This window comes from Aquimarina celericrescens, from assembly GCF_042682765.1.
Lineage (GTDB): Bacteria > Bacteroidota > Bacteroidia > Flavobacteriales > Flavobacteriaceae > Aquimarina > Aquimarina celericrescens.
The window spans coordinates 115344-173014 of the sequence record NZ_JBHUHY010000002.1 but is presented as its reverse complement, the minus strand read 5'-3'; the positions used below and the strand labels follow the sequence as shown (position 1 = coordinate 173014).

Below are 57671 nucleotides of genomic sequence, written 5' to 3'. Positions count from 1 at the left end.
AGTGCTATTTATCTTAGGATATACTTCTTTTACAGTATTTAAAAATTTCTCAAAGAATAACTCATTGTATACATTTTTGAGCGGTTCTGCCATCGTTGTTTTTCTATTGATTTGATAATTCAAAAGTAACCATCTTGTATGACAACCCTATGTCAGTAGCTCTTTAGATATTTGTTAAAATAGAAGATTTATGGATAAATTGGTTTCCCGGGATGTAAGTAAATAATATTTGCTAAAAAAAGGAGCGGTTAATCTATAATTGATTCAATTTTTGTTGAAGAAACCCTTGTTTTTCTATCATATTACTACTAGGTTTTTGAAGATTAACAATTACATTTGTGCTAAAATTTGCATTCATGGCAGGAAACACTTTCGGAAATTTATTTAAACTTACTACATTCGGCGAATCTCACGGACTCGCAATTGGAGGAGTCATTGATGGTTGTCCGGCTGGGGTAAAGTTAGATTTAGATGCTATTCAACAAGAATTGGATCGGCGTAAACCTGGTCAATCAGCAATTGTAACCCAAAGAAAAGAACCAGATACTGTTGAGTTTTACTCTGGTATTTTTGAAGGAGTTACAACCGGGACTCCTATAGGTTTTGTGATAAAAAATGCCAATCAAAAATCAAAAGACTATTCCCATATTAAAGATTCTTATAGACCTTCTCATGCAGACTACACCTATGATCAAAAATATGGTGTACGTGATTATCGTGGGGGTGGTCGTTCTTCGGCCAGAGAAACAGCTAGTAGGGTGGTTGCGGGTGCTATTGCAAAACAAGTCTTGTCTGATATAAAAATTAATGCTTATGTGAGTGGCGTAGGAACTCTTAAGTTACAAAAAGCTCATACAGAACTCGACTTTTCTTTGACAGAAACTAACGTTGTACGTTGTCCTGATCCTGAAATCGCAAACAAAATGGAGCAATATATTAAGCAAATCAGAAAAGAAGGTGATACGGTTGGTGGAATAGTGAGCTGTGTTATTTCTGGTGTGCCAGTAGGTTTGGGCGAGCCTGTGTTTGACAAATTGCATGCAGAACTTGGAAAAGCGATGTTATCTATAAATGCGGTAAAGGGTTTCGAATACGGAAGTGGTTTTGAAGGAGCGACGCTGAGAGGCAGCCAACACAATGATTTATTTAATACCGACGGTACTACCAAAACAAACCTTTCAGGAGGAATACAAGGAGGGATATCCAACGGAATGGACATCTATTTTAATGTAGCATTTAAACCTGTGGCTACTATAATGCAGGATCAAGAAACGATAGATAAAGACGGAAATTTGGTTACTATGCAAGGTAAAGGAAGACATGACCCTTGTGTGGTTCCCAGAGCGGTGCCTATAGTAGAGGCAATGGCAGCATTGGTTCTTGTTGATTATTGGTTAATGAACAGGACAATTAAGAAGTAGAGTGAGTTTTTTAGTTGGTGAGTTTTGTGGTGTTACGATATTTACATTACAAAAAATATAATTTTTTTTTGGATTTGAAAATACTTAGTTGGTATTGATTCGAAGATTATATTTTTCTAAGTTTTACCTCAAAAATATAATCAAAGATATTTTCTAATACTTTTACTCACCAACTCACCAACTCACCAACTCACCAACTCACCAACTCACCAACTCACCAACTCACCAACTCACCAACTCACCAACTCAAAGACTATAAAACGATCAATAATTACCGTTATCATAATGTAGTTACGGTTTTTTTGTTTTTAATTTATATCTTCGGAGCCTTTAGGCTTAAAAATTAAAAAATTCACATGAAGAAAATTGCACTGCACTGGAAGATCATGATAGGAATGCTATTGGGGATAGTATTCGGATTCTCAATGACAACCATTTCCTGGGGAAAAGGATTTACAGGAGACTGGATTGCTCCGTTTGGTACCATCTTCGTTAATCTTTTAAAACTTATTGCAGTACCTCTTATATTGGCGTCCTTGATCAAAGGGATTTCAGATCTCAAGGATATTTCAAAATTTAAAACGATAGGTGGTCGCACTATTGTTATCTATATTATTACGACAGTAATTGCTATAACTATAGGTTTATTAATTGTAAATGTTACGAAGCCAGGAGAAGGGATAACTTCTGAAACTATTGATAAACTAACTTCAGAATATGCAGGTAGTGCAAAAATATCAGAACGTATCGCTGAAGCTGGTAAACAAAAAGAAAGTGGCCCATTACAATTTGTGATCGATATGGTTCCTCAAAACGCAGTAGCTGCGATGAGTGATAATAAGCTGATGCTTCAGGTTATTTTCTTTGCTATATTTTTAGGTATTAGTATGCTCTTGATCAATCCAAAGCACGCCGAACCTTTAAAAAACTTTTTTGATAGCCTTAATGAAGTAGTTTTAAAAATGGTAGATCTTATTATGCTAACGGCTCCTTATGCTGTTTTTGCATTATTAGCCAATGTGGTAGTAACTTCTGATGATCCAGATATACTATTGGCATTATTAAAATATGTTGCTGTAGTATTCTCAGGATTACTATTGATGATTGTTTTTTATTGTTTCCTGGTTTCAGTAATCACGAAAAAATCTCCATTCTGGTTCCTCAAAGAAATAAGTCCTGCTCAATTATTGGCATTCTCTACTAGTTCTAGTGCAGCGACACTGCCAGTTACTATGGAAAGAGTAGAAGAGCATATCGGAGTAGATAAAGAAGTTTCAAGTTTTGTACTACCCGTTGGCGCAACAATTAATATGGATGGAACTAGTCTATATCAAGCGGTTGCTTCAGTATTTATTATGCAAGTTCTTTGGCCAGAGGGGTTGACATTCAGTAATCAAATCACCATAGTACTTACCGCTTTATTAGCTTCAATAGGTTCTGCTGCCGTACCCGGGGCAGGAATGGTAATGCTCGTTATTGTTCTAGAAGCAATAGGTTTTCCATCGGATAAATTACCGATAGGTTTGGCATTAATTTTTGCAGTAGATCGACCGTTAGATATGATGCGCACTGTGATTAATGTAACCGGAGATGCTACAGTTTCTATGATAGTGGCAAAATCTGTAGGAAAACTAGGAGACCCTCATGTAAAAGAATGGGATGATCATTATGAGGAGGTAAAATAGTTATTCAACCTTCCAGTTTTTTAATAGTTGGAATAATTCCGGAAATTCTGATTCTCTTTCTGGATTCCACATCATAGTGAGTTTAGCTTTTTGTTTGATGTCTTTAAGTTCGATACTCTTGATCGGATATTCGTGTCCATGCAAAGAAGATATAGGCTCTAAAGAAATTCCTAACCCGGCTTCAACAAGTCTAAAACTGGTACTGGCAGAATCGGTCTCGTGTACTATTTTAGGGGTAAAACCTACATCTATGCATATCGATTCAAGAATATGTACATAGTTAGGACCGTCGGAAACAGTAGGGAAGATAAATTCTTCTTTAGCAAAAACAGAGAAATCTTTATAGTTCTTTTCATCTACAGGATGATTTTCTGGTAATAGAATCACAAAATTGTCAATATGCAATACTTTACTTTTTAAGTTGATAGGTACCATAGGATTGGTAGCAAAACCGATATCCAACTCATTTTGTTGTAAAGCCAAATATTGATCACGATTATTCATTTCTTTTAATATAGCTTTGATCCCGGGGGTACGTTGATTGATAGTTTTTAAAATGTCTGGCAAAATAGTTTGCATTATAGAATGTGTAAAAGCAATATGAATTTCGCCTACCTTTCCGTTCTGTATATTTTCAGCTTGTTTTGCCATTCTTTCTGATTGCCGTACTAATTTTTTTGCTTCCCGAATAAAATAGGTCCCTGCAGCAGTAATTCTTACATTACGTTTATCTCTTTTGAATAGAACGGCTCCAATTTCTTCTTCCAATTGTTTGATCTGTCTGCTTAACGCGGGTTGCACAATATGTAATTCTTCTGCTGCCCGGGTAAAGTTTAATTTTTCAGAAAGTATGATGACATTTTTAAGTTGCTGAATAGTCATTAATACGTTTTTGTTATTAATTAATCAAAAATAAGTATTTTTTATTATAAGTAGGGATGATTAATTTTGATAGGTTTACTTGTTTATTTGATCCATTGCGCATTATGGATGATTCTTGATCAAAATTAGACAGCCTACTATAGCAGAAGATTATTATTGTAACATATTTTGTTACAATGTAGGCCGCATTTTTTAATTTTTTTTTAATTAATAGTGTATTAAATATGAAGAACATGGTAAGTAAAAGAAACCTTTTGGAAGAGGCATACAACCCTTCTGATTTTAGACAATTGGGGCATCAGGTAATCGATATGCTTGCGGATCATATGGAAAAAGTTCAAACAAATCTAGATCATCCAGTTCTTCCATATAAGGAACCAGAAGACGAGTTAGATTTTTGGAAACATGATTTTACTTCAGATTCAGAAATAGTAGAGGTATTCAAGAATATTCTTGAACATTCGATTAGTGTACATCATCCAAGGTATATTGGGCATCAGGTATCTGTTCCGGCATTAGTGTCTGGGCTGGCAGGGCTTATGTCTGATTTACTTAGTAACGGTACCGGGGTCTATGAAATGGGAATGGCGTCTAATGCGATAGAAAAAATTGTTACTGATTTGGTGGCGAGAAAGATTGGATATGACTCAAATTCTTCGGGTTTTCTTACCTCTGGTGGTACTTTGGCTAATCTCACTGCATTACTTTCGGCTCGTAAGGCTAAGGCCCCTTCTGCAGTTTGGGAAGAGGGCCATCAAGAGAAATTAGCGATTCTGGTATCTGAAGAAGCCCATTACTGTATAGATAGAGCAGCAAGGATTCTTGGAATGGGTAGTGAAGGAATTATAAAAGTGCCGGTAGACGATCATTTTAGAATAGATACCAATTTACTTCATAGTTATTACAGTTCGGCAACGTCCAGGGGATTATCAGTAATTGCAGTTATAGGATGCTCCTGTACAACGTCAACAGGATCTTATGATAATTTGGATATACTTGCCGATTTTGCAGAACAACACAACCTTTGGTTTCATGTAGATGGTGCTCATGGCGGAGCAGTAGTTTTTTCTGACCAATATAAGCATTTGGTGAGTGGGATTTCACGTGCAGACTCTGTTATCATTGATTTTCATAAAATGTTAATGACACCATCTTTAAATACTGCGCTTATTTTTAAGAAGTCTGAAGATGCTTATAGAACGTTTGAACAACAAGCGCAATATTTATGGGATTCCCAACACACAAAAGAATGGTATAACTCTGGAAAACGAACATTCGAATGTACCAAATCTATGATGGCCATCAAAACGTATGCTATTGTAAAGACCCATGGGGAAGCAGTATTTGAACAAAATGTCGAGAGGCTTTACGACATGGCATTAGTCTTTGCCAAAATGATCCAGGAGAGATCAAATTTTGAGCTTGCGTTAGTTCCAGAAGCAAATATTATCAATTTCAGATATACGAATTCTAAACAAAAAGATATTAATTCTTTAAATGCCGAAATTCGGGATTCTTTAATTAAATCTGGTAAGTTTTATATTGTTCAGACTCGAATAGGCAGAGATTTGTATTTAAGAACAACAATGATGAATCCAATGACAAAAGAAAATGATTTAATAATGCTTTTGGATGAAATAGAAAAAATCGCTTCGCAATGATTACTAAAGTTTTTTATGCAACGTATACCAAAATGCGTCATTTATAGTTATACTATTAATAACCAGTTTTTTATCACATGAATCGTTTTTTTGTTCTTGTGTTCGTTTTTCTTTTTACTACGCTAAGCTGCAGTAATGATGATGACACTTCATCTGATCCAGATGTAAACATTCCTGATTTGAGCGGTAGCTGGAATATGGTAAATGTGACCGGGGGATTTGTCGGGATAAATCATGATTTTAGTAATGGTATAATTATTTGGAATTTTAATGAAACCAACAAGACTATTACGATTACGAATAATAATACCGATGATTCTGTTGAAGATCTATTACCCACAGGAACGTATGACTATTCGTTAGTATCTATACAAGGTAATCAAGAATTAATCCTGGATGGCGTAAATCGTGGTAATTTTGAGGTTACTGCAAGTGAGCTTATTATCGAACAACAAATTAGAGATGGCTTTCGTTATACCTTCAGACGCTAATATTTGATCATTTTTTATTATCTTTTTTATACTTACCATTCTTAATCTTGTCAAAAAGGGGTATTTTCCCCGGTATAAATTCAGTTATACTCCCCTTACATCTCATTATACTTATATATACTTTTGGTGTATCACTTTTATCACACTAATAAACACCAATGAATATGAAAAGGCTTTTACTACCCATGGCACTTATTGCATTTGCGATTATATGTCTAAGTATAGTGCATATAGATAACGTCAACAAGTTAGACGCTCAGTCAAAAGAACTAAGAAAGAAGCATCAAACCAATACAGGTGCTGAAATGCAGATGAATAATTCGTCTGTGGATGTGTCAAAAATCAAATGAAGAGCACAAAATGACACTATCACTATTGATCAATAAAAAGAGCTTTAAGTTCTGGGGTCGGAATCATACAACTTTCTTTTTTGCCAAACCATTTATATCGATTTTTGGCAATAATATCGTAGACCCAATCTCTTAAAGATTGAGGTACAACAAGAAAAACTGAAAGTAGAGGGTAAATACCAGACAGCTGTTTTGAAATTTGCAAAGCAGCTGTTGATTTATGATAATAGGCTATTTTTGGATCTATTAGTAGTATAGAATCAATTTTAGAAATATCTATATTTCTTTCTGCAATCAATTTTTTTCCTATTTCACTTTGTAAAGAAGCATAACGAAACACATCATTTTTATCGCGTTTGATCACAAAATTAATGGCATTATTGCACAGATTGCATACGCCATCAAATAGAATAATTTTTTTTCCTGCTTCGATCATATTACAAAGATAGTGCGAATTACAATTTTTGAATTAGTATTTATGAGTTTGTTAAGAATCACTTTACTATGACCGACTCAATAACTTCTTGTGTTGTAATCTGTAAATTCTTTGGAAGCTTATTATCCTTAGGTAAAACGGCAAGATATCTATCATTGTTAGAATCAAAAACTTGTTTAAAAATAGGATCATCTAATTGAAGTGTATCACAAATCTCCCGAATCAGATCAAAATGATAGATAAGATCGGTACTACCTAAATGAAATATTCCTTTTTTATTACGATTTATGATGTAATGTATCTGTTGTGTAAGTTTAAAGATAGAGGTCGTATTGATGATCACGTTAGGAAACACCTCTATAGGGGCTTGAAGATCGTAAAGTGTTTTTATTTCTTGTACCCTGGGAGTTGTAGCCCCAAAAATCATAGGCACGCGTGCAATTACATATTTGTGTACAGGAAGCCGCATTAGTGCATTTTCTACTTTAATTTTGAATCTTCCATAAACACTATCACTTAGGGTCTTATCAAATTCATATGAAGGATAATTGCTAAAAGAATCGAACACATTAGCACTAGAGATAAATATAAGCTTACATCTATGTTTTTGTATCCAAGTAATGATTCTTTGGTGGGCATCTAATTGAGAATTAAGATTTCCGCGAAGGGCAGAAATGATAATTGTAGGTTTAAGATTGTCTAATAAGATGGATATATCTTCTAGCTCCATATCGTATTGAAAGAATTTCTGATTCTTCTCGAAAAAAGTATTATCAGTTTTATAGGTACCGTAAGTGTCAAAATAGGAATTGAGCTCTCTATAAAGAGCATTTCCTATAAAACCACTGGCTCCTATGATTAAAATTCTTTTCAAAAATATCTTATAAAAAAATTAAGTTTCAAAGCAATATTATTATACCCTTGAAACTTAACAACACTAATTATTATTGTAAAACCTATCCTTTATAAAAAGGTAATTTTACTACTGTAGCAGGGATTGTTTTTTTACGAACCTGAATGTAAATTTTACTTCCGGGTGTTGCAAAAATAGTAGGCACATATCCTAGTCCAATGCCTTTTCCTAAGGAAGGGGACATGGTTCCCGAAGTTACGATTCCAATTGTTTTTCCATTTCCGTCTACGATATCATAGTCATGGCGTGGGATTCCTCGTTCGTCAAGTTCAAAACCTATCAATTTTCGCTCTGGTCCATGTTCTTTTTCCTTTGCTAATGCCTCAGCATTAATAAAATCTTTAGAGAATTTTGTGATCCAGCCTAAACCAGCTTCTATAGGAGAAGTGGTATCATTTATATCATTTCCATAAAGGCAATACCCCATTTCTAATCGTAACGTATCTCTTGCAGCCAATCCAATAGGTTTAATCCCATAGTCAGCTCCTGCTTCCATAACTTTATCCCAAACCTGTTTTACTTCAGAATTCTTACAATAGATTTCAAAACCACCACTACCAGTATATCCGGTTGCAGAAATGATGACGTGTTCGATCCCTGCAAAATCTGCAACTTCAAAAGTGTAAAATTTCATTGCTTCAAGATCAACAGAAGTTAAGGAATGCATGGCTTCAGCTGCTTTTGGTCCTTGGATAGCAAGCAAAGAATAATCATCAGATAAATCCCGCATATCAGCATTCATAGTATTCTGACTACTAATCCAATCCCAATCTTTTTTAATGTTTGATGCATTAACCACCAAAAGATATTTTTCATCTTCGATTTTGTAAACGATTAAGTCGTCAACAATTCCACCTTTATCATTTGGCAAACAACTATACTGTGCTTTTCCATCCAGCAGTTTTGAAGCATCGTTAGAAGTCACTTTTTGAATTAAATCTAATGCATTTGGACCAGTAATTAAAAATTCACCCATATGCGAAACATCAAAAACACCAACACCTTTACGAACTGTTTCGTGTTCTATAGTAACACCTTCATAAGAAACAGGCATATTAAACCCTGCAAAAGGTACCATTCTTGCACCTAGGTCAATGTGTGTTTGTGTTAAAGCCGTATTTTGCATAATTAGATGATTTATTGTGTTAACAAATTGATGCCGAAAGTAAAAAACTTTGGGTAGCTTTACAATGGTTTTTTGTTATAATCTTGATAAATTATGGGTTAGAGTACCGTGGGAAATTATATGTGATTTTATTTTTTTATCTTAATTGATAGGGAAATCTTTTTTGAAAGTTTAGATTTTTGAATTAAGTAATTGATTATGTGTATTTTGAAAAAAAATGAATTTAAGTTAATTTTTACTAAAAAAAGAAACAGAAATTAAAGATTGATAGCTTTTCTTCATAAATTTAATAATTGAAGAATATACCAATAGTATTCTTTTTAACTTTTAAAACCTTATAATATGAAAAAGCTAATTTCAAACATTTCTGGTGTACAAAAATTATCAAAAGAAAATCAGAAAAACATTAATGGTGGAGTATCAAATTTGTCATCTTGTCCAAGTGGTTGCTTTGATTTATTTTTACAAGATGTTTTGGGAAGATTTTGTGCAGTTCCTGGCGGTTCTGGTAATGTATGTTTTGGACAAATAGTAAATGACAAATGTTGTTTGTAAACCTGAGAATGAAATAATACAATTTAAGCTACGGACTGTGAAAGCAGTCCGTAGTTTTATAATAATAATCTTCAACATGTAACCTTTAACTTATGTCCTCCTCAGGATATTTTGGCAGATCATTGGCTAAAAAAATCTGGTATTAAAAAAATACTTTCTATATTATTATATAACCACCCTGATCACTATTTTGATCTTTTTTCTGATTTACTATATGGTTAAAAGATCCTAAGTGAGAAGATCATAAATATTCTCTCTTAAATATTACGTTTATTTAATAATCAAGTATTTATTATTAATTAATTGTTGTAAAAACGTTAAAGAAATAAAAAAAATTTTACCTTTATGATGAATAATTTCATCTGTGGAAAGGGAATTACAAATAGCAAATAGCTTTTTTATCAAGAATATTAATGAAGGCAATAAAGAAGCCTTCAGGATTCTCTTTGAGCTTTATTATATGAAGCTGTTATATGTGGCGCAAAGTTATATTTCAAGTAAAGAGGATGCTGAAGAAATTGTACAAGATGTATTTGTAAAAGTATGGAAGAAAAGAAAGAACATCAACTCAAATATTAATGGATATTTGTTTAAGATTACGAAGAATTCTTGTCTCGATTATCTTAGATCTAAAAAATACAAGCTTAGTAAAGTTACAAATACTACTCAATTAGAAGCGTTCATAAATCATTCGGCACTTGCTGACAAGGATACAATCTCAATAGTAGAAAAAGAATTAGAAGAAAAAATACAATTGGGAATAGAACTACTTCCAGAAAAATGCAAAAAAGTATTCATCAAAAGCCGAATCGAGGGATTAAAAAACAAAGAAATATCTGATGAGCTCAATATTTCGATCAAAACCGTAGAGAATCATATGTCGAAGGCACTCAGGCATATGCGACTTCATTTAAGAGAATTTTTATCTTTTTTTTAAAAAATCTTTTTTTTGTTTAGGGGTAAACTCAATTTTATTCGTCTTATACTATATAAGATAGGAATAAATGCAAGAAAAAGATTTAATAAGATATATCAAGGGAGAAGCCAATCCTAATGAAAAACAATCTATTATAGAATGGATTAAAAAAGATGCTAAACATCAAAAACAGTATAATATTCTTAAGGCTCAATATGTTGCTTCTAACTTAGATTTGTTGGATGATACAGAGACTAATACTGCGTACCAGCATTTTTCTTCCAAAAGAGCTGCAAATAAAAAGAAATATTATTATCCTGTGGCCGCTATAGCTATTTTATTGCCTCTATTTACATGGTATGTAATCACTTTCTCTGAAAACAATTCATTGGTTACCAATACTGATTTTTTAAAGTTAGATACGCAAAGTATAGTTACCCAATATGGTGACCATAAAACTATTGTTTTACCTGATGGCTCTACGGTGATCTTGAACTCAAATAGTAGCCTGACTTACGCTAAGAATTTTTCTGATACTTTACGAACAGTAACTCTCACGGGCGAAGCATTTTTTGACATTAAAAGAGATACCACTAAACCTTTTATTGTTCATACTGATCAATTAAAAATTAGGGTTTTGGGAACTTCTTTTAATGTGAAGTCCTATCCTGTTGATGAAAATATTGAAACCACATTGGTTACAGGAAAAGTTGAAGTTCTTCAGAAAAGTAATGAAGCTCCTATCGTGTTAGCACCATCACAAAAGGCAATTTTTGATAAAGAGAAAAAGGATATTAGAATTAATGAAGTGGATTCAGAAAACGTAGTTGCCTGGAAGCAAGGAAAATTAGTGTTCGATAAAACACCATTAAAACAAGTAGTCCTGGATCTTAAAAGGAAATATAGTGTTGAGTTTATAATCGAATCAGATTCATTATTAGATTATAAGTACACAGGAGAGTTCGATAATCTAGGTTTAGAAGAAGTATTGAATCTTCTAAAACTTTCGTCATCAATACAGTATACATTCAAAAACAATAAAATTATGTTAAGCTCAGAATAAGAAAAAGAAAAAGAGGATGCTGCAACATCCTCTTTAAAGGTCATCTAATTAAACTCAGAATGGAATAATTAAAATCAAGCAAAATTATGAAAAAAAAACATTCAAGTGTTTTCTTATCCAGAAAACATTTAATAAGAATTATGAAAATCTATTCGTTACTTATCTGCATTACGATATCGAAGTTATTTTCATTTGACACGTACTCTCAGAATATTTCGATTTCAGTAGATGGAGTAACCCTACATGAAGCGATAAAAGAAATAGAGGAAAATAGCTCTTATCACTTCTTTTATAATAACAATCTAATTGATGTTTCAAAAAAAGTATCTCTAAAAGCTAACGATGAAAAGCTAAATAAAGTATTACTTAACCTCTTTAAAGAAACAAGTATTGGTTTCAAAGTTTACAAAAATCAAATTGTTTTATTTCCTAGAAACCGGAGGACATCTGAAAGAGAAATAAAAAAAATATTGGAATACATCGAAAAAGAAAGGGATAAAGAAATTGAGGAAAATAAAGAAAATTTTAAAAATGATCCTATACAAAACCTTATAAAGGGAGTAGTTCTTGCTCAAGACGGCTTGCCGCTACCTGGGGTAAATGTCCTTGTAAAAGGAACTAGTAAAGGGACCCAAACAGATTTCGATGGAAATTACAGTATTCAGGCAAATAATGGGGAGACTTTGGTTTATTCTTATGTGGGGTATCTTTCTCAGGAGCGTGTAGTAGGTAATGATAACGAGATTAATGTAACGTTACAAGAAGATATAAGCTCATTAGACGAGGTTGTAGTAACGGGATATGCAGTCCAACGTAAATCCAGACTTACCAGTTCTGCTGTAAATGTAAAGCTTGAGGCGATTAATGCTACACCAAGAGCAGCCATACAAGAGAGTATTCAAGGTAATGTGCCTGGAGTATTGGTAACTGCAGATAGTGGTCAGCCAGGAGCTACACCAAATGTAAGGATAAGAGGTGTTGGATCTTTTACAGCTTCATTTCCATTGTATGTCATTGATGGTATACAAACTAGAGATGCTTCAATAATAACTTCTCTTAATCCGGGAGATATAAAAACACTTACCGTGCTTAAAGATGCTGCGGCTACTTCGATTTATGGTACTAGAGGTGCTAACGGAGTTATCGTAATACAGACTAAGTCAGGAGAACAGGGAAAACCTATAATTGCATATAGTACACAAGCAGGTTTATCCACTCCTACTGTTGCAGATCGCTTTAAACCTCTAAATACCTCAGAACTACAAGAATTATTGGTGGAAGGAGTACAAAATGCTGGTATTAGAGATAATGATGCTGATGCTTTAACGTATTTAACGGATAGGGGTTTTGATCCGGATACCAATACAAATTGGCTTGATTTATTGACTCAGGATGGCTTCTATCAACAACATGACTTATCTATTAGGGGAGGATCCGAAAATACAAAATATTATATCTCCGGAGGATATTTTAATCAAGAGGGAGTTATCGTAGGATCTCAATTTGAAAGAATGAATTCGAGAATTAAATTGGATCAAAGAATAAATGATAAGATTGATATAAGTGTCAACTTATCATATAATAAGAATATTTCTGATTTTAGACCTGATGGAGGTGCCTTTGCTAATCCGGTAAGATCCATCTATCGAATACGACCTGATATATCTCCTTTTAATGATGACGGGACATTTAATTTTGGTTTTAATAGTACTCATAATCCTGTAGCACAAGCAGAAGCCGAAACTAGACGAAATATTACTCATCGTATTTTGGCAAGTACCGATTTATCCTACCAAATACTTAAAGGTCTTTCCTTTGAATCTTCTATAAATATGAATCAGGGATTTAGAGACGATTATATAAGAGAACCGTCTGGTTTTGGAGGAGGAAGACCCACGGGAAGAGGATTTCAGGATTCTGACTTTTTATTCACTTGGTTGTTTAGAAATTTGCTTAGATATGATATCTCGTGGGCTGATCATAGCTTAACTGCTTTTGGTGGTTATGAACTGCAAAAAACGAGAAACAAGTTTAGTGATATTCAGGTTGAAAATATACCCGATGGTTTCGTTGATCTTAATGCAGGTAGTTTACCGGTAGTAGCATCTACCAATAGAAGACAAAGTGGGTTAAATTCAGCGTTCTTTAACACCGAATATTCTTATGCAGATCGATATTTGATTAGTGGATCTTTACGACGAGATGGGAGTTCTACATTTAAAGATGATAATCAGTACGGTGTATTTTGGTCAGTAGGTCTTGGTTGGAATTTAGCCAAAGAAAAATTCATGGAAGATGCTGATTTTGTAAATGATTTTAAAATTAGAGGGAGTTATGGAGAGAATGGAAATGATCCTATCGCAGGAAACGAAAATTCTAATAGTGTAAACGATAATCCTTATGCTGTTTTTGATCTCTTTTCTATTAATGATTATGATGGAAGTCCTGGATTATTCTTCTCAGACTTAGGAAACCCTAATTTGAAATGGGAAGTTAATAAACCCTTAAACATTGGTTTAGATTATTCTTTATTTGATAATCGCTTACAAGGAAGTTTTGATTGGTACCAAAGAGAAACAACTGACCTTATTAGAGCCAGACCTATATCTTTTTCGAACGGAGACTTGGATATAGTTCAAAACATTGGTGCTATGGAAAATAAAGGTATAGAATTACAAATTACTACACGCAATATTGTAAGTAACACGAATGGCTTTACCTGGACTACTAGTTTTAATTATACTGCTAATGAAAATAAGGTGACAAGACTTGCCGGAAATGGAGAACCAATTATCGGAACTACAAGTATTATTGCTATAGGTGAAGATTTTGAAACATTTTATTTGCCTAGATATGCAGGCGCAGACCCTGATAATGGTAACGCTTTATGGTTTATTAATGATGAATCTGATGCAACTACTAATAATTATGGAGACGCAGAGCAAGTTATTATTGGTAATGCGACTCCTGATTTTTATGCAGGCTTTAGAAATACTTTTACATATAAAGGAATTTCATTAGATTTTCAGTTATATAGCGCATGGGGCGGATTAGTTTATGACACCTGGAATAGATTTACCAATAGTGATGGATCACGAAGGCTTGCAACTACAGGTAATGTGAGTAGAGGTACTTATGAAAGAAGATGGCAACAACCTGGTGATATTACCGATGTACCTGCTTTCGTATATGGTAATAGACAAACGGGTCAATCATCAAAACCGTCCAGTCGATTTGTTTATGATGGATCTTACATTCGATTACGGGATGTAACCTTGGCTTATCAATTACCAGCTCAAAGTATAAGAAATATTGGACTTTCTTCTGCACGGGTTTATATTAAAGGAAATAATTTATATACCTACATAAAAGATGATCGCTTAGAAAGAGATCCTGAAGCAGGGTCTGATGGTAGATTAAATCAAGAGATTCCAATTTCGAGAGCATTATTCTTAGGTGTAGATTTAACTTTTTAATTAGAATATCATGAAAAATAAAATAATATATATTCTCTTAGCAGCGGCTTTTATAATAAGCTCATGTGATGATACTTTGGAACAACAATTTTCAGACAATTTAGAAGTATCTGATGCCATCGTAGATCTTAACTCTTTAAACTTAGCGGCTAATGGTACTTATAGTTTGTTTTTGGATGAAGATGACGATAGAGATGGAGACGTTTATAGCCGTACATTACTTTTATTACCAGAGATTTTATCCGATAATGCTTTTATAGATGCGTTTGATAATACTGGAAGATATCTGGATTTTGATTTATATACAGTTAATGCCAATAATGGTAATGTTGGTCGTACATGGGAAGATATTACTCGTATTATTGCAACTACTTCCATAATTATCAGAGAAGCAGAATTGCTAATGTTTCCAGAATCAGAACAGGAGGATGCAGAACAATACATAGGAGAAATGTATGCACTTAGAGCATTAGCATTTCACAATTTACAGTTATTATTTGCGCAACCGTACAATTTTACAGCAGATGCTTCTCATTTGGGAGTGCCCATTCCAGACTTTGAAACTTTAGGAAACGGTAGTACGATTCAAGAACCGGGTCGAAGTACGACAGCTCAGGTATATGAACAAATTGAAAGTGATTTGCTCAAAGCAATTGATTTAATGAGAGCAGAATCGTCACCTGCTAGAATGGATGTACATGCGGCTAGGGCATTATTAGCCAGAGTGTATTTGCATATGGAGAATTGGACGGGTGCACGGGACATCGCAACCCAAGTCATTAATAATAGTGGAAATTCACTGTTAGAGAATCAGGAGTACATTGCAAGTTGGGGATTAGATGATAATAGTGAAACATTATTCACTTTAGTAAGTAATGAAACTGATAATTCAGGAACAAACTCAATAGGTTATTTCTATCTTACTTATGAAGATGCTTTTGCCACAGACGATTTTGTAAACACACTAAGTGATACAGATGTGAGAAAAGAATTATATCCTGCTAAAGGGGATGTGAATTTGGTTCAAAAATTCCCCAAAGTTCAATTTCAGGATGATAATATCCAGGTATTAAGACTTTCTGAATTGTATCTAATAAAAGCTGAAGCTCATGCACAATTAAATGAAGATCTACTTGCGCAGCAAGCTCTGGATCTCATTATACAAAGAGCTGATCCCAGTGCAATTACTTCGACTGAAACAGGGCAGGCATTAATTGATAAGATTATTTTAGAAAGACGTAAAGAGTTAGCCTATGAGGGATTTAGGCTATATGATCTTACGCGTTATGGTCGAACATTTAATAAATTTCTACAGGATGGAGACCCTATTCCTATTTCAGCTCCAGAAAATAGAACAATAATGCCCATACCGATTGATGAGATTAATGTGAATCCTAATATTGCGAATCAACAAAATCCAGGATATTAGAATAAATTTTGAGTCAGCCTGAAGTAATGAGTCCAATTGGTTTTAATAAGATTAACTGGACTCATTCAAACATTGTCTTTGTAAACTTAGATTGGTTAAAAAAAGTCTAAAGTGTTATCAAAAAACAAGCGATATTATTTTTTTAAGATTTGGGTGTTTATTTTAGTCCCAATAGAAAATTTACTTAAGGTTTAGAATACGGATACGGTAATATTCATTAATTTGAAAAACTAAGCACTATTATAATTTTATGAACATGGTTTATAAGAAAATCACACTACTGTTACTTTTAACTTGCGTATTTACGATTGCCCAAAAGAGGGTGATCACACACGATGACTATGACTTATGGAAGAAGATTAGTAATGTAAAGATATCTGATCAGGGGACATTGGTAGTTACAACGATAGAAACAGCCACAGGGAGGGGAAATGGTTACATCGAGATTTACAATACTAAAATTGATCAAAAATCTACTTTCTTTAATGGATATGATCCAGCGATTTCGTTTGACGAAAACTATGTTGTTTTTAAAATGAAACCACCATATGAAAATATAAGAAAGGAAAAGAAAAAGAAGAAAAAAGTCAAAAAAGAAGATTTGCCAAAAGATGCACTGTTTATTTACGATGTAAAAAGCAATAAAATTTATGATTCCATTCCAAGAATAGCGAAGTACACATTACCAAAAAAATCATCGGGCTGGATGGTTCTTGAAAAATTTAAAAATAAAAAGAAAAAGGATTCTTCAAAAAACAACAAAATAAAAGATACTACAGACAAAAATCTTCCTGTAACTTTTAAGCAGAAATATGGTTTGGTGTATAACTTTGAAAACAAAAAAAGAGATACTATTCTTCAAATCAAAGATTTTGTAGTTCCCGAAAAAGGAAATATATTCTATTATTCTCGTACCAGTAAAGAACAAAATAAATCAAAAGACGAGAAAGAAAGAGATCTTGGTATTTATAAATATAACATCGAAAAAGGTATTGAAGAGGTGATTGATACGGTCAATTACATATATGATAAACTATCCATAAGTAAAACAGGAAACCATTTTACATTTATCTCGGTAAAAGATTCGACGGCAACAGACTCTCTAAATCACGAACTCTATTACTATACAAATAATACACTTAACAAGCTCGTAGATGATATTTCAGGAAAAAATCTTAAAAGAGATTGGGAGTTAAGTGGTGATCAAACTCCTTTTTTCTCTGAAAACGAAAAGAGGCTTTATTTTTATTCAAAACCAAAAACCGAATTTAAAAAAGACACAACACTATTGGATGAAGAAATCCCACAAGTTGATGTCTGGCATTGGCAGGACAAGATGATCCAACCAGAACAAAAATCGAAGTTTAAAGAGCTAAATAAAAAGGCCTACATATCATACTATAATATTGACAAGAAAGATGTTATTCATCTGCAAGACGAGCAGATGGATGATCTTATTTTCGATAAAAACAAAGAGCAGAAATTTGTTTTAGGTGCTACAGGAGGTCCATATGATATAAAACGTTCCTGGAACAGTCCATGGACTCGCGATTTTTATGTGATCAATACCACTACCGGACAAAAACGTATTGCATTGAAGAATACTGCCTTAGAACCCGTTTTGTCTTCAGATGGGAGGTATGCCTTATATTTTGATATATACAAACAACATTGGTTTTCACTTAACTTAGAGACTTTGCAAACCTTAAATCTTACCAAAGATATTGAAGTTCCATTGTATGATGAAGATGATGATCATCCAATGTTACCATATCCGCATGGCTTTGGGGGTTTTGATGAAAATGGTAAGGCATTGGTTTATGATAAGTTTGATGTTTGGAGAGTTTCCCTTAATGGAAAGGAAAAGCCCCAGAATATTACAAAAAACGGAAGAAAAAATAATATAGAATATAGAACAGAGAATCTGGATCCTGAAAATAAGAATAAAGCTTCTTATGCAAACCAAGAATTACTAATTACAAGTTTTGATAAAACTTCAAAAGCATCCGGACTTTATGTCTTAAAGAAAAACAAATTAGTAGAAAAAATAGTTCCTGGGGACTTCTTAATTCGCAGATATAAAAAGGCTCAAGATGCCGAAGTATTTTCATATACAAAAGAAAACTTCAATACCTATCCAGACCTTTACATTTCAAGAAATGGTTTAAATAATGCCAAAGCGATCACTAATGTTAATCCCCAACAAAAAGATTTTAAATGGGGGAGTGCAGAGCTTTTTTCTTGGAAGGCCTATGACGGTAAAGTACTCGAAGGTATTATCTATAAACCAGAGAATTTTGATCCAGCAAAGAAGTATCCTATGATCACTTATTTCTATGAAAAACGTTCGGATAGGTATCACCAATATTATTCACCGCAACCAAGTGCATCAACCGTTAACCCAACATATTTGGTAAGTAATGATTACGTGATGTTTGTTCCCGATATTGTTTATGAAGAAGGAAAACCAGGGCCAAGCGCATACAATTGCATAGTTTCTGGTGTAGAAGCAGTAGAAAAACTGGGATACATTGATTCTGATAATATTGCTATACAAGGACAGAGTTGGGGCGGTTACCAAGTGGCGTATCTGATAACGGTTACTAATAAGTTTAAAGCAGCGATGGCAGGTGCTCCTGTAAGCAATATGATTTCTGCGTACGGTGGGATTCGATGGCAATCGGGATTGAGTAGAGCCTTTCAATATGAAAGAACTCAAAGTCGTATTGGTAAAAACATATGGGAAGGATTTGATCTTTATGTAGAGAACTCTCCTTTGTTTGGAATTCCTAAAATTGAAACTCCCTTATTAATGATGCATAACGACAAAGATGGTGCTGTGCCATATTATCAGGGTATTGAAATGTTTATGGGTATGAGAAGGTTACAAAAACCTGCGTGGTTATTGGTTTATAACGATGAGGCTCATAATCTCAGGAAGGTGAAAAATAAACAAGATCTTTCAATTAGGATGATGCAATTTTTTGATCATTACCTAAAGGGTCAACCGGCACCAGACTGGATGGTTAAAGGTGTTTCCAGAGTTCAAAAAGGCAAAGACTTTGGATATGCTACTGATAAATAATAAGACTTCATATTTTAAAGAAATAATGAATAAAAAACTCATTAGAATCACTGTATTAATCTTTGTTTTTTGTGGTTTTACTGCAAAAGCACAACATACAGCAAAAGCGAAAAAACCTTTTACTAAGGACATAGCTAGAATAATAAAAAAGAAAAGCGTTCAGTTCGCCATGCATACTATTGATTCATTAGATGAAGAGACCATCAGGAATATGATAGTGCTTAATGAAATTTCTGCTCCGCCATTTAAAGAACATAAAAGAGCAAAAAAGTTTGCAGAAATGTTTTCCAAAACGGGAATCGATAGTGTTTGGATTGATACTGAAGGTAACGTATTAGCATTGCGTAAAGGTAAAAAAAGGGACAAAACAGTAGTATTAGATGCTCATATGGATACTGTTTTTCCTGAAGAAACAGACGTTAAGGTAAAAAAAGAAGGTAAAACGTATGCCGCCCCGGGTATTGGAGACAATACAAGAGGAATGGCTATGCTTCTTGCTGTTTTAAATGGTATGGATATGGCGTCCATAGAAACTGATGCTGATGTAGTTTTTGTTGGGACCGTAGGAGAAGAAGGTCTAGGTGACTTGCGAGGTGTTAAACATTTGTTTAGTGAAACATCAGATATAAAAATTGACTCATGGATATCAATTGATGGTGGGGGAAACGGACGTATTATAAATGGTGGACTTGGATCGAAAAGATACAAGGTAATTTTCAAAGGACCAGGAGGGCATTCTTGGGGAGCTTTTGGATTAGCAAACCCACATCATGCTTTGGGAAAAGCGATTTCTATTTTTGTAGAAGAAGCATCAAAATATACTGATATAGAAGGACCAAAAACTTCTTTCAATATTGGTAGAATAGGGGGTGGTACCTCTGTCAATTCAATTCCTTTTGAATCCTGGATGGAGGTCGATATGCGATCGGTGAGTCCAAAAAGACTTTTGGAGATTGATAGTATTTTGAAAACAAGCATGAAAAAGGCCGAATCTGTTTACAATGCTTCCGCAATAAAGGACAAAGTAATTCTTGAAATTAAACCTATAGGAGATCGCCCTTCTGGTATTTTAGCAGAAAATATACCACTTGTACAAAGAGCCATAGCTGTTGCATCATATTTCAATATTTCTCCTGTTCTAATTACAGGTTCTACAAACAGTAATATTCCTATTTCCAAAAATATACCGGCGATTACTATAGGTAGAGGAGGTATAGGAAAAGGGGCTCATTCTCTTAATGAAACATGGTCAAATATTGATGGTGCTAAGAATATAAAAATGGCTCTAATTATTACTTTGGCGGAAGCCGGTATTGCCGATTAGTATTTTTGTGGATTTATTTTTAACGATGGCTTAAAATATTTCCTACATTTATTAGTATGAAATATAATATTGTTAAAGAATCTTTGGTCTATGATGGTTTTTTGAAAATTAAAGAAGCTTTGATCACCCATGATCGTTTTCATGAGAACACTGCAGTTACATATACTCGTGAAGTTTTAGATAAAGGACCGTTTGTCGCTGTGTTGTTATATGAAAAGGATACTGATCAGCTAGTTTTTATAAATCAATTCAGGTATCCAACGATCAAAAATGGTACGGGATGGCTTTTTGAAATTCCGGCTGGCGGAATAGAAGGAGAAGAAGACCCTATTCAAAGTGCCATTCGTGAAGTTGAAGAGGAAACAGGATACGTGGTAACCGATTTACATCATATTTTATCTTGTTATATGACTCCCGGTATTTCTTCTGAACGGATGTATTTATATTATGGAGAAGTGGTGCAAAGTGATAAAAAAAATGAAGGAGGAGGAGCGGTATATGAAGATGAAGATATCAAAGTATGTAAATACCCTGCTGCAGAAATAAAAACACTCTTAATGTCTGAAGTCATAGACGATGCAAAGTCAATTATTGCATTACAATGGTTTATGATAAATAAACTTAATGGGTCGTAAAGATTTTATTTTAGGTTTGTCAAAATGAAATCTAACTTTGTATTTGTGTTTAAATTTTGACTATAAGAATCGGTAATATGTTTACTTTTATTGGCCAGACCCAACTCCTGAAGTCTTAGTATACTATCTTTATTTTCTAAAGTCACTTTACCCGTAAATAATGGATTCATGTCTTGTCCCGAGTGATAATAATCGTATATCTTTTTAAGACCAGTCAAGTAAAGGTAATCTTTGGTAAATCCACCTCCGCGATGCACCCGTAAGGTGATTTGCCAGGCATTTTCACGATCTAACTTATATTGACTGTATAGTAAATCAAAAGTGTCTTTAAAATCGTAGCCTTTAATCAAGCTATCGGCTGCAATAACGCGATAAGCAAGTTCTTTCATTCGTCGTAATGTAAGACTGCCAGACATATATTCGCTAAATACCGCCAAACCTTCTTGAGTTTCTGTATTATTTACAAAACCATTGGAAAAAATTTTTAATGGTTGACTTTTTCCATTAAAAGTTGTCACCATATGTACTCCAATCTCGTGATTAGCTAAAACCATTAGCTCATTATCATTAAATTGATAGTTTTTTTTCAAGACTAATGTTTCTGACGCATTCAGCACCATTGCTGAAGCAGAGATATGTGTAGATTTTTTGATGTTAAAGTCAAAAGCATAGCGTTTTGCAAAATCTTTAAAATACAACTCTGCATCGTCTACAGAATGTTTTTTGACAAAGTTATTATTAGTAGAAGGTTCATCTGTAAAATGCAAAATAAATCTCGCATTCTCTACGTCTCGTTCTTTTGGAGTTCCAAATACTTTTAGCGAATTATAGTAAAATTTTTTTCCTGTACCTATTGTTTCTATGCACTGGATCAATCCAGAATATTCATAGATTATATCTTGGTACAGTTTACGTATTTCAATATCCTCAATACGTTCTAGTCGTTGGTTGAAAAATAATCGCTGTAGTTTATATGGGTTGAATTTTATTTTTCGATACTTAAATATTGGGTTTTCCCTGTATTTACTTGCAAAAAAGGCTTTTTTCTCATGCTCAATATTCAGAGGATTTAAGTAGTTAAGAAGTTCGATATTCTTTACTAGCCTGTCTAGATTTTGATCTATTTCGAAAAGATCACGATATGTTTCAACTACATCTTCTATCATTATCCTTAAAATTCTTATTATTTGGGTATAGAAAGCACAAACTAAAGGCAAAAAACCGAAATTAACAAATAAGGAAAGCTTTCCTACACTATAAATTGATCATAAAATGTCTTCGCATGTAGTGGAAGTTGATTCTTTAATCCTTGACTAATAGCATACACAACCTCAGGATATATAATGTGTTGTAATTCATGACAATAGATTTTGGAAAATTCCGTTGCTAACACCAAAGTATTTTTAAAATTTTGAGTAATATACTTAAGAAAATATCCATTTCCTTGAAAAGTGTCATTTATAGCCGAAGTAACAGGAGTATTAATTGGAAGCTCAATTTGAGATAGTATTTTAGACCATGAATCTGCAAAAGTAGCGTATCTGGCATTATCAATATTTGAAGTACCAAGATTGATCACAGGAACCTCTCGATCCCATCGTCTCCAATTATATGAATGCATATCGTAGACTATTGCTGCTCCATACTTAGATTCAATTTTGGAAACAAGTTCATGCACCACTCGATAAAAGTTATCATGTTTTTCCAGAGAGCGATTTTTTGTATCAGCTTTTAAAGGTGCTTTCCATAATTCTTTACCCCAGGCATCCTCATAAATGGCATATTCTGGTGCACGATTAAGATCATATTCAAAACGGGAATCGCATCCGGCAATAACGATAGGATGATTTTGAACCATTTGTTTTGTTGCAGGATCTTCTTCATACCAACGATCATATTCGGTATGAAGACAATTACTCCATAGTTCCTTTCTAAATTGATGCCCATCATGAACAGCCCCACAGATATAATGAGAATACGAATCAATTTTTAAGGTAAATGAGTAATCATCTGCAATAGCATGAAAAGGTTCTTCAGTATTTATTTTTTTTATAATTTCTTTAATAGATAGCTTATGCATTATCTACTGTTTTTCTCAATTTTGCTTTTCTATCAAACCTGGTAACACGTTGTACCACTTTATCTTCAATAAAATCGATCACTTTTTCCTGTAACTTAATTTTATATTTTTTGTTGATATAGGTGATCCCACCCGGACTCATAACATTTACTTCTACCAGCATTCCGTTAATCACATCAATTCCAACAAAGTAAAGTCCGTCCTTCACCAGTTTAGGTCCAATTTTACGGCATAATTCTTTTTCCTGCTTAGTCAATGAATGCTTTACAACAGACCCTCCTGCAGTAACGTTAGATCTGTGATCATCTTCCCCTGGAATTCTACGCATGGCGCCAATAGGCTTACCGTTAAGAATCAAGATCCTTACGTCTCCCAGCTCTGCTCCCTCAATATAATCTTGTAGGATCACATAATTAGTAGTACCATCTTTATTGTCGATATAAAAGTCAAGTAATGACCTAATACTGCTCATTGCCCGTTTTTCAATCAATATTACCCCAGATCCTCCAAAACCATTAAGCGGTTTTAATATCATTTTATCAGTGGGTGCTTCTTTAATCATTTTAATTAAATAGTCTTTGTTTTTTGTTACATGAGTACTAGGGATGAAATGTGTTTCGAGATCATCAAAAGCAGCAGTATACAATTTGTTATTTGATCTTCTGATCCCATCAATATCGTTCATGATAAAAACATCATCTTTTACAGAGTCTAAAAAATTAAGCATGATCATATCCAGAGGAGGGTTACTTCTCAGAATGATTACGTCAAACCCGGCTAATGGTAACATTTCATCTCTAAAAGTTGTCTTGGTGTGAAAAGATTTTAAGGAAGACGAAATTTTATCAGCTCGATTAATTACTTTACAAAAAGAGTAGGTAACACTATCGCGAATAGTCAAATTTGATGGAGTAGCTAAAGCTACACCATGGCCCCTTTTAGCGCATTCATGAATTAATGTTAACGAGGTGTCTTTTTCTGGGTTAATTTCCTCCCAGGGATACATTAAAAAGCAAACATTCATTATTGATGATTTTTTAGATGTAAAAATTTACGTTTTTTATGTGAAAATCAAGAAAAAAAGTAAAATAAAGTTGAATAGCTAACAATTAATTATTTATTTGCTCACAATTGGCGTCAATAGTCACTTTTTGCATTTTTTTCCAAATAGAATGTTTTGGATGTTGAGGGGAAAGATTGAACAAAACTAAATGTTTATTTAGCTCGTCACAAAATTTGTAGTCCACGATGATATTCAGATTTACTTCTTTTTTTGTAGTGAACGCATCATATGTCATTACTTTTCCAACGTATACAGAGTCATTGACTTTTTCAAAAAATGCTTTGGCTTTCGGAAGCTTCTTAAAAAGATTTAAATTCATTTTGGAGACCATGCTCATTAATCCATCGAAATAGGTTTCTATTTCTGTTTCAAGTTTTTTTATGGAAAGCTGTGGATTTTCATCTATTTCCCACAAAAAAACATAAGAAAAATAATCTGTAGCATCTTTTTCACCCCAACCAGGCGCAAAACGAACATGTTCTGTACCCGAATATGTTAGTGATGATGCAAATTTCAGAGGAAATTCAATTATTTCACCCCTCCAATTATCCGGTGCTAACAGTAGATTTTTGGAGGTATTATCATTTGAACAGCGTATAAATAATAACAAAATCAAAAAAAAAGGTACGGTTTTTGAATAATTCATATTCGATATATTATTTTATTATTAAAAGTAATAAATTGTATTATAATAGAATTTCCCTAAATTTGTGTTAAATACCATGGAATACAAAACCTACAAAATGAATTATTATAGAACACTTTTACTAGTATGCTTTTTGGTAGTACAGACAGCTCCAGCTCAAACTGAAGAGGATCGAAGAGAAGCAGAGATTATTAACATCGAGAAAAGTATCGTGGCTAAACTTACGGGTCACGAACCCATAAGGGGTAAGAAAAAATTGACTAGTAGATCGAGTAAATCGGAGAGAAAGATTGCAGCTGATTTTTTATTTGAGTCCTTAAAAGATGCTGGACTCAAGCCAGAAAGGCACACTTATAATGTGCAGGATAAGAAAAAAAATCTGTATAATGGTACAAATGTATTTGCTGAGATTCCTGCCACAAATGGTAGTGATGAATGGGTGATTATTTGTGCTCATTATGATACGGTTGAAAATAGCCCAGGCGCAGTACATAATGCTACAGGTGTTGCAATTGCTTATTACGTTGCTAAGAAAATTGCCCAATTACCCTCACGAAATAAAAATTTTATGGTAGTGTTTTTTGATCATTGGAAGAGTAATATGATTGGAACAAGAATGTTTACCAAAAAATTACAAACCGATGGCTACAATATTCATTCTATGCATAGATCAGATTATATGGGATGGGATAATGATGAAGATCGAGCAATAGAGTTACTTGCTTCAAATCTAAGCTTGGAGTCTTTATACCGTATCGAATCACCAGTGCCAATTTATAAAAGAATAGTAGCTACTCCTGAGAGTAGATTCTTTTCTAACTTTGGATATGAGACAGTTACACTAACTGCAGAGCTCAAGAATGCCGATAATTCTCCATTTGTGCGTCAAAGCGAGGATAAGTATACTACGGTTAACTTTAAGTATTTGGCTTCTACCACAGAGATTACATACAAAGTTATGAGAGCATTGGCTACTCAATAATTTTAAAGAAATAAGAAGAAAACCTAGAAAGAGTTTTTACGCTAGTAAGAACTCTTTTAATTGTTCATAACCGTTGATAGGTATGCTTTTCTTTTCTTTATTGATCACTTTTTGGATTTGAGAAGGTATTTCAACAGTTGTATCCAAAGTATGTTCTACAACATCTAAAAACTTTACAGGATGTGCTGTTTCCAGGAAAATACCATAATCATTGCCATTTGGATCATGTTCTTTTAGTCCTAAATAACCAATTGCTCCATGTGGATCTGTGATGTAGCCAGTTTCCCTGTATATTTTTTTCATGGCCTTTTTGGTTTGGTAATCGTCAAAGCTATATGCAGAAAAAGAATTCTTAAGTTCTTCAAAATTATGATCAAAGAGTTTTTGAATTCTAATGAAGTTACTTGGATTTCCGACATCCATAGCATTAGAAATGGTTGCTTTAGAGGGCTTAGGATCATATTTTGAAGTTTTTAAATAACGAACTACTGTATCATTGACATTGGTAGATGCAACAAATTGTTTAACCGGTAATCCCAATTTTTGAGCAACGATACCCGCACAGATATTTCCGAAATTGCCGCTCGGCACAGAAAAAACAATGTCCCTCCCTTTATTTTTGATTTGTTTATACGCAAACAAAAAATAAAATAATTGAGGCAGCCATCGGGCAATATTAATAGAGTTTGCAGATGTTAATTGTTTATGATCTGTTATGCTTGTATCTAAAAATGCAGTTTTCACCATCTCCTGGCAATCATCAAAAACTCCATCGACTTCTAATGCAGTAATATTTTGGCCCAATGTAGTGAGTTGTTTTTCTTGAATTTCACTTACTTTTCCGGTAGGGTAAAGGATCACTACATCAACACCTCTTACTCCCAGAAATCCGTTGGCAACGGCACCACCAGTATCTCCAGATGTTGCAACTAATACAGTAACGTGATTTTCACTATTTCGATTAAAATATCCTAAACAGCGCGCCATAAAACGTGCTCCAACATCTTTAAAGGCCATGGTTGGTCCATGAAACAACTCCAGAGTACCTATATTTTCTTCAATTTGTACCACAGGAAAATCAAAGCTAAGTACATCTGTTAGAATTTCTCTTAATTTAGTTTCTGGAATCTCATCACCTACAAATTGTTTAATGGCCTCATAAGCGATTTCTACATTATCGAGATTTTCGATGTTTTCAAAGAAAGATTGAGGTAAAGGTGTTATGTTTTCAGGAAAATATAGACCTCTATCGGGAGCTAAGCCTTTGATGACAGCTTTAGAAAAAACTACCTTAGGAGCGTTGTTGTTTAAACTGTAGTATTGCATTATTTTAAATTCTTATTCTTAATTATACGATAGCAGAAAATTCTATTTCTACCAAAATTTCAGGAGAAATCAATTTTGAGACCTCTACCATAGTTGCTACAGGTTTTATATTTCTAAAATATTCACCATGCGCCTTACCTATTTTTTCCCAATTTGAAATATTAGTACAATATATTCTCGTTCTTACTACATTACTTAAATCGGCATCCAGTTCTTTTAGTGCTTTTTCTGCGATTTTAATAATCTCAATAGTTTGGGCATATTCATCTTCTCCTTTTGCTGTTGTGCCTGCTATTTCTATAATATGACCCACTTTGATAGCTCTAGAATATCCTACAATATCTTCCCATGGAGCTCCACTGGATATTTTTTTTATTACTGTCATCTTGTTAGCTTAAAATTTTGATGCCTTGATTATTAATTTTTGATACATGAATATCAAATTCAAGCCCTGTTTTGCTATACACGTCTCGTATTGCTTCTGCAACAAGATTTGCTGTTTTTTCTCCTTTACTGAGTGCAAAAATCGAAGGGCCTGAACCTGAAATACCACAACCTAAAGCTCCTTTTGAAAGAGCCGTTTCTTTTACTGCATCAAATTCTGGAATCAATATAGATCTTAAGGGTTCAATGATTACATCTTCTAAACTTCGACCAATAAGTTGGTAGTTATTAGTATATAAGCCAGCTATGAAGCCTCCTACATTTCCCCATTGTTGAATTGCCTTTTTTAACGAAACTCTATGTTTGATCACTGACCTTGAATCTGATGTTTTAACTTCAATTTGAGGATGTATTACGGTTACCATTAAATCTTCTGGGGTGTGCAATTTAATTACATCTAAAGGTTCATAACTACGTACAAGCGTAAAACCACCCAGAAGGGCAGGGGCTACATTATCTGCATGAGCATTGCCGCTGGCCAATTTTTCTCCTTCCATTGCAAAGGATATCAGTTCATGATTTGTAAAAGGGCTGTTTAGTAAACGGTTTACGGCCCAGACCGCACCGGCACTGCTGGCTGCACTACTTCCGATACCACTACCGGCTTTAATATTTTTATAGATTTCGATATTTACACCAACCTCTTTATTGTACTTTTTTAATAAAGCCTTGGTCGCAACTCCTGCAACATTTTTATGAGATTCTAAAGGAAGATTGGCACCTTCAATCTTCGTTATAGTCACTTCTGGATCTGGAGTCAGAGAGACTACCATTTCATCTCCTACTGTATCGAGACAACATCCTAAAACATCAAATCCACATGAAAGATTAGCAACGGTTGCCGGCGCAAATATTCTTAGGCTTTTATTCATCCTACTTTTTATTTTTTCCCAATTCTAATAATGTCTGCAAAGATACCAGATGCCGTTACATCGGCTCCCGCACCTGCACCTTTCACTATCAAAGGTTGTTCTGGATATCGATCTGTAAAAAATAATACAATATTATCACTTCCTTCGAGATTATAGAAAGGATGCTCTGCCGGGATATGTTGTAATCCTACCTTTGCTTTTCCATTCTCGTATTGAGCAACATATTTTAATCGACAGTCTTTTTTATGGGCCTCATTTAAAATATAATTAAAATGAGATTCGTGTTTTTTTAAAGAATCAAAGAAATCTTTTACACTAGTGGTTTCAAGACTTTCTTGTGGTAAAAAAGATTCATTTTCGATATCATTGAGTTCCATTATCCTCCCACTTTCCCGAGCAAGAATTAATATCTTACGTGCCACATCGACACCGCTCAAATCTATTTTTGGATCTGGCTCGGTATATCCTTCTTGTTGGGCTTGTTTTACAATATCATAAAACGTCACACCTTCTTTATAATTATTGAATACAAAGTTAAGACTACCTGATAATACGGCTTGTATTTTATGAATGTTATCTCCGGAAGCAATTAAATTATTAAGCGTATCGATAATCGGTAAACCTGCACCAACATTAGTTTCATACAAAAATGAGACATTAAACTTACGAGAAAGATCTTGCAGCTCTTCGTAATTACTGTATTCATCAGCACATGCAATTTTATTACAGGTAACTACGGCCATACTCTCTGCTAGATAATGTTTATAAATTTTAGCGATATCTGGATTTGCCGTATTGTCGACGAAAATGGAGTTTCGGAGGTTCATCTCTTTTGCTTGATTAAAAAAATCCTGGGCATTAGCTTTTTTTCCTTTATTTAATTTTTCCTGCCATTCATGTAAATCAATTCCATTTTCATCAAAAAACATTTTTTTGGAATTTGATAATCCTACAATCCTAATTTTAAGTCTTAATTTATCTTTTAGATATATTTTTTGTTGCTCTAATTGACTGAGAAGCTTACTTCCTACATTTCCAACTCCGGTAACAAATAGATTGAGTTGTTTTGTTTTTACTTCGAAAAATTGTTCATGTAAGGTATTTAATGCCTTTTTGATATCTTTTTTTTCGATTATTACAGAGATGTTCTTTTCTGAAGCTCCCTGGGCAATCGCTCTAATGTTTACATTATTTTTTCCGAGAGTACTAAACATTTTGCCACTAAGTCCTTGATGATGGTACATGTTATCTCCAACTAGGGCTACAATCGCATTATCATTTTCAATTTTAACGGGTTCTAATTTGCGTTTAGAAATTTCAAATTCGAATGTACTATCCAAAATTGTTTTTGCTTTTTTGGCATCTGATGCTTCAACAGCAAGACAAATAGAATGTTCTGAAGACGCCTGAGTGATTAGAATAACATTGATATTTTCTAGGAAAAGTGCTTCGAACAGTCTTTTAGAAAAGCCAGGGATACCTACCATTCCGCTTCCTTCAAGAGAAATGATAGTTATATTATCAATATGACTAATTCCTGTTACAGGTGTTTTTCTATCGGATACATTCCTGGTGATTAATGTACCTTTATCTTCGGGAGCAAAGGTGTTTTTTATTAAAATAGGGATATTTCTGTCGAGTACTGGATGAATGGTAGGTGGGTAGATCACTTTGGCACCAAAATGAGAAAGTTCCATTGCTTCTTGATAGGAGATGTGATCTACAGGTTTTGCCTGTTTTACTAGTTTTGGATTGGCCGTGTACATACCGCTAACATCAGTCCAGATCTGTAATTCTTCTGCGTCTATTGCTGCTGCAAGGATAGCAGCAGTAAAGTCTGAGCCTCCTCTACCTAGAGTGGTAGGTTCTCCATTTTGTGTTCTGGCAACAAAACCGGGAAAAAGGCTTATTTTGTTTTTATTATCCTTTGCAAATGCCTTAATTCTATGGTTAGTTTCGATGTAATCAATTGCGACTTTAGAATTTATGGTTTTAACGATGAGATCTCTAGAATCTTTTAATCCGATATCTAATCCTTTTACTTTAGCAGCTTCAGCAATGATATATGAAGAAAGTAATTCTCCGAAACTTGAGATTACTGCGGCCGTTTTTTCAGACAACTCACTTAATAAAAATACCCCTTCACAAAGAGATTCTAAGACATTGAGCTCTGATTTCACCTTACTAATTATAGCGCTTTGTGATATCACTGGAATAAGATTTTTGACAGCATCCAGATGTCTTTTTTCTATTTCGGCAAGTGTTTTTTTATAGTTTTCATTATTTGTAGAAGCTTCTGTGCCAGCTTGTAATAGTAGATCGGTAACTCCACCCATGGCAGAAACTACTACATAAAGAGACTTCGTTTTGGATTGCTCCTTTATGATGTTGATTACATTTTCTATTGTTGTTGCGTTTGCAACCGAAGAACCTCCAAATTTAAGAACGTTCATAGTATTTTTTTAAATTGAAATTAATGATAAAGCATAGTTTCGGTAGCTTTTGGTCTTCATAAACTACGTACTTTTTCCGATGGTGATATACAAGTGAATTAACCCCTAAGGGTAATAATAGTTGTAGTAACCGTAATAGAAGTGATCCCAGACACAGTAATTGTTCCTAAGGTGATCAATAAAGCCGAGATGAAAACGGTACTAAACATTAGTTTGCTCTATAATATGGATCAAATGTATAATTTTTTATTTTTAGAGAAAATTAAATCAGTACAATACTTAAACTTTTGTTAATTCAATAACATATAACTTATTTCGTTGTAAAATTCCTAAAAATATCAAATGAAAATACTATCTGTGCAACAAATGCGAATGGCTGACGAAGCTACTATTACTTCAGAAAAAATAAGCTCATTAGAATTAATGGAGAGAGCGGCTACAAAAGTATTTGATTTACTTCATAATCGTTTGCAAGGAACACCTATACCCATACATGTTTTTTGCGGGATTGGAAATAATGGCGGGGATGGTTTGGTGATATCTCGATTATTAGAAAAACATGGATATCATGTGCGAACTTATATAGTGAATTTTAGTGATAACAGGTCAAAAGATTTTTTGGCTAATTATGATAGACTTAAAGATGTTGCGAGTGAATGGCCCGTACAGTTGAAATCAAAACAAGATTTCCCGACTCTTTTAGATCAGGATATTGTCATCGATGCCATTTTTGGGATAGGCCTTAACAGACCGCTCGTACCATGGGTTGCAACATTGATAAAGCACATTAACAAATCAAAATGCTTTACGGTTTCGGTAGATATTCCTTCGGGTTTGTATGCAGATAAAATTCCAGATGATCCCGAAAGTGTTATATATTCTGATGTTACCGTTACATTTCAATTGCCAAAATTGGTTTTCTTTTTACCACAAACAGGAATATATGCCAGGGATATCGAGATTGTTGATATTGGGTTAAATCGTGAATTCCTGCAACAAAGTCCGGGAATAGCAGAATTAATTGGTAAAAATGAAGTTTTACCCTTGTATCGTTCTCGGTTCAAATATAGTCATAAAGGAACCTATGGTCATAGTGTACTGGTAGGGGGGAGTTATGGTAAAATAGGGAGTGTTGTTTTAGCCACTAAAGCAGCCTTGAAAACCGGGTCAGGTTTAGCTACTGCTTATGTGCCCGAATGTGGTTACGCTATAGTACAAACTGCCGTGCCAGAAGCTATGGTTATAACGGATGATGACGATGAGCTATCAGAAATAGATTTGGATTTTAAGCCATCTGCTGTAGGAATAGGAATAGGACTGGGAACGAATGAAAAGACGATAAAAGCGTTAAGTAATTTTTTAAAAAATAATACTTCGCCTATTGTAATAGATGCAGACGGCATCAATATTCTGGCAAAACATCCAAAACTGCTTGAAAACCTTACAACTCAAACAATAATAACTCCGCATCCCAAAGAATTAGAAAGATTAATCGGGAGATGGAAAGATGATTTTGATAAATTGAATAAGACCATTGAATTTTCTAAGAGACATGATTGTATTGTTGTTATTAAAGGAGCCAATTCTATAACGGTTTACAAGGACCAGTTGTATATAAACAATACCGGAAACCCTGGAATGGCTACTGCCGGAAGTGGTGACGTACTTACAGGAATAATTACCGGTTTATTATCACAAGGGTATAGTCCTTTACATGCAGCCGTATTTGGTGTTTATTTACATGGTAGTGCAGGAGATGAAGCAGCTCATCAAACTGGTTTTGAAGCCGTAGTGGCGGGGGATATTGTTGCTAATATAGGAACTGCTTTTCTAGAGTTGTTTAAGCAACGATCAATTCCTGATAAAAAGTCGTCTTAGTAACAGTAAATATTGTAAGTATTCATACAATTTTGTATGCTTTTTAGAGTTATTTTCGTAGTGATGAAATTTATTTACGTATAACTTAAAAGCAGAATAATGATAAGAAGAGTTTTAATGGCGACCATAGCCGTTATGGCTGTGTTAATAGTATCGTGCTCAAGCGATGACGGGCCGCCAGTGGCTACATTAGAATTAGAAACAATAGGATTGGAACCACTTACAGGAGGAACCACATATCAAGGATGGATTATTGTAGATGGCCAAGCCGTACCTACAGACAAATTTACTGATCCTTCTGGAACTGTACGTTTAAATGTACTTGAAGCAGATCTTGAGGCAGCATCACAATTTATTGTAACTATTGAACCTCGAGGGGATAATGACAATAGTCCCTCAGATGCCAAAATTTTAGCAGGAAATTTCAATGGGACATCGGCTCAACTTGTTTTTCAAACCGTTGTAGCAGATGTTTCTAATGTATCAGGACAATTTTACCTTGACACACCAACCGATGATGTAAATGATTTAGATAATGGAAATGACGAATTTGGAGTTTGGTTTAGGGAAGGAACAGATGCTCCCGGATTATCTTTACCAGAGCTTGCGACAGGTTGGCGATACGAAGGATGGGTAGATTTTGGAAATAAAACTTTATCTACGGGTACTTTTTCAAAAGTCGATGCAACAGATGACGGAAATTTCTTCAAAGGTTCTGGAGGAACTGTACCTCAATTCCCGGGAGAAGATTTTTTGGTATTACCTAGTCAAATCCCATTGACAGGCATAACTTTACCTGCAGAAGTTACTAGCAAAAGAGTGTTTATTACTGTAGAACCTTTTCAGGATAATGATCCAGAACCATTTTTTATTGAACCGCTTAGTGCAACAGCAGGTATTACAACTGGCCCAGCAAATCCTGTGATAATGTCGATTGATAACGCTATGCCATCGGGAAGAGCAACAAGACCTAATTAGAATGTGTTAAAACAAACTAAATTTAAGGTTGAAAAGAACATAGTGACAAATCATATAGAGGCCTTTCATTAATATGGAAGGTCTTTTTTTACTAAAATTTGAAGAAAACAATCTTTTCCGAATATTTTTTGAGAGGTTAACTTACCCAATTTTTTAATTTGAAGTACCTAGTTAATTGATTAACTTCTACCAATTAGCTTTCTTATTCTCCTTTTTATGCTAATGAAGGATTTTTATGCATACCGCTATGCTTATAATTAGAGATCTCTATAGATGAGATCCTAAATCAATACTTCGATAAGCTCAGCATAAAAGTTCAGGACGACATGGGCATTATATTTCATTACTAATATTTTAAAATAGATTCGTTCGATTTTCAGAACGTAACTTATAGTACTGCTTTATCATCTCCTGGGATGAAAACTATTCATAACTTCAGTCAAGTGACTTCTGTCTACGTGCATATAAATTTCTGTAGTGGTAATACTTTCATGGCCTAACATCAACTGAATCGCGCGTAAATCTGCACCGTTTTCTAATAAATGTGTTGCAAATGAGTGTCTAAAAGTGTGCGGACTGACTTTTTTGCGAATTCCGGCTTTTTCTACCAATTGTTTGATTATAGTAAAGATCATTGCTCTGGTGAGCTGACTTCCTCTTCGGTTTAAGAATAAGGTGTCTTCGTGACCTTTCTTGATAGTAAGATGATTTCTGATCTCATTAACATAAATGTGAATATATTTTTGGGTAGTTTCACCTATAGGAACAAATCGTTGTTTATCACCTTTTCCAGTAACACTAATAAATCCTTCATCAAAAAAGAGGTTAGACAACTTGAGTTCGGTTAATTCACTTACGCGAAGGCCACAACCATATAATGTTTCTATAATGGCTCTATTGCGTTCTCCTTCTGGTTTGCTTAGGTCGATTTGGGCTATAATTTCATCTATTTCTTCAACTGAAAGTGTATCAGGAAGTTTTCTGCCAATTTTTGGAGATTCAATGAGATCCATAGGGTTTGATTCTCTATAATCTTCAAAAACCAGATAGTTGAAGAAACTTCTTAATCCCGAGATGATTCTTGATTGCGAACGCGCATTGACCAACTTTGCCGTTTGAAAAACAAACTGTTGTAAGGTTTCTTTTTCTATGGAAACAGGAGAGGCATCAATATTTGAATTTTCCATAAAAGTAAGTAAACGTTTAAGGTCGAGCGTATAACTAATAATAGAATTTTCAGAAAGCCCTCTTTCTATTCGCAAATAGTGTACATAGTCTTTTATAGCATGTTCCCATTTCATAAAACGAATATAAAAAGAAAAACCATCCCAAAACTGGGATGGCTTATAATTTGCTATGATCATTCATTTTAGAATTTGTACACTAGACCCAATGTAATATCGTCTAGATCCAAACCAATCTCGAACGTATCTGTAGATTCAGCACCATCAAAATCGGGCTCCACGGTTACATAAGATAATGCTCCCCATGCCGCTTCTATTGCTATATTCGGATTAAGAAAATAACTTAGACCAGGGCTAAACCCGATACCAAAACCATCAGTTTTAAAATCACCAGTATCAAAATCGGTATCGATACTGATATAGCTTACCGCTAACTCTCCAAAAAATGAAAATTTGTTCACTGGAGTGGTATAGTATCGACCAAAACCACCAATCTCAAAGCTATTAATATCTAATTCTTCCAAAAAAACATCTTCGAAAAATGTATTTTCCAAGGATTGTGATATGTATCCTGCTCTAAGTCCAACCACAAAATTTTCGTTGGCAAAATATCCAATGCGAGGAGTCAAGGTGAGGGTGTTTTCTTTGGTATCTCCTGTTTTCTCTGAACCATAACTTACCGCTCCTGAGATAAAGATATCTCCCTTACTAAAACCCTCAGATGCATTATTTGTTTCCTGGGCATTAGCCACTACAAAACTTACTACTGCCAAAGCAGTTAACATTAGTTTTTTCATAATCATTATTTGTTTAAATGTTAATATTAAACTAGTATTGACTTGTACAAAACGCTTAATTTTTATAAATATTGGCAATATATTTTTTTGCTTCATTAGACATCTGATTGTCAGATGTTTAAATATGGTAGTTTTATTAAATTGTAAAAAAATGATGAAAAATATTCATTATGCCGATAAAAAATATAGTTTTGTCGATGAATTTTTTAAAAATCAATCATTTTATGAAAAAACTTTTAGTATTTGCAGTATTAGCTTCTTTTAGTCTAGTAGCCACTGCGCAAGAAGAAACAATTCGATTTGGTGCAAAGGCCGGTATTAACTTTGCGAGTCTTAACGGTGATGGAACCGATGACTTAGATGGAAGGACCTCTTTTCATTTGGGAGCTGTTGTAGAGATTCCACTTTCTGAAAAATTTGCATTTGCACCAGAATTAGTATATTCTGCTCAAGGAGCTAAGGTTGAAGAAACGGGTTTTGAACAAACGACAAAGCTAGATTATCTTAATCTTCCTTTGATGGCAAAATATTATGTAGCTCCGGGACTAAGCCTTCACGCTGGTCCTCAAATAGGGTTTTTACTTTCTGCTAATGCTGAAGGAGAAGAAACTTTTAATGGTGAAACTATTGAATTTGACGAGGATATTAAAGATGCATTTAAAAGCATAGACTTTGGTCTTAACTTTGGTGCAGGATATCAACTACCTGCTGGCATTTTCTTTGATGCACGCTACAACTTAGGTTTAACAGACCTTGCGGATGATAGACCTGATGGTGATGATAATAAAATAAAAAATGGAGTAGTTCAGATCTCTGTTGGATACAAGTTCTAAAATATAGATTAACAATAAAGTACTCGAAAAGCATCTTGAAGAAAATTCAAGGTGCTTTTTTTATGGTTACTTTTAAAAAATAAAACTACTTTTGAGTTGTAATAGCGTTATTATGAAAAAGCCAAGTCTTATACTTATCTTACTGTTTCTTCCACTTTTTTTGCTGCAAGCACAGGATGAAGATCCTTTGTATACTCGCGCAGGGTTTAAAGTGGGGCTTAATTATGCGAATATAACTGGTGATCTTGATGATACAGATGCCAGAATTCGTATGCATTTGGGGGCGGTAATAGAATTTCCGGTTTCTCAACGGTTTTATATACAAACAGAAGTTTTGTACTCTGCACAAGGATACACGATAGAGGAAAACGGAATTGAGAATAAGATCAGTCTTAATTATTTGGCACTGCCTATTATCGCCAAATACTATTTTACGCCAAGATTTAGTCTTGAAACAGGGCCTAGATTGGCTACTTTAGCTAGTAGTTCACAATCGGAGGGAGAAGAAAGTGATGAATTTTTTGATACTTTTGAGGATTTCGATTTTGGCTGGAACTTTGGTGCTGGATACAAGTCTGAAAGTGGCTTATTTTTTCAACTGCATTATGTTTTAGGAATAAACGAAGTGATAAATACCAATGTTATTGATATATCAGCGAATACTTCAATGGTGCAACTATCTGTAGGATATTTATTTAAGACCAAAAATAACCGAAGACAACAGCCTGCAGTACAACAGTAGGTTGTAGGGATGAGGATTACGGCTGTAGCTCTTTTAAAATAATTACTAGTGCCATGCCCTCAGTCACTAAAAAAGTAAATAAATGAAACTAATCATTATCAATGGGCCTAACCTAAATCTATTAGGGAAAAGAGAACCGGGTATTTATGGAAATCAGACATTTACTGAGTTCTTTACGGCTCTTCAATTTCGATTTAAAGAGGTTGAACTGGCATATTTCCAATCTAATATAGAAGGAGAGATCATTACTAAAATTCAAGAAGCAGATGAAAATTATGATGGAGTAATTCTGAATGCCGGTGCTTATACCCATACTTCTATTGGTATTGCAGATGCTATAAAAGCCGTTGAAACACCAGTGGTAGAAGTTCATATTTCAAACACTTTTGGAAGAGAAGAATTTAGACACCAATCTTATATATCTCCCAATGCGAAAGGAGTAATTCTTGGCTTCGGCGTACAGAGTTATATACTTGCCATACAAAGTTTTTTAAATAAATAATGCATTCAACATATTTTAATTGGAGTAGTGGTAAAGATTCTTCTTTGGCCTTATATCGTGTATTACAGCAAAAAGAACTGCATGTTTCTGAATTAATCACTACGGTTAATCAGGATTACAGACGAGTATCAATGCACGGTCTAAGAATAGAGTTGTTAGAGCAACAGGCAGAGAGCCTTAATATTCCGTTGAGAAAAGTTTGCCTTCCTGCACAGGTTTCTATGGATGTATATAATAGAACGATGTTAGCCACTGTAACGAGTCTAAAAGAAAATGGTTTTACCCATTGTGTTTTTGGAGACATCTTTTTAGAAGATTTGCGCAAGTATAGAGAGGATCAGTTAAAAAAAGTTGGAATTCAAACGGTCTTTCCTCTTTGGAAAACAAATACCAAAGATTTAGTAATAGAGTTTTTGGATTTAGGATTTAAAGCGATCATCGTTTGTGTTAATGCAAAATATCTCGATGATAGTTTTTGCGGAAGATTGTTGGATCATGAATTTTTAAATGATTTGCCATCAAATGTAGACCCTTGTGGTGAGCATGGAGAATTTCATACGTTTGTTTTTGATGGACCCATATTTAACGAACCGATTGGTTTTGAAATAGGCGAGAAGGTACTTCGACAATATGAACCATCTAAAGACGATAAAGACGACTGCTTTACCGACGACCAGGACCAACAGAACTGGGATTCTTCTTTTTGGTATTGTGATCTTCTTCCTAAGGAGTAAAAAAAGCTGTTATATTGAGCGTAGTCGAAATGTAACAGCTTTTTGATTTTCAATATTTATAAATGAATCACTTCATCATAGGCATCGGCAACCGCCTCCATTACCGCTTCACTCATTGTTGGGTGAGGATGCACTGCTTTTAGGACTTCATGTCCTGTAGTTTCTAGCTTTCTTCCTAAAACGGCTTCAGCAATCATGTCTGTTACTCCGGCACCGATCATGTGGCAACCTAACCATTCTCCATATTTTGCATCAAATATAACCTTAACAAAACCATCTTTTGTTCCTGCTGCACTAGCTTTACCAGAGGCCGAAAAAGGAAACTTTCCTATTTTTAGTTCATATCCTGCTTCTTTGGCTTGCTTTTCAGTCATTCCTACACTGGCAATTTCAGGAGAGGCATAGGTACATCCAGGGATATTACCATAATCAACAGGTTCAACATGCATTCCTGCTATTTTTTCAACACAGGTAATTCCTTCTGCAGAAGCAACGTGAGCTAATGCAGGTCCTTGTACAACATCTCCGATAGCATAAACTCCGGGAATATTGGTTTGGTACCAATCGTTGACAACAATCTTGTCTTTATCAGTCGCTATTCCTAATTCTTCAAGACCAATATTTTCTATATTCGTTTTAATACCAACTGCAGATAAAACGATGTCAGCTTCTAGAATCTCTTCACCTTTTTTTGTTTTTACCGTAGCCTTTACTCCATCACCACTGGTATCTACACTTTCAACAGAAGAATTGGTCATTACCTTGATTCCGGCTTTTTTGAAATTACGTTCAAATTGTTTGGAAACCTCTTCATCTTCAAGCGGAACTAAATTTGGTAAGAATTCAACAATAGTAACTTCTGTACCCATTGCATTATAGAAGTGAGCAAACTCTACACCAATTGCACCTGATCCCACAACAATCATTTTCTTGGGTTGTGATTTTAATGTCATCGCCTCACGATAACCAATTACCTTTTTACCATCTTGTGGTAAGTTAGGAAGTTCTCGTGACCTGGCTCCTGTAGCGATGATGATATGTTTAGCTTCATAATCGCTCGATTTACCATCGGCATCGGTAACCGTCACTTTATTATTAGCTTTTAGCTTCCCAAAACCTTCGATCACATCGATTTTATTCTTTTTCATCAGGAATTGAACTCCTTTACTCATTCCATCGGCCACTCCGCGACTGCGCTTTACCACCGCATCAAAATCTTTATCAAACTTTTCTATAGTAAGTCCGTAATCTGAAGCATGTTTTAAGTATTCAAATACTTGTGCACTCTTTAACAGTGCTTTGGTTGGAATACATCCCCAATTTAAACAAACACCTCCAAGGCTTTCTTTTTCAATAACAGCAGTTTTAAATCCTAACTGGGAAGCTCTAATTGCAGTAACATAACCTCCAGGGCCGCTTCCTAAAACGATGATATCATATGTGCTCATAAATTCCAATTTTTTGAAGTCACGAATTTAAGGATAATTCGGCGAACCAAAAAAGGAATTCAATATTCAATAACAATAAGATTTCTATGAAAGAAGAAACGCTACTTTCCGAAGAAAATAGCGTTTCTGTATTTTTTAATCAAATACTTCATTATTGCTTAATAGACATCTTCGGAATAGACCTGGATTTCAGTTTTAAAGCAGTAGATAAAGCGTTATAATCTTTTAGATTGATGTTGTTGTCATCAGCAAACGCAGCAGGAACAACTACAATTCTAAACAACTGATTCACTGTAAACTCTGGACCTACCAGATTTGCATCGGGAACATCAAAATCTAATATGATCTCTACATCATCAATGGTAAAATTATAACGATAATTCAGAAAACCTTCTACAGCTCCAGTAGTTTCGTTAAAAAAGAAAAAAGAAGCTGTTGGCAATGGTTCCCAAACTGGCTCACCGTTGAAGGTTCCCTCTCTGCGAAATACTTGAACAACATCTGAATCAAAAACCTCTATGCCGTTATCTAGAAAAGAAAAAGTTACTGCAAAATCTGGTTGTCCAAAAGTTACGGGATCTAAATCTATGGTCGTTCCAATAGTATCAAAATCTACAAAATCGTCGTCATTTGAACAAGAAGTAAATAATAAGGTGGTTAGACATAATAGTGTGAAAAGCTTTTTCATAACTAGTAATATTAAGAATTAATTATTTTTAATAGTATCAATAAGTGTTCCAAAAAACTGTTTTAAGATTTATCAAAATCTATACTCAGGGAGTTGACGCAATATCGCTGACCGGTTTCTGTGGGTCCATCATCAAAAATATGTCCCAAATGACTACCACAATTGGCACATAATATTTCTGTACGGATCATTCCATGCGACGTATCTCTAATATATTCTACACTTCCTTCAATTGATTTGTCGAAACTAGGCCATCCACATCCGGAGTCAAATTTTGAATTACTTTCAAACAAAGCAGCATCACAAGCCATACATTTATAAGTTCCGTCCTCAAAATGCAGGTTAAACTCTCCGGTAAAAGGTCTTTCGGTACCTTTCTGTCGTAACACTCGGTATTGCTCTTCTGAAAGTTGCTCTTTCCACTCAGCTTCTGTTTTTTGTATTGGATAGTTACTCATTTTCTGTTTTTTTAGGCTCAAATACTAATGCATCACCGTTAATACAATGTCTCATTCCTGTTGTTTCTCTTGGGCCATCATTAAAAACGTGTCCCAAATGTCCTCCGCAGGTACTACATAACAATTCAGAGCGAGCGTATCCTAATTTATAGTCCACATCTTTATCAACACTTCCTTCTATGGCACGATCAAAACTTGGCCATCCTGTGCCACTATCAAATTTATGCTCACTTTCGTATAAAGGAGTATTACATCCTGCACAATAAAAAGTACCAGGTTTATAGATTTTATTCAGCGGACTTGAAAATGGTCTTTCGGTACCGGCTTGTCTTAAAATGTAAAATTGCTCTGATGTTAAGACTTCTTTCCATTCAGCTTTGGTTTTAGAGACCCGATATGTTTTTTCTTTAGTCTTATCTGCCTTTTGTGCTGTCCCAGAACAACTTATAAGTTGAAATACAATGAGTATAAACATTAACTTTTTCATAGCTATAATTTTAATTCTAAAATAGTGTATTAGTCGAAAAAATATGTGTTCTAATACAAATAATTGTTATTCATTTAAAAACTTGACTATTTGGGTGATCACGTTTTCATCTCCCAATATTTTTCGATGTCCTAATTTTTCGGTAAGCAAAAGTTCTCCTTTCTGGAGAGCTTCCAGTATTTCATAAGCAGAGCTATAATGCACATCTACATCGTTTTTGTCATGTACGACAAGGGTAGGTATTTTAACTCCTTTTGCCGAAACTGCTCCAGAATAATTATCAAGGTCTTCTCCATATCTATTATCAAAATATGATTTTAATAGGCCTGCCACTTTTTTACTAAGCTGTAGGTTTTTAGCAAAATTTTTAGTGATGGCCGTAATACTATTTGCCGTACCAATAATTACCAATTTCTTAATTGATAAACCCTGCCCGGTAGTTCTGAGTAAAGACATTCCGCCAAGAGAATGTCCAATTGCAGCCTCAAAAGGGCCATATAATTTTTCAAGATGATCAATAGTCTCCAAAAAATGAGGTAACATTGTTCTTTTTCCAGGTGATTTGCCATGAGCCGGAGCATCAAAACTTATTGTACTGTATCCTTTTTCGAGTAGTTTATCGGCAATTTTTGATAGTTGTGTGCCGCTACCAGACCAACCGTGAACCAACAATATTTTCTTTTGAGATTGACCATATTCGTATACCATTACCTCCCGGTTAATTTTTTCTATACAAATAAGCTCTTTTTTACTTTTTTGATACATTATCTTCTCTCTTTCCGGCATTTCATAACCAAAAGGAGTTAAGAATATTCTTGCGGCAAATCTGGAAGCTAAAAAAGGTGAGATCCAATTTAATATTTTACCTGTATATAATATGGATTTTGGAAGTAACAGGGCCTGAACAGGAATTAAATCTTTGTCAGTTTTATTCATAGATTGTACTTAAATTCTAAGACTCAAAATTAAAGGAAGACAGGGTTTTGAATCAAGGAATTATGAATAATTAACATTTCGTACTATTTGAGTGAAGAAATATAATTGCTTAATTGTTTCGTATAACTTCTTAAAGTGCTTAATTTTGTAGCTTATTTTTTAACAAAGCCCACTATTGTCACCTATAGAGATAGAAAAGAAAGAACAAAAGGTCCTTTATGATTACCAGAAACGGGATATCGACAAAATATTTAGTCGTGTCGAGGAGTTTCCTGAAAGCTATAACTTGTTGTATCAGCTTCCTACCGGGGGTGGAAAGACGGTTATATTTTCAGAAATTGTAAGACGCTACATAAAAACTACCAAAAAAAAAGTTGTAGTTCTTACCCATAGAATAGAGCTTTGTGGTCAGACATCTAATATGCTTACCGAATTTCAGGTTAAGAATAAGATCATCAATAGTTCTGTTAAAGAATTGTACGACCAAGGGGAGTATATGTGTTTTGTAGCCATGGTAGAAACTCTTAACAACAGGCTTAATGATGACCAGTTAGAGTTACATAATATTGGGATGGTTATTATTGACGAAGCACATTATAATTCGTTTAGGAAACTATTTAAGTTTTTTGGTAAGTGTTTTATTCTTGGAGTTACCGCAACACCACTTAGCTCTAACATGAAACTTCCTATGAAAGATAATTATAATGAATTGATTGTTGGTGATACCATAAATTCTTTGATAGGTAATGGTTTTCTGGCAAAACCGGTTACATACACTTATGATGTAGGATTGGGTTCTTTAAAAATAGGAATGAATGGTGATTACACCGTAAAGTCTTCTGAGGAGTTGTATACCAACATGATGATGCAAGATAAGCTTTTAAGGGCTTATGAAGAACGATCAAAAGGTAAAAAAACTCTAATTTTTAATAATGGAATCAATACATCAATTTATGTATATGATACCTTTAAAAAAGCTGGATATCCTATTCGTCATCTCGACAATACAAATAGCAGGCAGGAACGAGAAGATATTCTCGCTTGGTTTAAAAATACAGATGATGCTATTTTGACTTCGGTAAGCATTTTAACGACTGGATTTGATGAACCTACTGTTGAAAGCATTATTCTTAATAGGGCTACAAAATCATTAACCTTATATTTTCAAATGATAGGAAGGGGATCTCGAATTTTACCCACTAAACCTGAATTTACAATTGTAGATATGGGTAACAACACGGCAAGGTTCGGGCTTTGGAATGCTGAAGTAGACTGGCAATCGATATTTAGATCTCCTGATTTTTACTATGATAATTTGGTAGGAGATGAAGAGATAGAAAGAAATTTTAAATATGTCATGCCAGATGAGATTAGAAAAGAATTTGTCGAATCAACAGACATAGAATTTGATATTGAAGAAGAATACTCAAAAACCAAAAAGTATAACTTAAGAAGTCTAACTGTTCTCGAAAAATCTATAGAACAGCATGCTAGAATGTGTGTAGAAAATAGTGAGGACGTTTTTGATGCCCGTATTCTTAGCAGGTTATTGGATAAAGATATAGAGTTTAGAGTTAAAAGATACTCATATTGTATTAGTAAAAGTACCAAGAACTACAGGGATTGGTTAGAAGAGGATTATAAGCGAAAGTTAAGATCCAAGATCAATCAGTTGTTTATGGATTAGTATGGATTGCTATACTTTTACAATCAGTTTTCCCATATTTTCTCCATAAAAGAGTATATTTAAAGCTTTTGGAAGATTCTCAAGCCCTTCCACAATTGTTTCTTTGTATTTTATTGATTTATCTTTTACCTAAGGAGTCATTTCTTTTCCAGATTGCTGCATGCGCATATTTGGATCGATACTAAAATATTCTGATTTTATCAATGCCAGGCCAGGTTTTAGATCTGATAGCTTTAAAGTCTTTTCGATTAATGTGTAATGACTATCATCTACTAGCTTTTTAGGACGTTTTGAATATATCCACTGCTTATTTTTAGTTCTGTCATGTTGGTTTGATTATAATTTGATTGCTTTATTTTGTAAAGCCAATTCAACAGCACTTTCTGCATGGATTTTTGTAGTATCAAATACTGAAATATTCACATCTTTTTGTTGTATCAACATAGGTAGTTCTGTACATCCAAGAATGATACCTTTTGCACCATCAAGTTCTAATGTTTTTATGATTCTAATCAATTCTTTTTTTGATGTATCCCTAACAGTTCCCAAAACCAATTCTTTATATATGATTTGGTGAACAATATCTCTATCAACCTTATTTGGGATGATGACTTCTATTCCATATTCCTTTAGTGAATTTTTATAGAAATCCTTTTCCATCGTAAATTTTGTGCCCAAAAGAGCTACTTTATTTATGCCTTTTTTGTTTATTGCTTCACCGGTTGCTTTAGCAATATGCAAAAATGGGAGAGAGGTATTCTTTGTCATTTCCTCACTACACAAATGCATTGTATTTGTACAAAGAATAAATAAATCGGCTCCTGCATTTTCTAATTGTTTTGCCGCATTCACCATTAATTGATTTAAGCCATCCCAATCATCTTTATGCTGAAGATATTCAATTTTTGCAAAATCGACAGAGGTTAAGATACATTTAGCCGAGTGGAAACCCCCTAATAATTTTTTCACTTGCTTATTAATTAATTCGTAATAAATTGCAGTTGATTCCCAACTCATTCCGCCAATTAATCCAATAGTTTTCATATCTGACTCACTTTTAAAATCATATTTCAATTTCTCCCTGTAGATAAGGAACCGAATGTCCACTCATAAAAACGCGATCTCCTTCTAATCTGCAATCTAATTCTCCACCTCTTTTTGATAACTGAAAGGCTTTAAGTTTAGTTTTATTCAATCTTTCGGCCCAAAATGGTACTAAAGAAGCATGTGTAGAGCCTGTAACCGGGTCCTCTGGCAATACATTAGCATTGGCATCAAAAACACGAGACACGAAATCTGAGTCTTCACCTCTGGCTGTAATGACGATACCTAAATATGGTAAATCTGTTAATAATTCGAGTTTAGGATTTTCGTCAAGAACCTCTTTTTCTGAAGAAAGGGTTATTACAAGATCCCTTGAAGCATGAGCATCTAAAGGTTTTGCCTTTAATGCATTAAAAATTTCCTTCGGGATCTCGACTTGTTTAGGAGGTCTGGAAGGGAAATCTAAAGTTATAGATCCGTTTTCTTCTTTAGCAGCTTTTAGAATTCCGCTTTTTGAAGAAAATGTAATCTCATTAATTTTGGTATCCAAATAATTGAAGATTACATAAGCCGAAGCCAGAGTAGCATGACCACATAGATCTATTTCGGCATGCGGCATAAACCATCGTATTTCATAGAGATCATCTTTTTTAACAAAATAACCTGTTTCTGCCAAATTATTTTCTATGGCGATATTTTGTAAGGTTTTGTCATCCAGCCAGTAGGGTAGAGGACAAATAGCTGCCGGATTGCCACTAAAAAGTTTTTTGGTAAAGGCATCGATTTGATAAATCGGTATTTTCAAACTAGTATTTTTTCAAGATTTGACCTGTGATATTTTCTGTTAATGCTTGTTGATACAATTTGATAGCTTTTTCAATGGATATTGGAAAATGTCCAGCAAACTTTTGATCTGCCGGAAAATCTCCTAAAATAGCACCGGGAGCAACTACATTCAAACGAATTCCGCGTTCTAATTCGTTAGATGCAGCATTTACAAAACTATGTAATGCTCCGTTCACTAAGGACAGGGCCACTGCATTAGGTTCATAATGCTCTGCAAGAATACCAGTAGTAAGGGTGATACTACCCTTATCTGCAAGATAATCCTTTGCTACATGTACAAGATTTACTTGCCCCATAAGTTTGCTTTGTATTCCTACATAATAATCCTCTTCAGTAAGTTCTGCAAGAGGTTTCCAGGAAGCTGTACCTGCAGCATTAATAACAGCATCTAATTTTGGTAGTGTTTTAAATATATTGGCGATTGACTCTTTATTGGTAATGTCGATGGGATGGGAGTCACTGTGTCGGTGTGCTCCAAATACTTCGTACCCAGCGCCTTTAAAGCTATTGTAAATAGCAGAGCCAATAGTTCCTGTTGCTCCTACAACTAAGATTTTCATAAGTATAATATCTAATTTTATGAATATGTTTTATTAAATTTTTATAATTTATGGTAGATCGTATCCAAATATTCTTTGATTACTTCTTCATTTCGCTTAAAATAGGTCCATTTACCATGTCGTGTGGTTATCAATAAACCTGCCTTTTGCATACCCGATAAATAATGAGATATAGTAGGTTGCGACAAACCAGACTTATCTTGAATATATTGGCCGCAGACACCATCATTAAAATGTCCCAAATCTTTATGAGGAGGGAAGTTAGCCTCTGGATCCTTCAACCATTTTAAGATCGCTAATCGAGTTGAATTAGAGAGTGCCTTATTAATTTCTAGAATTTTTTTATCTACCATAACACAAATATAAATATTTAATTTTATAAATATGTTAAAGCTACTTCAAAGTACTGAAAGAATTTTCTGATATATATAAATTATTGTTATGGTTTAACCGCATTTAACAGATGAATAATGTATTTAATCTATAATTTTAATACTCGTGTGCTTTTTTTTGAAGAAATAATATTTACATTGAGCTATAAATAAAATATGTCCAACTTAAATATTAAAAAAATGAAAAAAAGCAAAGTTTTATCATTTTATACTGTTGTATTCTTAATGATTACTATTTTTATTTCTTGTGATTCTGACAATCCCGAAGAATTAAGTCAGTTTGAAAACGAAATTTCAAAAGAAGTTTTGGCAAAATTAGAGAAAGCCCATTTCACAACAGAAAATGCTCGTATAATTGAATTTATGGGAGAAAGAGGAGTAGCAGTCGAAGATATGTTCTTAACTTTTGAACAAATCGATGAACTATTACAAGGAGTCATTGGCCCTCACGAAAAACAATATCGCACTACAAACTTAGTAACCGGACTCCCAAGAGTAATTACGGTAAGTGTAGATCCAGCTCTGGGTAGCCTGGGATCAGACGCATTAGATGCAATGATTACTATGTACAATTCAGAAAATTTGCAGTTAACCTTTCAGCGTGTAGCTTTTGGTCTTAATGGAAGAAGAAAAGCGAATATTGAGGTTACCGAGTTTTATGAATTAGAATCTGGAGGATTTATTACTTTAGGAAGAGCCGCTGGATTTCCAGATAGAAGAGGTAATCCGGCAAAAGGTTTTGGAATAAATAGTAGATGGTTTGAGTTGCTTAATCCCTCTTTGGCCGAGGTAAAAGGTACTATGGCTCACGAAGTTGGTCATTGTATTGGATTTCGCCATACTGATTTTATGACAAGAGAAAGTTGTGGTCAAAATATTAACGAGGGTAGTGCAGGGGTTGGAGCCATCCATATTGATGGTACTCCAACCATATCTGATTCATCATCACTGATGCAGGCATGCGGCCCAGCCGACTCCTTCAATAATAATGATATTATTGCTTTAAACGTTTTGTATTGAAACTAATATAATTTATTATTGTTTTAAAAGAGAACTAATTAGAAATTCCGTCAAATAGTAAACATTATTCGAGAGAATTTTATGGCTCATGTAACAAAAGAAAGACATAGTCGTCTAATATATAAGGAGCTATAGAAAAAAGTACTCTCTTAGCTGCAAAACTTAGTTTTAACAATACAGAAAAGGCGCTTATCTTGATACTTCTTGAGATAAGTGCTTTTTCATTTTATTATTTCACTACGGTAAACTTGAGGAATTATAAAAATAGTAGTAATCTTGTTCGGTATGAAATTTATAAAGGACATTGATACAAAAAGGATTGCTGTTAAGCTAAGGCCTTCTGGAGAGAAAATGGTGAAAAGAGGCCATCCCTGGGTTTTCGAAGATAGTATTATCAAACAAAACACAGAAGGAAAGGCAGGAGATTTGGTTGTTATATATGATACTAAAAAGAACAATTTTCTGGCTTGTGGTTTATATGATCCTTTCTCCCCAATCCGAATAAAACTAATTCAATTTAAAAAGGCAGCACAAATTAACGAGCAGTGGTTCGCTTCCAAAATTGATTCTGCTTACACAATTCGTAAACCTCTTCTTGAAACCAATACAAATAGTTATCGATTACTTTTTGGCGAGAATGATAATTTTCCTGGTTTTATTGCCGATGTTTACGATCAGGTTTTGGTCATCAAGTTATATTCCCATATTTGGTTTCCTTATCTTAATAAGATATTACAAGATCTAATTAAAGTCACACAATGTAAAACTGTTGTACTAAGATTGAGTAGATTGCTAAAATCAAAAGGTGAAACGTATAGTCTCGTTGATGGATCAGTTCTCTATGGAAAACTAGAAAATGAAGTCGTTGTTTTTAGGGAACATGGAGTACTATTTTCGGCAAATGTAATCAAGGGGCACAAAACGGGATACTTTTTGGATCATCGACATAATAGAAAAAGAGTAGGAGAGCTTTCTAAAGGAAAAATGGTTTTAGACGTGTTTTCTTATGCCGGAGGGTTTTCTGTGCATGCCTTGCATGGTGGGGCTAAAGAAGTGATTAGCCTGGATATTAGCCGACAAGCTTTGGAAATAGCAAAAGAAAATGCTTCTTTAAACGATCATAACGGGAAGCATGACATATTGGTTACTGATGCTTTTGAGGGACTACAAAGCTTAATAGACGCGCATAAACAATTTGATATCGTAGTAATTGATCCTCCTTCTTTTGCTAAAAGGGAAAGTGAAATTTCTAAAGCAGAAAAGAGCTATGCTAAATTGGCAAGATTAGGAACAAGGTTAGTTTCACCCAAAGGTATACTTGTACTGGCCTCATGTTCATCCAGAGTAATTGCAGACGATTTTTTCGAAATTTGTGAAGAAAATATACTTGATTCGGGAAGAACTTTTGAAGTATTAGAAAAAACATACCACGACATTGATCATCCCATTAACTTTCCAGAAGGTGCCTACCTGAAGTGCGGTTACTATAGAATAAAATAAAAGAGCAACTTTTTGATTTAGTTGCTCTTCTGTTTTATGGGTTTTATTATTTTTCAATGTTTTCCAAACACATGTACCTTTGCACGTTTTCTGGATAAATTCTTAGTGTCATAAAAGAAAGTGATATCTCTTATAACTCTTTTGTTTCCTTTTAAATCAATTACTCTGGTCGCACTTCTTCGTGAAAAATTGTGTCTCAACAGTATCTCATCTTTTTGACCGTTACCATATTGTATAATCATGCGGTGCATATTGATAGAACCACCAGTTACCTTTATTTTTAGCTTTTTAAAACTTCCTTCTTTTGCGGTTACCTTGATAACATCTCTATCTAATCGATAATTAACAGTTCTTGAACCTAAATGATCCCATAGACCATTGTTTGTAGTAAAACTACTTGTAATCATTACTAATACTAGTAATAGTATTGAAACAGAAAACCTTTGTAATGTTATGCCTTTCATAATTTAAATATGTATTGATTTTTAAGTAAGACTGGGTAACAATGAAAAGGTTTAATAAGCAGTATTTGTTTTGTTTTAAAAAGAAGTAAACTACCTCGGGGCAAGCCCACTAGGCATCGGTAGGACATCAATTTTGATTTCGCGACAAGCTATGTAGTATTTAAATCTCGATTATCGAGTAAAAAGGGTAAATTACCGGCCAGTAACTTACCCTTTTTTACAATTATGATAATTCTTATAATTTAGTTGGAAGCAGTAAGCAAAGCAAAAAACTTATCCATATTTGGTAATAAAACAATTTTGGTTCGTCTATTAATTGCCATATTCTCTTCAGAATCATTTTCTACAAGAGGTTTATAGCTGCTTCTTCCCGAAGCAATTAATTTTTCTGGTGCGACGTTATATTTATTTTGTAATTTTCTTACAATTGAAGTTGCTCTTTTTACACTTAGATCCCAGTTATCCTGAACCACAGCATTACTTATAGTACGCGGATCGGTATGTCCTTCAACCATAACTTCAATACTCGGTTCTGAATTGATGATGTTGGCCAATTTTTCAAGAATTTCATTAGCTTTATCACTTACCCTGTAGCTTCCAGTTTTAAACAGCATCTTATCAGAAATTGATATCATAACAACCGTATTGTCAATATTGATAGAAATGTCTTCGTCCTCCTTAAGACTATCATCTAATGAGCTCTTAAGATTATGCGAGACGGCTAAATTCATAGAATCTTTAAGAGTTTTTGCCTCTTGAAGTTTATTTGGATCAACTTTGGCAAGTGTTTCTCTCATTTTTTCTTTAGAATTGTTAGATACGGCGACAATATCGTCTACCATTACCATTTTGTCGTCTCCAGCTTCTTTTAAGGAGTTGATCTTCGCATTGTAATCAGCTACTCTGGCTTCAATTTTGGCAAACTTGTCTTCTAATTCGTCTTTTTCAACTGCTGTTCTCTGTAAAGTACTGCGCGTATCTTGTAATTCTTGTTCTAAGGCAACATACTTTTTCTTTGATACACAAGAACTCATCAATATAGCCCCTGATAGTGCAATAAATGTGAATGATTTTTTCATGGTTATTTAATTAATTTATTATGCTATTTTAACTATGGGGTATTTCATTTATTGCTTATACAGATACTAATTTTTTCATATCTATTTCTTAAAAAATGTTAATAGTTTTAAGTTTAGATGATATTCCATAAAATATATACGTGAGTACTGTAAAAATGAAGATATTGACAACTATCTGATATTCAAAAAAATAGAATAATAAAAAAATATGACTTCAAAAATTTTGAATAAATTATCGGATTTATTGTAACAACGTATTATTTTTACGGTCATATTGAAAACATGGATACTTGCCCAGGTCTACTTCAAATTCTAATAATATTATATGTTTATTATAATTAAAAGGCGTGTATCTTATATTATTGTATTCTTATCATTTTTAGTGGTATCAATACAAGAAATGTATAGTCAACAAGATGATACAGCAGTAAAATACTATGAAAAATTGTTCATAAATGGTAAAACCGTCTATTTACCAATATATAATAAAAAGAATAGGTCTGAAGAAGATATTTCTAGTAAACTAGCAGATATTACCAGAGATTTTGAAGACAGCACATGGGATAACGTAAGATTTAATCCGTATAGGGGAGAAAGTATTACTTTCCCTTTTCAGTTAACCTTTGAGGGCAAACAATTCTCTTCACCTGTAGATAGAAAAATGGTCGTCACCTCTCGATATGGATGGAGGAGAGGAAGACCTCATAAAGGAATAGATATTGATCTTTGGGTAGGAGATAGTGTAAGATCAATACTTGATGGTAAAGTACGATATGTTGGATATCATGGAGGACATGGAAATACGGTAATTATAAGACATTATAATGGATTAGAAACGGTATATGCACACTTATCAAAGTTTTTAGTCAAAGAAAATGATGAAATTAAAAAAGGACAAGCCATTGCAAAAGGGGGGATAACAGGTAATGCAAGAGGTAGTCATTTACATTTGGAGGTGAAATATCATGGAAAAAGTATCAATCCAGAGTACTTATTTGAGTTTACAGACAGAACGGAGATTAGATCAGATATTGTTTTTGTAACCAGAAAGTGGATGACACCAAGATATCACCGTTCTACCCGACAGAGTAATATAGTCGTTCATAAAACGATAAATGATATTGTCCTTCAGGAGGAGCAACAAAAAAAGATTTATACGGTTAAAAAAGGAGATACCCTATATAGAATTGCCAATAGACACGGATTAGCTATAGCCGAAATTTGTGAAATAAATGCAATTAGAAAAAATTCAGTATTAAAAGTAGGGCAACAGATAATCATTACTTCAGCACAGTAAATGCTAGTTACGTACTGAGGTATCCAGATGTTTATTAATCATTTCCAGTAAACTATTTTTGTTATAAGGTTTTAGAATATAGTCATTTAATCCGGCGTGTATAATTTGTTTATTCAGTTGAGTTACATCTACTGCGGTTAATGCAATTATAGGTGTAATAGGATCAAATTCCCGAATTCTTTTTGTAGTACCAATTCCGTTAAGTTTTGGCATATTAATATCCATTAATATGATATCGTAATGATTTTCTTTAGCCAATTCGATGGCATCAAAACCATTATCTATAGTTGAACAATCAAAATTTTCTTTAGATAGCATTTTATCTGCAACTAAAAGATTTAGTTTATTATCATCTACAATGAGTGCCTTTAATCTTGTTTCATTTGAAGAAATAGTATCAACCTTTTTTGTTGCATCTTTATTTGGTAATTTTTTGAAATCAACCACAAAAGCATATTCAGAACCGGCATTTGGACTATTTTGTATAATAACTTCACCTTTTAAGGCGTCTGCCAGTCGTTTTAGTATTTTTGAGTTTAACCCGACACCTAAATACGATTTCTTTGCCTTTTGAACATCAATAAACTCTTGATAAATAGAATTTTCATCTTCTTTAGACATATTATATCCGTCGTGATTAACTTTGAAAGAAAATGTACTTGAATCTTCGTTACTCTTTATCAGATTAACTGAAAAATATACATTTCCATTTTTAGTAAAGCGTAAAGCATTATTCAATAAATTCATGAGTATTTGGCAAAGAATAGCAGGATCTCCTTCAATCATTTGATCAATTTCTGGATCAAATTCATAATGTAAAATATTATCACTATTTTCCGTAGCATAGCTAAACGAATTGACAAGATTTTGTGTAACCTCGTTAAGGTCAAAAGAAGTATCTTTTGCAGTAATACCTTCAGAGTCTAGATAGTTTACATGTAATATATTGTTTATAAGTGTTAGTAAGTAATCTCCAGAAAACTTAAGAGATTTTAATTTTCTGTCATTTTCCAGCTCAGGGTGTTCTGAAGCGATCAAATTTGTTAACCCCATGATACCGTATAACGGAGTTCTAAGTTCTTGACTTAGTAGCGATATGTAATCCTGTTGTTGGTTTAGTTGTTCTTCTGTTTCTATTTTTAAAGAATCTAATTCCTTATTTCTATTGTTAAGAGCCTTTTTTGCAATTGTATATTTTGTCAACAAAAAAAGAATTATAGCCAGAAGTATGCCTCCGATTATATAATTGGTCATAGCTACTTTTTTAGAGTACAAATATAAGACTTATCTTACAAGAATATTGATGAGTAAGGAGTAAAAAAACATACTCGTCAAAAGATTTTACAGGTAATTAACACTCTTAAGCCCTATAATACTTATCTTTATCACTATATTTTTAGATTGAGCTATTAGATATGAGAAAGAGATTCTTTTTGTTATTTTCAATAATGACTAGCGCATCTGTAAATGCACAGGTGGAGAGCACTTCTTCTTTGCGAATTGACAGCGAATCTGATCTCAACACTAATAAATATAGTTTGTCAGGAGAACTATCTACTTCTAAAACAAATAACAATTTTACTTTATATACCCCTCCTAAGGAACTCAAAGATTATGCTCGTAATCGGAAACCTTTCAGTATGGCAGGTGACGACGGATTTTTCAAACCGGAAATAGAAGGTACTCCAAAATGGTTCAAAAAGGACAACGAGATTAAAGAAGAGTATAAAAGTGATCAATACTTAGGCGATTTTAAGAGCGGAGGGGAATTCGTGAGATTAATTTATCGCGATCATCAATTTGTTGATGGAGATATCGTGAGAATATTTGTTAATGATGATATCTTGGCTTCTAGTGTTTATCTTTCGGGATCTTTTCAAGGCTTAAAAATTGATCTATTAAAAGGATTTAATAAAATTGATATCCAAGCTTTAAATCAGGGAGAGTCAGGTCCAAATACTGCTGAATTTCATCTTTATGATGACCAAGGAAATTTACTTACAGGTAATGAGTGGAATCTTACCACAGGTGTAAAAGCGACTCTTATTGTTGTCAAAGAATAATTGTAACGCTTTTTTTATTGATTACTACTAGTCTTCTATTCTATCTTTTATATTAATCCTTTCTTGTTTTCTTAAATTGAAACACAAAATGATAAAATAATTTTTATGGTTTTGTGATTTTTTTTGTGTCTTCTGTACTAATTAAGAAAAATATAACCCAGTATGAGTAAAGAGTATGAGTTTACTCGAATTATTAAAGACCATGAAGGAGTTATTTATAAAATAACCACTGTCTACACCAATAATCAAGATGATCAAAAGGATTTGTATCAAGAAATTGTGTATCAATTATGGAAATCCTTCGATAGTTTTAAAGGAAATTCAAAGATAAGTACCTGGATGTACAGGGTTGCTTTGAATACTGCTATCACTAGATTGAAAAAGGAAAAACGAAGAGGTGACCAGATAGGGATTGATAAAGTGATTATACAGCAAACCGAGCAATATGATTCAGAATTCGAAGAACGATTAAAAATAGTATATACTCATATTCAAGGACTTAATGAATTAGAAAAGGGATTGATGCTATTATTTCTGGAAGGGAAAAAATACGAAGAAATAGCCTTGATCACGGGACTTTCGCCGAGTAATGTAGGTACTAGAATCTCGCGGATTAAACAAAAACTAAAGACACTAATTGTAAAAAAATAAAGATGATGGAATTGGAAGAAATGCAAGCCGTTTGGTCACAAATGAGTGATCAAATAGAAAAACAAAAAAAATTAACTGATAAAATGATTATTATGATGACACAAGAAAAGTATAGAAATAAAATGAATAGAATTGCATATCCTGAAATGATAGGTGGAGTGGTTTGTTATGCTATAGCGATTGTAATACTTCTAAATATAAGCAAATTAGATAATTGGTATAGCTTATTATCGGGTATAATTAGTCTTATAGTGCTATTAATACTACCTATACTAACTTTAAGGTCAATTAATAGAATGCGTAATCTTAATATAGCAGGAAATAGTTACAAGCAAACATTGATCCAATATTCAAGGGCCAAAAAACAATTTCATAAACTTACCACAGTTGGATATTATCTGGGATTTGTATTAATGTTTACGATCATGCCCGTTACTTCGAAAATAATTAAAGGAAGAGATTTTTTCACTGAGACAAAAAATCCGTGGTTTTTTGTTATAGCCATCCCTGTAGCAATCACATTTTTTATATTGTTTTCTCGATGGGCCCTAAAGTGTTATAAAAATAATATTAATTCTGCTGAATCTTTAATTAAAGAATTAAAATAAAGACCATCCAGAACAACTAATATAATACATCTTTTAAAAATGCAAAAGCTAAGTATGATTACAGTAATTGTTACCAGCTCAATCCGCGTGATAATTATTTCTCCAATCTTTCAATAAAGTCTTGCATAAAAACATAAAATTATTATTAGTTTTATGTTTTTGCGTATTTTCGCAACTTAGTAGTAATGTAAGCGATAGCTTTTTCGTTTATGCTCGAATCGATAATGTTGTAAACTACGAGTAAGATGCCCAAATCTATAGAAGAAGAGAAGATAGTCCAAATATATGACCTTGAAATGGGAAAAGTAATTTTTTATGAAAATTACTTGGTTATTGAAGTGGCTGAAGGTATTTGTTTTGGTTATGAAAAAGCAAAAGAACTTTCGGCACTGACCAATTTACATTTTCAAAATCGACCTTTCGGATACATCTCAAATAGAATAAATTCATATTCTATCGAGCCTACCGATTATATGCGAATAAAAGATGTTTTTCCCAACCTTAAGGCTTTTGCTGCTGTGGTATACAATAGAGTTCAACAAACCAGTATAAATATTGAAAATATGTTCCTTCAAAATGGTATAACTACTTTTCAAGATCTGGAAACAGCTCAAACCTGGATAAAAGCCGAGCTTGAATAATTTTTATTCTTTAATACATACTTTTTTACTCCCATAATCTCGAATTAAATCTTTAAGAATTTAAAGATTAATAATCTCTAAGCTTTTTTGTATTCTTATTGAAGCGGTTAAGAAATGTCTGTTTTTGTTTGCGATGATTCTTGAAAAAGGACAAATGAAAATTAAATATCAAAAAAAACTATTTGCCTAATCATGAAAAATAGAATATTTTGTACTCATGGAAACGATAATGAATTATTTTGAAACTATTCCTTCATCGCACCGTAGTTTGATTTTGGTGGGAGGAATTACTTTTTTTTGGCTGATAGAATACGCAGCCCCGTTATTCAAGTTTAAGTACAAAAAATTTAAACACGCATGGCCAAATATTTTTTTTACACTTACTACAATCGTAATAAACTTTGTGTTAGCTTTTATTTTACTTAAAACAAGTGATTGGGCCGTCGCCAGCAAATTTGGAGTGTTACAGTGGTTAAACATGCCACTTTGGGCAACTATTTTAGTTGGCGTTGCTTTGTTGGATCTTATTGGTGCATGGTTAGCTCATTATGTAGAGCATAAGGTAAAACCACTGTGGATGTTTCATTTAATTCATCATACCGATAATCACGTGGATACAACAACTGCAAATAGACATCATCCAGGTGAAAGTGTCATACGTTTTATATTTACTACTCTGGCGGTATTTATTGTAGGTGCGCCCATTGGTATCATTATGTTATATCAATCTTTATCGGTTGTACTATCTCAATTTAATCATGCAAATATTTCTTTACCCAAAAGATTAGACGATGCTATAAGTTGGATAATAGTTTCGCCAGATATGCATAAAGTGCATCA

General features: G+C 33.8%; 57 protein-coding genes (2 of these 57 cut by a window edge). 29 read left to right on the top strand and 28 right to left on the bottom strand.

Features of this window, described 5'->3' with window-relative positions; all coding sequences use genetic code 11:
* A protein-coding gene (locus ACFSJT_RS00800; RefSeq protein WP_378318278.1) for a DNA alkylation repair protein crosses the window boundary here: on the bottom strand, nt 1-93 show its beginning. It extends 1008 nt beyond the left edge of the window; only the first 93 of its 1101 coding nucleotides appear in the window; the start codon lies at nt 91-93; its stop codon lies beyond the left edge, outside the window.
* A gap of 263 nt (nt 94-356) precedes the next feature.
* Between ACFSJT_RS00800 and aroC the strand changes: the two genes are divergently transcribed.
* Entirely contained in the window at nt 357-1421 is a 1065-nt protein-coding gene (gene aroC / locus ACFSJT_RS00795; RefSeq protein WP_378318277.1) for a chorismate synthase, read from the top strand.
* A 356-nt stretch (nt 1422-1777) separates the two neighbouring features.
* The gene (locus tag ACFSJT_RS00790; protein ID WP_378318276.1) at nt 1778-3106 is read left to right on the top strand and encodes a dicarboxylate/amino acid:cation symporter; all 1329 of its coding nucleotides are present in this window, start codon (nt 1778-1780) and stop codon (nt 3104-3106) included.
* Here ACFSJT_RS00790 and ACFSJT_RS00785 read toward each other — a convergent pair whose 3' ends face one another.
* Nucleotides 3107-3988: a LysR family transcriptional regulator gene (locus tag ACFSJT_RS00785; protein ID WP_378318275.1), complete on the bottom strand. Its 882-nt coding sequence runs from the start codon at nt 3986-3988 to the stop codon at nt 3107-3109.
* 233 nt (nt 3989-4221) lie between these two features.
* Here ACFSJT_RS00785 and ACFSJT_RS00780 point away from each other — a divergent pair, with 233 nt between their 5' ends.
* The 3 genes from ACFSJT_RS00780 (at nt 4222) to ACFSJT_RS00770 (ending at nt 6490) form a co-directional block, all read left to right on the top strand.
* Nucleotides 4222-5649 carry a pyridoxal phosphate-dependent decarboxylase family protein gene (locus ACFSJT_RS00780; RefSeq protein WP_378318274.1) on the top strand — a complete coding sequence of 476 codons (1428 nt, stop codon included), beginning with the start codon at nt 4222-4224 and terminating at the stop codon, nt 5647-5649.
* 77 nt (nt 5650-5726) lie between these two features.
* Entirely contained in the window at nt 5727-6140 is a 414-nt protein-coding gene (locus ACFSJT_RS00775) for a hypothetical protein (protein ID WP_378318273.1), read from the top strand.
* Between the two features lie 164 nt (nt 6141-6304).
* Complete coding sequence (locus ACFSJT_RS00770) at nt 6305-6490, top strand: hypothetical protein (protein WP_378318272.1); 186 nt, start codon at nt 6305-6307, stop codon at nt 6488-6490.
* Nucleotides 6491-6512: 22 nt separating this feature from the next.
* Here the strand turns inward: ACFSJT_RS00770 and ACFSJT_RS00765 are convergent, their stop codons facing one another.
* From ACFSJT_RS00765 to gcvT, 3 genes are all read right to left on the bottom strand, one after another.
* Nucleotides 6513-6926, bottom strand: coding sequence for a thiol-disulfide oxidoreductase DCC family protein (locus ACFSJT_RS00765; RefSeq protein ID WP_378318271.1), 414 nt, complete (start codon nt 6924-6926; stop codon nt 6513-6515).
* A gap of 58 nt (nt 6927-6984) precedes the next feature.
* Nucleotides 6985-7800 (bottom strand): sugar nucleotide-binding protein, encoded by an 816-nt coding sequence (locus ACFSJT_RS00760; protein ID WP_378318270.1) that lies wholly within the window; start codon nt 7798-7800, stop codon nt 6985-6987.
* An 82-nt stretch (nt 7801-7882) separates the two neighbouring features.
* Nucleotides 7883-8965, bottom strand: a complete 1083-nt coding sequence (gene gcvT, locus ACFSJT_RS00755) for a glycine cleavage system aminomethyltransferase GcvT (RefSeq protein WP_378318269.1) — start codon at nt 8963-8965, stop codon at nt 7883-7885.
* A 342-nt stretch (nt 8966-9307) separates the two neighbouring features.
* Between gcvT and ACFSJT_RS00750 the strand changes: the two genes are divergently transcribed.
* The 8 genes from ACFSJT_RS00750 (at nt 9308) to ACFSJT_RS00715 (ending at nt 21448) form a co-directional block, all read left to right on the top strand.
* Entirely contained in the window at nt 9308-9520 is a 213-nt protein-coding gene (locus tag ACFSJT_RS00750) for a hypothetical protein (protein ID WP_378318268.1), read from the top strand.
* A gap of 364 nt (nt 9521-9884) precedes the next feature.
* A complete protein-coding gene (locus ACFSJT_RS00745; RefSeq protein ID WP_378318267.1) occupies nt 9885-10457 on the top strand; it encodes an RNA polymerase sigma-70 factor in 573 nt (190 codons plus the stop codon).
* Nucleotides 10458-10524: 67 nt separating this feature from the next.
* The gene (locus ACFSJT_RS00740) at nt 10525-11499 is read left to right on the top strand and encodes a FecR family protein (RefSeq protein WP_378318266.1); all 975 of its coding nucleotides are present in this window, start codon (nt 10525-10527) and stop codon (nt 11497-11499) included.
* A gap of 86 nt (nt 11500-11585) precedes the next feature.
* Nucleotides 11586-14975, top strand: coding sequence for a TonB-dependent receptor (locus ACFSJT_RS00735; protein ID WP_378318265.1), 3390 nt, complete (start codon nt 11586-11588; stop codon nt 14973-14975).
* Nucleotides 14976-14985: 10 nt separating this feature from the next.
* The gene (locus ACFSJT_RS00730; RefSeq protein ID WP_378318264.1) at nt 14986-16404 is read left to right on the top strand and encodes a RagB/SusD family nutrient uptake outer membrane protein; all 1419 of its coding nucleotides are present in this window, start codon (nt 14986-14988) and stop codon (nt 16402-16404) included.
* A 256-nt stretch (nt 16405-16660) separates the two neighbouring features.
* A complete protein-coding gene (locus ACFSJT_RS00725; protein WP_378318263.1) occupies nt 16661-19489 on the top strand; it encodes an alpha/beta hydrolase family protein in 2829 nt (942 codons plus the stop codon).
* Nucleotides 19473-20813, top strand: a complete 1341-nt coding sequence (locus ACFSJT_RS00720) for a M20/M25/M40 family metallo-hydrolase (RefSeq protein ID WP_378318262.1) — start codon at nt 19473-19475, stop codon at nt 20811-20813. Before ACFSJT_RS00725 ends, ACFSJT_RS00720 begins: the two co-directional genes overlap by 17 nt.
* 56 nt (nt 20814-20869) lie before the next feature.
* Entirely contained in the window at nt 20870-21448 is a 579-nt protein-coding gene (locus ACFSJT_RS00715; protein WP_378318261.1) for an NUDIX domain-containing protein, read from the top strand.
* 5 nt (nt 21449-21453) lie between these two features.
* Here the strand turns inward: ACFSJT_RS00715 and ACFSJT_RS00710 are convergent, their stop codons facing one another.
* The 4 genes from ACFSJT_RS00710 to ACFSJT_RS00695 all read right to left on the bottom strand — a co-directional run bounded on the left by ACFSJT_RS00710 (nt 21454) and on the right by ACFSJT_RS00695 (nt 25237).
* Entirely contained in the window at nt 21454-22614 is a 1161-nt protein-coding gene (locus ACFSJT_RS00710; RefSeq protein ID WP_378318260.1) for a flavohemoglobin expression-modulating QEGLA motif protein, read from the bottom strand.
* Nucleotides 22615-22697: 83 nt separating this feature from the next.
* A complete protein-coding gene (locus ACFSJT_RS00705; RefSeq protein WP_378318259.1) occupies nt 22698-23528 on the bottom strand; it encodes an N-formylglutamate amidohydrolase in 831 nt (276 codons plus the stop codon).
* Nucleotides 23521-24552 (bottom strand): glutathione synthase, encoded by a 1032-nt coding sequence (gshB, locus tag ACFSJT_RS00700; RefSeq protein WP_378318258.1) that lies wholly within the window; start codon nt 24550-24552, stop codon nt 23521-23523. Before gshB ends, ACFSJT_RS00705 begins: the two co-directional genes overlap by 8 nt.
* Nucleotides 24553-24637: 85 nt before the next feature.
* Nucleotides 24638-25237, bottom strand: coding sequence for a hypothetical protein (locus ACFSJT_RS00695; RefSeq protein WP_378318257.1), 600 nt, complete (start codon nt 25235-25237; stop codon nt 24638-24640).
* A gap of 97 nt (nt 25238-25334) precedes the next feature.
* Here ACFSJT_RS00695 and ACFSJT_RS00690 point away from each other — a divergent pair, with 97 nt between their 5' ends.
* Complete coding sequence (locus ACFSJT_RS00690) at nt 25335-26219, top strand: M28 family metallopeptidase (protein ID WP_378318256.1); 885 nt, start codon at nt 25335-25337, stop codon at nt 26217-26219.
* 36 nt (nt 26220-26255) lie between these two features.
* Here ACFSJT_RS00690 and thrC read toward each other — a convergent pair whose 3' ends face one another.
* Genes thrC through thrA form a run of 4 tightly spaced genes read right to left on the bottom strand, consistent with a single transcriptional unit; the run spans nt 26256 to nt 31314 of the window.
* A complete protein-coding gene (thrC, locus tag ACFSJT_RS00685) occupies nt 26256-27545 on the bottom strand; it encodes a threonine synthase (RefSeq protein ID WP_378318255.1) in 1290 nt (429 codons plus the stop codon).
* A gap of 22 nt (nt 27546-27567) precedes the next feature.
* Nucleotides 27568-27930, bottom strand: a complete 363-nt coding sequence (locus ACFSJT_RS00680) for a RidA family protein (RefSeq protein ID WP_378318254.1) — start codon at nt 27928-27930, stop codon at nt 27568-27570.
* A gap of 4 nt (nt 27931-27934) precedes the next feature.
* A complete protein-coding gene (locus ACFSJT_RS00675) occupies nt 27935-28861 on the bottom strand; it encodes a homoserine kinase (protein ID WP_378318253.1) in 927 nt (308 codons plus the stop codon).
* Nucleotides 28862-28869: 8 nt separating this feature from the next.
* Nucleotides 28870-31314 (bottom strand): bifunctional aspartate kinase/homoserine dehydrogenase I, encoded by a 2445-nt coding sequence (thrA, locus tag ACFSJT_RS00670; RefSeq protein ID WP_378318251.1) that lies wholly within the window; start codon nt 31312-31314, stop codon nt 28870-28872.
* 342 nt (nt 31315-31656) lie between these two features.
* Here thrA and ACFSJT_RS00665 point away from each other — a divergent pair, with 342 nt between their 5' ends.
* Entirely contained in the window at nt 31657-33192 is a 1536-nt protein-coding gene (locus tag ACFSJT_RS00665; RefSeq protein WP_378318250.1) for an NAD(P)H-hydrate dehydratase, read from the top strand.
* A 99-nt stretch (nt 33193-33291) separates the two neighbouring features.
* Nucleotides 33292-34170 carry an anti-sigma factor gene (locus ACFSJT_RS00660; protein ID WP_378318249.1) on the top strand — a complete coding sequence of 293 codons (879 nt, stop codon included), beginning with the start codon at nt 33292-33294 and terminating at the stop codon, nt 34168-34170.
* A gap of 404 nt (nt 34171-34574) precedes the next feature.
* Here ACFSJT_RS00660 and xerD read toward each other — a convergent pair whose 3' ends face one another.
* Nucleotides 34575-35471 carry a site-specific tyrosine recombinase XerD gene (gene xerD, locus ACFSJT_RS00655; protein WP_378318885.1) on the bottom strand — a complete coding sequence of 299 codons (897 nt, stop codon included), beginning with the start codon at nt 35469-35471 and terminating at the stop codon, nt 34575-34577.
* A gap of 68 nt (nt 35472-35539) precedes the next feature.
* Complete coding sequence (locus tag ACFSJT_RS00650) at nt 35540-36151, bottom strand: outer membrane beta-barrel protein (protein ID WP_378318248.1); 612 nt, start codon at nt 36149-36151, stop codon at nt 35540-35542.
* A 224-nt stretch (nt 36152-36375) separates the two neighbouring features.
* Between ACFSJT_RS00650 and ACFSJT_RS00645 the strand changes: the two genes are divergently transcribed.
* The 4 genes from ACFSJT_RS00645 to ACFSJT_RS00630 all read left to right on the top strand — a co-directional run bounded on the left by ACFSJT_RS00645 (nt 36376) and on the right by ACFSJT_RS00630 (nt 38962).
* Nucleotides 36376-36984: a porin family protein gene (locus tag ACFSJT_RS00645; RefSeq protein WP_378318247.1), complete on the top strand. Its 609-nt coding sequence runs from the start codon at nt 36376-36378 to the stop codon at nt 36982-36984.
* A 112-nt stretch (nt 36985-37096) separates the two neighbouring features.
* The gene (locus ACFSJT_RS00640; RefSeq protein ID WP_378318246.1) at nt 37097-37726 is read left to right on the top strand and encodes a porin family protein; all 630 of its coding nucleotides are present in this window, start codon (nt 37097-37099) and stop codon (nt 37724-37726) included.
* 82 nt (nt 37727-37808) lie between these two features.
* A complete protein-coding gene (gene aroQ, locus ACFSJT_RS00635) occupies nt 37809-38228 on the top strand; it encodes a type II 3-dehydroquinate dehydratase (protein WP_378318245.1) in 420 nt (139 codons plus the stop codon).
* Nucleotides 38228-38962, top strand: coding sequence for a Dph6-related ATP pyrophosphatase (locus tag ACFSJT_RS00630; protein WP_378318243.1), 735 nt, complete (start codon nt 38228-38230; stop codon nt 38960-38962). The genes aroQ and ACFSJT_RS00630 overlap by 1 nt, the downstream gene beginning before the upstream one ends.
* Before the next feature lie 56 nt (nt 38963-39018).
* On the opposite strand, the gene lpdA is transcribed toward ACFSJT_RS00630, so the two are convergent.
* The 5 genes from lpdA to ACFSJT_RS00605 all read right to left on the bottom strand — a co-directional run bounded on the left by lpdA (nt 39019) and on the right by ACFSJT_RS00605 (nt 42979).
* Nucleotides 39019-40410 (bottom strand): dihydrolipoyl dehydrogenase, encoded by a 1392-nt coding sequence (gene lpdA, locus ACFSJT_RS00625; RefSeq protein WP_378318242.1) that lies wholly within the window; start codon nt 40408-40410, stop codon nt 39019-39021.
* A 151-nt stretch (nt 40411-40561) separates the two neighbouring features.
* Nucleotides 40562-41098 (bottom strand): hypothetical protein, encoded by a 537-nt coding sequence (locus tag ACFSJT_RS00620; RefSeq protein WP_378318241.1) that lies wholly within the window; start codon nt 41096-41098, stop codon nt 40562-40564.
* A 62-nt stretch (nt 41099-41160) separates the two neighbouring features.
* A complete protein-coding gene (msrB, locus tag ACFSJT_RS00615; protein ID WP_378318240.1) occupies nt 41161-41556 on the bottom strand; it encodes a peptide-methionine (R)-S-oxide reductase MsrB in 396 nt (131 codons plus the stop codon).
* A complete protein-coding gene (msrB, locus tag ACFSJT_RS00610) occupies nt 41549-42043 on the bottom strand; it encodes a peptide-methionine (R)-S-oxide reductase MsrB (protein ID WP_378318239.1) in 495 nt (164 codons plus the stop codon). Before msrB (ACFSJT_RS00610) ends, msrB (ACFSJT_RS00615) begins: the two co-directional genes overlap by 8 nt.
* Before the next feature lie 66 nt (nt 42044-42109).
* On the bottom strand, nt 42110-42979 hold the full coding sequence (locus tag ACFSJT_RS00605; protein ID WP_378318237.1) for an alpha/beta hydrolase: 870 nt from the start codon (nt 42977-42979) through the stop codon (nt 42110-42112).
* A 175-nt stretch (nt 42980-43154) separates the two neighbouring features.
* Between ACFSJT_RS00605 and ACFSJT_RS00600 the strand changes: the two genes are divergently transcribed.
* Complete coding sequence (locus ACFSJT_RS00600; RefSeq protein WP_378318235.1) at nt 43155-44666, top strand: DEAD/DEAH box helicase; 1512 nt, start codon at nt 43155-43157, stop codon at nt 44664-44666.
* 129 nt (nt 44667-44795) lie between these two features.
* Here the strand turns inward: ACFSJT_RS00600 and ACFSJT_RS00595 are convergent, their stop codons facing one another.
* From ACFSJT_RS00595 to ACFSJT_RS00575, 5 genes are read right to left on the bottom strand one after another with little or no spacing between them, the layout of a single operon-like run.
* Entirely contained in the window at nt 44796-44966 is a 171-nt protein-coding gene (locus tag ACFSJT_RS00595) for a hypothetical protein (RefSeq protein WP_378318884.1), read from the bottom strand.
* Between the two features lie 36 nt (nt 44967-45002).
* On the bottom strand, nt 45003-45710 hold the full coding sequence (locus ACFSJT_RS00590) for an aspartate/glutamate racemase family protein (RefSeq protein WP_378318233.1): 708 nt from the start codon (nt 45708-45710) through the stop codon (nt 45003-45005).
* A gap of 19 nt (nt 45711-45729) precedes the next feature.
* Nucleotides 45730-46515, bottom strand: a complete 786-nt coding sequence (locus tag ACFSJT_RS00585) for a PhzF family phenazine biosynthesis protein (protein WP_378318231.1) — start codon at nt 46513-46515, stop codon at nt 45730-45732.
* A gap of 1 nt (nt 46516) precedes the next feature.
* Nucleotides 46517-47116, bottom strand: a complete 600-nt coding sequence (locus ACFSJT_RS00580) for a short chain dehydrogenase (protein WP_378318229.1) — start codon at nt 47114-47116, stop codon at nt 46517-46519.
* A gap of 41 nt (nt 47117-47157) precedes the next feature.
* Nucleotides 47158-47469: an ArsR/SmtB family transcription factor gene (locus ACFSJT_RS00575; RefSeq protein ID WP_378318228.1), complete on the bottom strand. Its 312-nt coding sequence runs from the start codon at nt 47467-47469 to the stop codon at nt 47158-47160.
* A gap of 219 nt (nt 47470-47688) precedes the next feature.
* Here ACFSJT_RS00575 and ACFSJT_RS00570 point away from each other — a divergent pair, with 219 nt between their 5' ends.
* Both ACFSJT_RS00570 and ACFSJT_RS00565 read left to right on the top strand, forming a co-directional pair.
* Nucleotides 47689-48528 (top strand): M57 family metalloprotease, encoded by an 840-nt coding sequence (locus ACFSJT_RS00570; RefSeq protein ID WP_378318226.1) that lies wholly within the window; start codon nt 47689-47691, stop codon nt 48526-48528.
* Between the two features lie 285 nt (nt 48529-48813).
* On the top strand, nt 48814-50028 hold the full coding sequence (locus ACFSJT_RS00565; RefSeq protein WP_378318224.1) for a class I SAM-dependent rRNA methyltransferase: 1215 nt from the start codon (nt 48814-48816) through the stop codon (nt 50026-50028).
* Between the two features lie 53 nt (nt 50029-50081).
* On the opposite strand, the gene ACFSJT_RS00560 is transcribed toward ACFSJT_RS00565, so the two are convergent.
* Together ACFSJT_RS00560 and ACFSJT_RS00555 are read right to left on the bottom strand one after the other, a co-directional pair.
* A complete protein-coding gene (locus ACFSJT_RS00560) occupies nt 50082-50492 on the bottom strand; it encodes a DUF2541 family protein (RefSeq protein WP_378318223.1) in 411 nt (136 codons plus the stop codon).
* Nucleotides 50493-50734: 242 nt separating this feature from the next.
* Complete coding sequence (locus ACFSJT_RS00555; RefSeq protein ID WP_378318222.1) at nt 50735-51571, bottom strand: OmpA/MotB family protein; 837 nt, start codon at nt 51569-51571, stop codon at nt 50735-50737.
* Nucleotides 51572-51896: 325 nt separating this feature from the next.
* On the opposite strand from ACFSJT_RS00555, the gene ACFSJT_RS00550 reads away from it, so the two are divergent.
* A complete protein-coding gene (locus ACFSJT_RS00550; protein WP_378318221.1) occupies nt 51897-52868 on the top strand; it encodes a peptidoglycan DD-metalloendopeptidase family protein in 972 nt (323 codons plus the stop codon).
* Between the two features lie 3 nt (nt 52869-52871).
* Here the strand turns inward: ACFSJT_RS00550 and ACFSJT_RS00545 are convergent, their stop codons facing one another.
* Nucleotides 52872-54122, bottom strand: coding sequence for a response regulator (locus ACFSJT_RS00545; RefSeq protein WP_378318220.1), 1251 nt, complete (start codon nt 54120-54122; stop codon nt 52872-52874).
* Nucleotides 54123-54283: 161 nt separating this feature from the next.
* Between ACFSJT_RS00545 and ACFSJT_RS00540 the strand changes: the two genes are divergently transcribed.
* The 5 genes from ACFSJT_RS00540 to ACFSJT_RS00520 all read left to right on the top strand — a co-directional run.
* On the top strand, nt 54284-54931 hold the full coding sequence (locus ACFSJT_RS00540; protein WP_378318219.1) for a hypothetical protein: 648 nt from the start codon (nt 54284-54286) through the stop codon (nt 54929-54931).
* Nucleotides 54932-55093: 162 nt separating this feature from the next.
* Nucleotides 55094-55582: an RNA polymerase sigma factor gene (locus tag ACFSJT_RS00535; RefSeq protein WP_378318218.1), complete on the top strand. Its 489-nt coding sequence runs from the start codon at nt 55094-55096 to the stop codon at nt 55580-55582.
* Nucleotides 55583-55587: 5 nt separating this feature from the next.
* Nucleotides 55588-56190, top strand: coding sequence for a hypothetical protein (locus ACFSJT_RS00530; protein ID WP_378318217.1), 603 nt, complete (start codon nt 55588-55590; stop codon nt 56188-56190).
* Between the two features lie 245 nt (nt 56191-56435).
* The gene (locus ACFSJT_RS00525) at nt 56436-56831 is read left to right on the top strand and encodes a hypothetical protein (protein WP_378318215.1); all 396 of its coding nucleotides are present in this window, start codon (nt 56436-56438) and stop codon (nt 56829-56831) included.
* A gap of 217 nt (nt 56832-57048) precedes the next feature.
* Nucleotides 57049-57671: the 5' portion of a sterol desaturase family protein gene (locus ACFSJT_RS00520; RefSeq protein WP_378318213.1), read on the top strand. 232 nt of this gene lie beyond the right edge of the window; only the first 623 of its 855 coding nucleotides appear in the window; it begins with the start codon at nt 57049-57051; the stop codon falls past the right edge of the window.

What these genes read in the sequence shown, in the direction of transcription:
- ACFSJT_RS00770 (WP_378318272.1), top strand. Translation starts at nt 6,305, where the DNA reads ATGAAAAGGCTTTTACTACCCATGGCACTTATTGCATTTGCGATTATA.
- ACFSJT_RS00750 (WP_378318268.1), top strand. Translation starts at nt 9,308, where the DNA reads ATGAAAAAGCTAATTTCAAACATTTCTGGTGTACAAAAATTATCAAAA.
- ACFSJT_RS00570 (WP_378318226.1), top strand. Translation starts at nt 47,689, where the DNA reads ATGAAAAAAAGCAAAGTTTTATCATTTTATACTGTTGTATTCTTAATG.
- ACFSJT_RS00580 (WP_378318229.1), bottom strand. Translation starts at nt 47,116, where the DNA reads ATGAAAATCTTAGTTGTAGGAGCAACAGGAACTATTGGCTCTGCTATT.
- ACFSJT_RS00575 (WP_378318228.1), bottom strand. Translation starts at nt 47,469, where the DNA reads ATGGTAGATAAAAAAATTCTAGAAATTAATAAGGCACTCTCTAATTCA.
- ACFSJT_RS00535 (WP_378318218.1), top strand. Translation starts at nt 55,094, where the DNA reads ATGAGTAAAGAGTATGAGTTTACTCGAATTATTAAAGACCATGAAGGA.
- aroC (WP_378318277.1), top strand. Translation starts at nt 357, where the DNA reads ATGGCAGGAAACACTTTCGGAAATTTATTTAAACTTACTACATTCGGC.
- ACFSJT_RS00680 (WP_378318254.1), bottom strand. Translation starts at nt 27,930, where the DNA reads ATGACAGTAATAAAAAAAATATCCAGTGGAGCTCCATGGGAAGATATT.
- ACFSJT_RS00785 (WP_378318275.1), bottom strand. Translation starts at nt 3,988, where the DNA reads ATGACTATTCAGCAACTTAAAAATGTCATCATACTTTCTGAAAAATTA.
- ACFSJT_RS00545 (WP_378318220.1), bottom strand. Translation starts at nt 54,122, where the DNA reads ATGACCAATTATATAATCGGAGGCATACTTCTGGCTATAATTCTTTTT.
- ACFSJT_RS00725 (WP_378318263.1), top strand. Translation starts at nt 16,661, where the DNA reads ATGGTTTATAAGAAAATCACACTACTGTTACTTTTAACTTGCGTATTT.
- gshB (WP_378318258.1), bottom strand. Translation starts at nt 24,552, where the DNA reads ATGAATGTTTGCTTTTTAATGTATCCCTGGGAGGAAATTAACCCAGAA.
- ACFSJT_RS00690 (WP_378318256.1), top strand. Translation starts at nt 25,335, where the DNA reads ATGAATTATTATAGAACACTTTTACTAGTATGCTTTTTGGTAGTACAG.
- ACFSJT_RS00775 (WP_378318273.1), top strand. Translation starts at nt 5,727, where the DNA reads ATGAATCGTTTTTTTGTTCTTGTGTTCGTTTTTCTTTTTACTACGCTA.
- ACFSJT_RS00540 (WP_378318219.1), top strand. Translation starts at nt 54,284, where the DNA reads ATGAGAAAGAGATTCTTTTTGTTATTTTCAATAATGACTAGCGCATCT.
- ACFSJT_RS00560 (WP_378318223.1), bottom strand. Translation starts at nt 50,492, where the DNA reads ATGAAAGGCATAACATTACAAAGGTTTTCTGTTTCAATACTATTACTA.
- ACFSJT_RS00620 (WP_378318241.1), bottom strand. Translation starts at nt 41,098, where the DNA reads ATGAAAAAGCTTTTCACACTATTATGTCTAACCACCTTATTATTTACT.
- ACFSJT_RS00730 (WP_378318264.1), top strand. Translation starts at nt 14,986, where the DNA reads ATGAAAAATAAAATAATATATATTCTCTTAGCAGCGGCTTTTATAATA.
- ACFSJT_RS00695 (WP_378318257.1), bottom strand. Translation starts at nt 25,237, where the DNA reads ATGAATTATTCAAAAACCGTACCTTTTTTTTTGATTTTGTTATTATTT.
- ACFSJT_RS00640 (WP_378318246.1), top strand. Translation starts at nt 37,097, where the DNA reads ATGAAAAAGCCAAGTCTTATACTTATCTTACTGTTTCTTCCACTTTTT.
- ACFSJT_RS00525 (WP_378318215.1), top strand. Translation starts at nt 56,436, where the DNA reads ATGCCCAAATCTATAGAAGAAGAGAAGATAGTCCAAATATATGACCTT.
- ACFSJT_RS00715 (WP_378318261.1), top strand. Translation starts at nt 20,870, where the DNA reads ATGAAATATAATATTGTTAAAGAATCTTTGGTCTATGATGGTTTTTTG.
- msrB (WP_378318239.1), bottom strand. Translation starts at nt 42,043, where the DNA reads ATGAAAAAGTTAATGTTTATACTCATTGTATTTCAACTTATAAGTTGT.
- aroQ (WP_378318245.1), top strand. Translation starts at nt 37,809, where the DNA reads ATGAAACTAATCATTATCAATGGGCCTAACCTAAATCTATTAGGGAAA.
- ACFSJT_RS00705 (WP_378318259.1), bottom strand. Translation starts at nt 23,528, where the DNA reads ATGCATAAGCTATCTATTAAAGAAATTATAAAAAAAATAAATACTGAA.
- thrA (WP_378318251.1), bottom strand. Translation starts at nt 31,314, where the DNA reads ATGAACGTTCTTAAATTTGGAGGTTCTTCGGTTGCAAACGCAACAACA.
- ACFSJT_RS00645 (WP_378318247.1), top strand. Translation starts at nt 36,376, where the DNA reads ATGAAAAAACTTTTAGTATTTGCAGTATTAGCTTCTTTTAGTCTAGTA.
- ACFSJT_RS00710 (WP_378318260.1), bottom strand. Translation starts at nt 22,614, where the DNA reads ATGATAGAAGATGTAGTTGAAACATATCGTGATCTTTTCGAAATAGAT.
- ACFSJT_RS00555 (WP_378318222.1), bottom strand. Translation starts at nt 51,571, where the DNA reads ATGAAAAAATCATTCACATTTATTGCACTATCAGGGGCTATATTGATG.
- ACFSJT_RS00740 (WP_378318266.1), top strand. Translation starts at nt 10,525, where the DNA reads ATGCAAGAAAAAGATTTAATAAGATATATCAAGGGAGAAGCCAATCCT.
- ACFSJT_RS00650 (WP_378318248.1), bottom strand. Translation starts at nt 36,151, where the DNA reads ATGAAAAAACTAATGTTAACTGCTTTGGCAGTAGTAAGTTTTGTAGTG.
- ACFSJT_RS00605 (WP_378318237.1), bottom strand. Translation starts at nt 42,979, where the DNA reads ATGAATAAAACTGACAAAGATTTAATTCCTGTTCAGGCCCTGTTACTT.
- ACFSJT_RS00765 (WP_378318271.1), bottom strand. Translation starts at nt 6,926, where the DNA reads ATGATCGAAGCAGGAAAAAAAATTATTCTATTTGATGGCGTATGCAAT.
- ACFSJT_RS00720 (WP_378318262.1), top strand. Translation starts at nt 19,473, where the DNA reads ATGCTACTGATAAATAATAAGACTTCATATTTTAAAGAAATAATGAAT.
- ACFSJT_RS00565 (WP_378318224.1), top strand. Translation starts at nt 48,814, where the DNA reads ATGAAATTTATAAAGGACATTGATACAAAAAGGATTGCTGTTAAGCTA.
- ACFSJT_RS00590 (WP_378318233.1), bottom strand. Translation starts at nt 45,710, where the DNA reads ATGAAAACTATTGGATTAATTGGCGGAATGAGTTGGGAATCAACTGCA.
- ACFSJT_RS00550 (WP_378318221.1), top strand. Translation starts at nt 51,897, where the DNA reads ATGTTTATTATAATTAAAAGGCGTGTATCTTATATTATTGTATTCTTA.
- ACFSJT_RS00780 (WP_378318274.1), top strand. Translation starts at nt 4,222, where the DNA reads ATGGTAAGTAAAAGAAACCTTTTGGAAGAGGCATACAACCCTTCTGAT.
- ACFSJT_RS00675 (WP_378318253.1), bottom strand. Translation starts at nt 28,861, where the DNA reads ATGAATAAAAGCCTAAGAATATTTGCGCCGGCAACCGTTGCTAATCTT.
- ACFSJT_RS00660 (WP_378318249.1), top strand. Translation starts at nt 33,292, where the DNA reads ATGATAAGAAGAGTTTTAATGGCGACCATAGCCGTTATGGCTGTGTTA.
- ACFSJT_RS00630 (WP_378318243.1), top strand. Translation starts at nt 38,228, where the DNA reads ATGCATTCAACATATTTTAATTGGAGTAGTGGTAAAGATTCTTCTTTG.
- ACFSJT_RS00735 (WP_378318265.1), top strand. Translation starts at nt 11,586, where the DNA reads ATGAAAAAAAAACATTCAAGTGTTTTCTTATCCAGAAAACATTTAATA.
- ACFSJT_RS00790 (WP_378318276.1), top strand. Translation starts at nt 1,778, where the DNA reads ATGAAGAAAATTGCACTGCACTGGAAGATCATGATAGGAATGCTATTG.
- lpdA (WP_378318242.1), bottom strand. Translation starts at nt 40,410, where the DNA reads ATGAGCACATATGATATCATCGTTTTAGGAAGCGGCCCTGGAGGTTAT.
- thrC (WP_378318255.1), bottom strand. Translation starts at nt 27,545, where the DNA reads ATGCAATACTACAGTTTAAACAACAACGCTCCTAAGGTAGTTTTTTCT.
- ACFSJT_RS00665 (WP_378318250.1), top strand. Translation starts at nt 31,657, where the DNA reads ATGAAAATACTATCTGTGCAACAAATGCGAATGGCTGACGAAGCTACT.
- gcvT (WP_378318269.1), bottom strand. Translation starts at nt 8,965, where the DNA reads ATGCAAAATACGGCTTTAACACAAACACACATTGACCTAGGTGCAAGA.
- msrB (WP_378318240.1), bottom strand. Translation starts at nt 41,556, where the DNA reads ATGAGTAACTATCCAATACAAAAAACAGAAGCTGAGTGGAAAGAGCAA.
- ACFSJT_RS00530 (WP_378318217.1), top strand. Translation starts at nt 55,588, where the DNA reads ATGGAATTGGAAGAAATGCAAGCCGTTTGGTCACAAATGAGTGATCAA.
- xerD (WP_378318885.1), bottom strand. Translation starts at nt 35,471, where the DNA reads ATGAAATGGGAACATGCTATAAAAGACTATGTACACTATTTGCGAATA.